Source organism: Halorhodospira halophila (assembly GCF_016653405.1).
GTDB classification, from domain to species: Bacteria; Pseudomonadota; Gammaproteobacteria; order Nitrococcales; family Halorhodospiraceae; genus Halorhodospira; species Halorhodospira halophila_A.
Genome location: NZ_NHSN01000019.1, coordinates 57,672 through 112,732, shown reverse-complemented (window position 1 = coordinate 112,732; position 55,061 = coordinate 57,672). Strand labels below are relative to the sequence as shown.

At 62.4% G+C, this 55,061-nt stretch carries 46 protein-coding genes (1 of these 46 only partly in view); 28 read left to right on the top strand and 18 right to left on the bottom strand.

All coding sequences use genetic code 11. The features are described 5' to 3' along the window. Nucleotides 1-444 precede the first annotated feature (444 nt). The 3 genes from CCR79_RS08495 (at nt 445) to CCR79_RS08485 (ending at nt 3,946) form a co-directional block, all read left to right on the top strand. Nucleotides 445-2,433 (top strand): tetratricopeptide repeat protein, encoded by a 1,989-nt coding sequence (locus CCR79_RS08495; protein ID WP_201170855.1) that lies wholly within the window; start codon nt 445-447, stop codon nt 2,431-2,433. A 114-nt stretch (nt 2,434-2,547) separates the two neighbouring features. Then, complete coding sequence (locus CCR79_RS08490; RefSeq protein WP_201170852.1) at nt 2,548-3,090, top strand: hypothetical protein; 543 nt, start codon at nt 2,548-2,550, stop codon at nt 3,088-3,090. 67 nt (nt 3,091-3,157) lie between these two features. After that, nucleotides 3,158-3,946 (top strand): type II secretion system protein N, encoded by a 789-nt coding sequence (locus CCR79_RS08485; protein ID WP_201170850.1) that lies wholly within the window; start codon nt 3,158-3,160, stop codon nt 3,944-3,946. Nucleotides 3,947-3,953: 7 nt separating this feature from the next. Here CCR79_RS08485 and CCR79_RS08480 read toward each other — a convergent pair whose 3' ends face one another. Together CCR79_RS08480 and CCR79_RS08475 are read right to left on the bottom strand one after the other, a co-directional pair. After that, nucleotides 3,954-4,205, bottom strand: coding sequence for an acyl carrier protein (locus CCR79_RS08480; RefSeq protein ID WP_201170849.1), 252 nt, complete (start codon nt 4,203-4,205; stop codon nt 3,954-3,956). Next, complete coding sequence (locus CCR79_RS08475; protein WP_201170848.1) at nt 4,202-5,983, bottom strand: ATP-grasp domain-containing protein; 1,782 nt, start codon at nt 5,981-5,983, stop codon at nt 4,202-4,204. Before CCR79_RS08475 ends, CCR79_RS08480 begins: the two co-directional genes overlap by 4 nt. Nucleotides 5,984-6,144: 161 nt before the next feature. Between CCR79_RS08475 and CCR79_RS08470 the strand changes: the two genes are divergently transcribed. The 6 genes from CCR79_RS08470 (at nt 6,145) to CCR79_RS08445 (ending at nt 11,747) form a co-directional block, all read left to right on the top strand. Next, on the top strand, nt 6,145-7,038 hold the full coding sequence (locus tag CCR79_RS08470) for a glycosyltransferase family A protein (RefSeq protein WP_201170846.1): 894 nt from the start codon (nt 6,145-6,147) through the stop codon (nt 7,036-7,038). Next, nucleotides 7,035-7,673, top strand: coding sequence for a class I SAM-dependent methyltransferase (locus tag CCR79_RS08465; RefSeq protein WP_201170844.1), 639 nt, complete (start codon nt 7,035-7,037; stop codon nt 7,671-7,673). Before CCR79_RS08470 ends, CCR79_RS08465 begins: the two co-directional genes overlap by 4 nt. 485 nt (nt 7,674-8,158) lie before the next feature. Then, complete coding sequence (locus CCR79_RS08460) at nt 8,159-8,569, top strand: hypothetical protein (protein WP_201170841.1); 411 nt, start codon at nt 8,159-8,161, stop codon at nt 8,567-8,569. A gap of 436 nt (nt 8,570-9,005) precedes the next feature. After that, entirely contained in the window at nt 9,006-9,776 is a 771-nt protein-coding gene (locus CCR79_RS08455) for a hypothetical protein (protein WP_201170839.1), read from the top strand. Between the two features lie 142 nt (nt 9,777-9,918). Then, nucleotides 9,919-10,815, top strand: a complete 897-nt coding sequence (locus CCR79_RS08450) for a glycosyltransferase (protein WP_201170837.1) — start codon at nt 9,919-9,921, stop codon at nt 10,813-10,815. Beyond that, complete coding sequence (locus CCR79_RS08445) at nt 10,791-11,747, top strand: hypothetical protein (protein ID WP_201170835.1); 957 nt, start codon at nt 10,791-10,793, stop codon at nt 11,745-11,747. The genes CCR79_RS08450 and CCR79_RS08445 overlap by 25 nt, the downstream gene beginning before the upstream one ends. 39 nt (nt 11,748-11,786) lie before the next feature. Here the strand turns inward: CCR79_RS08445 and CCR79_RS08440 are convergent, their stop codons facing one another. The 8 genes from CCR79_RS08440 to CCR79_RS08405 all read right to left on the bottom strand — a co-directional run bounded on the left by CCR79_RS08440 (nt 11,787) and on the right by CCR79_RS08405 (nt 20,025). Next, nucleotides 11,787-12,722 (bottom strand): stealth family protein, encoded by a 936-nt coding sequence (locus CCR79_RS08440; RefSeq protein WP_201170833.1) that lies wholly within the window; start codon nt 12,720-12,722, stop codon nt 11,787-11,789. 197 nt (nt 12,723-12,919) lie between these two features. Then, nucleotides 12,920-13,867 (bottom strand): glycosyltransferase family 8 protein, encoded by a 948-nt coding sequence (locus tag CCR79_RS08435; RefSeq protein WP_201170831.1) that lies wholly within the window; start codon nt 13,865-13,867, stop codon nt 12,920-12,922. A gap of 54 nt (nt 13,868-13,921) precedes the next feature. After that, a complete protein-coding gene (locus CCR79_RS13955; protein ID WP_201170829.1) occupies nt 13,922-14,443 on the bottom strand; it encodes a DUF120 domain-containing protein in 522 nt (173 codons plus the stop codon). Between the two features lie 24 nt (nt 14,444-14,467). Beyond that, a complete protein-coding gene (locus CCR79_RS08425; RefSeq protein ID WP_345941489.1) occupies nt 14,468-15,289 on the bottom strand; it encodes a glycosyltransferase in 822 nt (273 codons plus the stop codon). Nucleotides 15,290-15,623: 334 nt separating this feature from the next. Continuing rightward, a complete protein-coding gene (locus CCR79_RS08420) occupies nt 15,624-16,394 on the bottom strand; it encodes a hypothetical protein (RefSeq protein WP_201170825.1) in 771 nt (256 codons plus the stop codon). Nucleotides 16,395-16,418: 24 nt separating this feature from the next. Beyond that, on the bottom strand, nt 16,419-17,408 hold the full coding sequence (locus tag CCR79_RS08415; RefSeq protein ID WP_201170822.1) for a glycosyltransferase family 2 protein: 990 nt from the start codon (nt 17,406-17,408) through the stop codon (nt 16,419-16,421). After that, a complete protein-coding gene (locus CCR79_RS08410; protein ID WP_201170820.1) occupies nt 17,393-18,631 on the bottom strand; it encodes a glycosyltransferase in 1,239 nt (412 codons plus the stop codon). The genes CCR79_RS08415 and CCR79_RS08410 overlap by 16 nt, the downstream gene beginning before the upstream one ends. Then, nucleotides 18,628-20,025, bottom strand: coding sequence for a putative O-glycosylation ligase, exosortase A system-associated (locus tag CCR79_RS08405; protein ID WP_430654667.1), 1,398 nt, complete (start codon nt 20,023-20,025; stop codon nt 18,628-18,630). The genes CCR79_RS08410 and CCR79_RS08405 overlap by 4 nt, the downstream gene beginning before the upstream one ends. Before the next feature lie 152 nt (nt 20,026-20,177). On the opposite strand from CCR79_RS08405, the gene CCR79_RS08400 reads away from it, so the two are divergent. The 4 genes from CCR79_RS08400 to CCR79_RS08385 are packed head-to-tail and all read left to right on the top strand — an operon-like array spanning nt 20,178 to nt 24,959. Continuing rightward, complete coding sequence (locus tag CCR79_RS08400) at nt 20,178-21,974, top strand: ABC transporter ATP-binding protein (RefSeq protein WP_201170818.1); 1,797 nt, start codon at nt 20,178-20,180, stop codon at nt 21,972-21,974. A gap of 32 nt (nt 21,975-22,006) precedes the next feature. Next, nucleotides 22,007-23,092, top strand: coding sequence for a GNAT family N-acetyltransferase (locus tag CCR79_RS13665; RefSeq protein WP_201170816.1), 1,086 nt, complete (start codon nt 22,007-22,009; stop codon nt 23,090-23,092). Next, nucleotides 23,089-23,952 (top strand): ATP-grasp fold amidoligase family protein, encoded by an 864-nt coding sequence (locus tag CCR79_RS08390; RefSeq protein WP_201170813.1) that lies wholly within the window; start codon nt 23,089-23,091, stop codon nt 23,950-23,952. The genes CCR79_RS13665 and CCR79_RS08390 overlap by 4 nt, the downstream gene beginning before the upstream one ends. Further along, complete coding sequence (locus CCR79_RS08385) at nt 23,949-24,959, top strand: polysaccharide deacetylase family protein (RefSeq protein ID WP_201170810.1); 1,011 nt, start codon at nt 23,949-23,951, stop codon at nt 24,957-24,959. The genes CCR79_RS08390 and CCR79_RS08385 overlap by 4 nt, the downstream gene beginning before the upstream one ends. Before the next feature lie 14 nt (nt 24,960-24,973). Here the strand turns inward: CCR79_RS08385 and CCR79_RS08380 are convergent, their stop codons facing one another. Both CCR79_RS08380 and CCR79_RS08375 read right to left on the bottom strand, forming a co-directional pair. Continuing rightward, nucleotides 24,974-27,733, bottom strand: coding sequence for a chondroitinase-B domain-containing protein (locus CCR79_RS08380; protein WP_201170807.1), 2,760 nt, complete (start codon nt 27,731-27,733; stop codon nt 24,974-24,976). Between the two features lie 47 nt (nt 27,734-27,780). Further along, nucleotides 27,781-28,440, bottom strand: coding sequence for a GNAT family N-acetyltransferase (locus CCR79_RS08375; RefSeq protein ID WP_201170805.1), 660 nt, complete (start codon nt 28,438-28,440; stop codon nt 27,781-27,783). Nucleotides 28,441-28,721: 281 nt separating this feature from the next. Here CCR79_RS08375 and CCR79_RS08370 point away from each other — a divergent pair, with 281 nt between their 5' ends. Next, nucleotides 28,722-30,095 (top strand): VanZ family protein, encoded by a 1,374-nt coding sequence (locus CCR79_RS08370; protein ID WP_201170804.1) that lies wholly within the window; start codon nt 28,722-28,724, stop codon nt 30,093-30,095. Between the two features lie 14 nt (nt 30,096-30,109). Here the strand turns inward: CCR79_RS08370 and CCR79_RS08365 are convergent, their stop codons facing one another. Genes CCR79_RS08365 through CCR79_RS08355 form a run of 3 tightly spaced genes read right to left on the bottom strand, consistent with a single transcriptional unit; the run spans nt 30,110 to nt 33,480 of the window. Continuing rightward, the gene (locus tag CCR79_RS08365; protein WP_201170803.1) at nt 30,110-30,631 is read right to left on the bottom strand and encodes a hypothetical protein; all 522 of its coding nucleotides are present in this window, start codon (nt 30,629-30,631) and stop codon (nt 30,110-30,112) included. Then, a complete protein-coding gene (locus CCR79_RS08360) occupies nt 30,615-31,886 on the bottom strand; it encodes a pyridoxal-dependent decarboxylase, exosortase A system-associated (RefSeq protein ID WP_430654666.1) in 1,272 nt (423 codons plus the stop codon). The genes CCR79_RS08365 and CCR79_RS08360 overlap by 17 nt, the downstream gene beginning before the upstream one ends. Further along, a complete protein-coding gene (locus CCR79_RS08355) occupies nt 31,873-33,480 on the bottom strand; it encodes an acyl-CoA ligase (AMP-forming), exosortase A system-associated (RefSeq protein WP_201170802.1) in 1,608 nt (535 codons plus the stop codon). The genes CCR79_RS08360 and CCR79_RS08355 overlap by 14 nt, the downstream gene beginning before the upstream one ends. A 79-nt stretch (nt 33,481-33,559) precedes the next feature. Here CCR79_RS08355 and CCR79_RS08350 point away from each other — a divergent pair, with 79 nt between their 5' ends. From CCR79_RS08350 to CCR79_RS08315, 8 genes are all read left to right on the top strand, one after another. Continuing rightward, complete coding sequence (locus CCR79_RS08350; protein WP_201170801.1) at nt 33,560-35,491, top strand: O-antigen ligase family protein; 1,932 nt, start codon at nt 33,560-33,562, stop codon at nt 35,489-35,491. Beyond that, on the top strand, nt 35,488-36,222 hold the full coding sequence (locus CCR79_RS08345; RefSeq protein WP_201170800.1) for a methyltransferase domain-containing protein: 735 nt from the start codon (nt 35,488-35,490) through the stop codon (nt 36,220-36,222). Before CCR79_RS08350 ends, CCR79_RS08345 begins: the two co-directional genes overlap by 4 nt. Nucleotides 36,223-36,438: 216 nt before the next feature. Further along, nucleotides 36,439-37,134: a hypothetical protein gene (locus CCR79_RS08340; RefSeq protein WP_201170799.1), complete on the top strand. Its 696-nt coding sequence runs from the start codon at nt 36,439-36,441 to the stop codon at nt 37,132-37,134. Between the two features lie 314 nt (nt 37,135-37,448). Next, the gene (locus tag CCR79_RS08335) at nt 37,449-38,384 is read left to right on the top strand and encodes an HprK-related kinase A (RefSeq protein WP_201170797.1); all 936 of its coding nucleotides are present in this window, start codon (nt 37,449-37,451) and stop codon (nt 38,382-38,384) included. After that, nucleotides 38,344-39,483, top strand: a complete 1,140-nt coding sequence (locus CCR79_RS08330; protein WP_274601269.1) for a nucleotidyltransferase domain-containing protein — start codon at nt 38,344-38,346, stop codon at nt 39,481-39,483. Before CCR79_RS08335 ends, CCR79_RS08330 begins: the two co-directional genes overlap by 41 nt. Nucleotides 39,484-39,491: 8 nt before the next feature. After that, nucleotides 39,492-40,985 carry a mannose-1-phosphate guanylyltransferase/mannose-6-phosphate isomerase gene (locus tag CCR79_RS08325; RefSeq protein ID WP_201170795.1) on the top strand — a complete coding sequence of 498 codons (1,494 nt, stop codon included), beginning with the start codon at nt 39,492-39,494 and terminating at the stop codon, nt 40,983-40,985. A gap of 176 nt (nt 40,986-41,161) precedes the next feature. Next, nucleotides 41,162-41,902 carry a sulfotransferase family 2 domain-containing protein gene (locus tag CCR79_RS08320; RefSeq protein WP_201170793.1) on the top strand — a complete coding sequence of 247 codons (741 nt, stop codon included), beginning with the start codon at nt 41,162-41,164 and terminating at the stop codon, nt 41,900-41,902. Between the two features lie 27 nt (nt 41,903-41,929). Then, nucleotides 41,930-42,721, top strand: coding sequence for a hypothetical protein (locus CCR79_RS08315; protein WP_201170790.1), 792 nt, complete (start codon nt 41,930-41,932; stop codon nt 42,719-42,721). Here CCR79_RS08315 and galE read toward each other — a convergent pair. Next, complete coding sequence (gene galE, locus CCR79_RS08310; RefSeq protein ID WP_201170788.1) at nt 42,706-43,713, bottom strand: UDP-glucose 4-epimerase GalE; 1,008 nt, start codon at nt 43,711-43,713, stop codon at nt 42,706-42,708. The two genes, CCR79_RS08315 and galE, sit on opposite strands and share 16 nt — an antisense overlap. A 194-nt stretch (nt 43,714-43,907) precedes the next feature. On the opposite strand from galE, the gene CCR79_RS08305 reads away from it, so the two are divergent. The 6 genes from CCR79_RS08305 to CCR79_RS13660 all read left to right on the top strand — a co-directional run bounded on the left by CCR79_RS08305 (nt 43,908) and on the right by CCR79_RS13660 (nt 53,286). Further along, nucleotides 43,908-44,498, top strand: a complete 591-nt coding sequence (locus tag CCR79_RS08305) for an XrtA/PEP-CTERM system exopolysaccharide export protein (protein WP_242510873.1) — start codon at nt 43,908-43,910, stop codon at nt 44,496-44,498. A 52-nt stretch (nt 44,499-44,550) separates the two neighbouring features. Next, the gene (locus CCR79_RS08300; RefSeq protein WP_201170784.1) at nt 44,551-45,960 is read left to right on the top strand and encodes a TIGR03013 family XrtA/PEP-CTERM system glycosyltransferase; all 1,410 of its coding nucleotides are present in this window, start codon (nt 44,551-44,553) and stop codon (nt 45,958-45,960) included. Nucleotides 45,961-45,976: 16 nt separating this feature from the next. Continuing rightward, nucleotides 45,977-48,049: an XrtA/PEP-CTERM system histidine kinase PrsK gene (gene prsK / locus CCR79_RS08295; RefSeq protein ID WP_201170772.1), complete on the top strand. Its 2,073-nt coding sequence runs from the start codon at nt 45,977-45,979 to the stop codon at nt 48,047-48,049. Between the two features lie 23 nt (nt 48,050-48,072). After that, nucleotides 48,073-49,431 (top strand): PEP-CTERM-box response regulator transcription factor, encoded by a 1,359-nt coding sequence (prsR, locus tag CCR79_RS08290; protein ID WP_201170771.1) that lies wholly within the window; start codon nt 48,073-48,075, stop codon nt 49,429-49,431. 2 nt (nt 49,432-49,433) lie between these two features. Then, nucleotides 49,434-52,178, top strand: a complete 2,745-nt coding sequence (gene prsT / locus CCR79_RS08285; RefSeq protein ID WP_201170769.1) for an XrtA/PEP-CTERM system TPR-repeat protein PrsT — start codon at nt 49,434-49,436, stop codon at nt 52,176-52,178. Nucleotides 52,179-52,389: 211 nt separating this feature from the next. After that, nucleotides 52,390-53,286, top strand: a complete 897-nt coding sequence (locus tag CCR79_RS13660) for a PEP-CTERM sorting domain-containing protein (protein WP_242510868.1) — start codon at nt 52,390-52,392, stop codon at nt 53,284-53,286. A gap of 81 nt (nt 53,287-53,367) precedes the next feature. On the opposite strand, the gene CCR79_RS08275 is transcribed toward CCR79_RS13660, so the two are convergent. Beyond that, entirely contained in the window at nt 53,368-54,345 is a 978-nt protein-coding gene (locus CCR79_RS08275) for a PEP-CTERM sorting domain-containing protein (RefSeq protein ID WP_201170767.1), read from the bottom strand. Between the two features lie 205 nt (nt 54,346-54,550). Then, a protein-coding gene (locus CCR79_RS08270; protein WP_201170756.1) for an efflux RND transporter permease subunit crosses the window boundary here: on the bottom strand, nt 54,551-55,061 show its end. 1,745 nt of this gene lie beyond the right edge of the window; 511 of the gene's 2,256 nt are visible here — the last part of the coding sequence; its start codon lies off the right edge, out of view — the gene reads right to left on this strand; its stop codon occupies nt 54,551-54,553.

The following is a 55,061-nucleotide window of genomic DNA, read 5'->3' as shown; positions in this document are numbered from 1 at the left end:
GTTGCTCTTGGCCTTCTTGTTGCTCATCTGACACCTCCGTCTTGGTCCAGGCGGGGGCAGTCAAAGGCTCAGGGCGCCCTGACTATACCCCCGGGGGAGGTGTCCAGGCCAAACGGGGTGCGGAGGAGTGAAAGGCAGCGCCGCTGACGCTAGAGGTGCAACGGCGCGCCGATGTGGCCGCCCAAGGACGAGGGCGGCGATCTTCGTACAGCGAGAAGCGTGCCAAAATCGTAACCTTTCGTTTTTAAACGGCTTCTTATTTTTTGATTCGCTGGCAGCCGGAATTTGTCTCGCCTTTCGACACGCCGGTAATCCGGTTTTTTCCGAGCTTTTCCACTCCGCCAGCCGAAATCCTTGCGCCCCTGGATTCCTGCCTATACTGCTCAAAGGAAAAGCGGGCCAAGCGCACCAGGGTGCAGGCTTGATCGGGGTGGAGGGCGTCCAATGCTTGGGGAAAGGCGGGGCAGCAAGAGGCTGACGGTAGGCTGCGGTGTATTACTGACGGCCGGACTGGTGTTCGGGTGCGGGGATCCAGGCGGAGCTACCGAGGCGGATCACCTCGCCCGCGCAGAGGCGCACCACGCGGAGGGTCGCTACGCGGCGGCAGCCATCGAGTATCGAAATGCGCTGCGGCACGATCCCAGCGCGGAAACTCGGGCCCGGTTGGCCGAGGCACTGCGCAGCCAGGGCGACTACGAGCGGGCGGAGCACCAGCTGCGCAGGGCGCTGGACGCCGGGGTGGATCCGGCCCGGTATGCCCCGATCCTGCTGGCGATTCTGCTCGAAGACCTCGACCGCCCCGCCGCCGCCGCCGCGCTGAGCCTGCCCGATGGGCTCGACGAAGGCGAGCGGGCCGCGTGGCATGCGGCGCAGGCGAGCGCGGCTTTCCAGGCCGGCGACCCGGAGCAGGGTCTCGCGAGCCTGCAGCGGGCTGAGGCTGGGGGGGCGTCCTATGCGGCGCTGGAGCAGGCGCGCGCCTGGCAGGCGCTGGCCGATGCCGATCTGTCAAAAGCGGAAGCAGCGGCCCGGCGCTCCCTGGAAATGGACCCCGGCAAGGCGACCAGCTGGGTCTTGCTCGGCAACATCGCCCGGTACAGAGGGGCGCCGGAGGACGCCTTGGCGGCTTATCGCGAGGCGATGGCTTTGCGGCCTGAGCGGATCCCTGAGCGCTTCCTCTACGCGGTCGCGCTTGCGGAGGCGGGGCGGCTCGATGAGGCTGCCGAGGCCGCGGAGGGGCTCCTGGAGGCGGCGCCCGAGCATCCGGGAGGGCCCTTCGTGCTCGGGCTGGTCGCCTATGAGCGGCAACAGCTCGATACCGCCCGGAGCCACTTTGAGCGTGCAGCGACCCTCAACCCGGCCTTTCGGCCGGTGATGCCGTATCGGGCAGCCGTACTGCTGGATCAAGGGGACTGGGCGCAAGCCGATCACCAACTGCGGCGCTTCGGCGTTTCCGGTCCGATGACGCCGATGGCCCACATGCTGCTCGGTCAGATTCGACTGGCGGAAGGGCAGGCCGCGGTGGCGGTCAGCCACTTTGAGCCGGTGGTCGCCATGCGGCCGGAGTCGGTGGATGCGCGGGAGTGGCTCGGGGTTAGCCTGTTCATGCTCGGTGATCTTGAACGCGGGATGAGCGAACTTGAGACCGTCGCAGAGCAGGACAGCTCACTGCGCCGCGCGGACGTCATGCTGGGAACGGCACAACTGCGTCTGGGCATGGCGGGCGATGCACTGGCCACCGCTGAGCGTGCCCGTCACAAGGATCCGGCTGCCAGCGAGGGGTACAGCCTGGGTGGGACGGCGCTGCTGGCCCTCGGCCGCGAAGAGGATGCCCTGGAACTCCTGCGGGAGGGATTCGAGCGGGTTCCGGGGAACCTCGCCCTCGGCTTGACCCTGGCGGAGCTGGAGGCGCACCGGGGTGATCCCGAAGCCGCGGCCATTGTCCTGGAGTCCGTCCTCGACAACACCCCCGAAGAGGTCGCCGTCCGGCACCGCCGGGCGAGCCTGCTGATCGAGGTCGGGGCTGAGGAAGCCGCACGGAGTGAGTACGAGCGCCTGGTTGATGCCGACGCGCAGGACGTGATTGCGTTGAACAACCTGGCCTGGCTCATCCGTGAGGCCCATCCAGAGCGTGCCCTGACCCTGGCGGAGCGTGCCGCCGAATTGGCGCCGCAAAATGCGCGCGTGCTGGATACGCTCGGGGTGGTGCTCCAGAGGAACCACGATCTGTCCGGGGCCCTTAGCGTCTTGGAGCAGGCGCAAGAGCTTGAGCCGGCCAATCCGGGGATCCTTTTCAATATCGCCCGGGTTCACCACGGAAGCGGGGATCGCGCCGAGGCGCGCCGTCACCTGGAGCGCCTGCTCAACGAGCACCCGGAGTTCACCGGGCGCGGGGAGGCGGAGGCACTGCTCCAATCGTTGACGGCTATGGAGTGATCCGGCGCCCTTAAGGAAGCACGGGATGCGCTGAGGCGCTGGTGGGTTCTGCGGGCGGGTGACTTTCCGAGCTGATATCCTGTCGAGGATGACGGACGACACGGGAGTCGGCCCATGTTCAATCGCCGTGGCTCGGTTCCGGTGCTGATGACGCTGCTCACTGGAGCGATCCCCGGCGCGGTGCTGGCCCTCACGCCGGAGCGGGTGGATCAATGGCAGGAGGCGACCCGGGCTCTGCAGGTGCAGGCCGCGGAGGAAGAGATCGCCGAGTGGCACCCGACCCGGGAGTTGCGCGGCGTCGGTGAGAGCGAGCAGGCCTTCCGTGGTGTGGCTGAGGAGTTGGAAGCGCCAACGGCGGTGCTCGAGCCCCACGGGTATGACGAAGTGGCCGCTTGGGCGGAGGAGGGTGCGCGCATCTATCGGGCGCTCATCGCGCTGGAAGCTGGGGACCCGCGGGAACTGCAGGCTCAGCTGGAGCAGGCCATCGAGCAGATCGAGGAGAATCCGCACCTGGGGGATGCCGCCAAGGCAGAGATCATCGCGGATATCCGCGCGCAGCAGGAGCGGGTTACCGAGTTCCTCGGCTCGGTCCCCGACCCTGATCGTGAGGCCGTAGCGGCACGGCAGCGGGAGTTGATGGAACTGCTCCGCCCGTGAGCGACCGAGGGCCGCTGCCGGCGGTCAGGCGCTGCGCCGTGCGTCCCCCAACCATCCAGAGGCAGATATGAGAACACTGTTAATCACCTTGTTGCTCCTCATCGCCGTCGGTGCCGGCGCGGTCTACGCCGTGGGCCACATTCCCATGGGTTCGGCTTGGAGCACCGCCGAGCGCCACCTGCCTATGCCTGCTGCATGGAGCAGCGCCGAGGTGGAGGGCAGCGTTCGATCCGGTCGCGTCCAGCAGTTGGAGGTGCCGCGGATCTGGGGTATGGATGCGGGGATGCTCGATGTGGCCTGGGAGGTCCGCGGCGGTTCACTGGCCACCGGCCGGTTGAGCGTCGATCTCGACGGCAGCCTGGATGACGTGCGCTTCCAGGGGGTTGCCACCCGCTCGGCCCGCGGCTGGCAGGTCTCCGAGGGCACCGGCGAGGTGCCCATGGACCGGCTGCGCCAGATGGCGCGGGAGCGCGGCGTGGAACTGCCGCCGGTTGGCGGCACCGTGACCTACGAAGTGGATCGACTCTCGTTGGGCAAGGACGGCGAAATCCGCTCGGTGGAGGGTCGGATCACCGGTCAGGATCTGAGCGTCACCCAAGACGGCCAGACGCTGGATCTGGGTGGTGCCACGACCACGGTCAGTGGATCGGACAACAGCGCCCGTGGTGATCTCAGCGACCAGGGTGGGGTCGTCGGGCTGGAGGGCCAGTGGCAGGTGAGCCGGGACGGCAGCTACCAGCTCGACGCAGTCGTGACCCCCCGCGAGGGGGCCGACCCGGCGCTCCGCGACTGGCTCAGCCAGCACGCCGAGCCCGCGGGGGACGGGTTCCGGATCCAGGAGTCGGGGCGGCGCTGAGGCCTCGCTAGCGCCCCTGCCGGGTCTCGACGAGGGCGACCAGGGTGCCGACGGTTGCGAAAGCCTCCGCGGTGATGTCCGTCTCCTCGAACTCGATTTCCAGCTCGCGCTGGAGGGCGTCGATGACGAGCACCACCGCCATGGAGTCGAGTTCGGGCAGTGCGCCCAGCAGTGGAGTGTCCGCGTCCATGGACCGCGTCCTTCCCCCGAGTTCAAGCGTGCGTTCCAGCACAGCCAAAACCCGCTCCTCGGTCGTCATGAGGCCTCTCCATCCCCGGGCCGTGGGTCCGTTGCTCCGCCTGCGCCGCTAGTGGCACATGCGGCACTCAGGTTGCGAAGGCAGTGCTCGACCTGCCGGAAGCACCGCTCGTACGCGCTGCGGGGCTGACCGTAAGGGTCGGCGATTTCGGTCGGCGTGTTCCCGAACGGATCGAGGCCGCTCAATAGGTACATCTTAGCCCGATGCTCCGGGAACCGCTGGCCGAGCGCACGCAGATGCGCCAGTTCCATGGCCAGGACCAAATCGGCGCGCTCCATCTGCTCGGTGGTGACGGTCCGCGAGCGCCAGCCCTCCAGGTCGAGCCCGTGCTCCGCGGCGACCGAGACCATGACCGGATCTGCGGGTCGCTCGCCGCGCTCCAGTAGTCCGGCGGATTCCGTGGCCACCTTCGTCTGCGCGGCGTCGCGTTCCATCAGGCGTTGCGCGACGGCGCTTCGGTTGATGTTGCCGTGGCAGATGAAGAGCACGTGGCGGGCCTGGCTGGCCAGACGCACAACCCGCAGACTCCGCCGGGGCCGCGCTTGCTGATAGCGCTGCCACGCCTCGCTCCCGTGCTCGGTGACCATCGTCGCGAACCAGCCCAGGGTACGCCCGAGGTCGACGGCCGCAGGGCGCGGATCGCGCCAGTAAAAGGCGTCGATGTGATGGTGTGGGTGCAGGAACAGCAGCGCACTCCGGGCGATCTCCCCACGACTGGGCCATCGGATAAGTGGGCTCGGGTCGTGGCGGGAGAGCGCCAGCAGGTACCAGTAGCAGTCAGGCTGGAGCTTGCGCCCGATATGCCCAGGTCGGGCGGTGAACGGCGGGGGGCGCCTGCCGTGCACCAGGAGTTGATAGAGCAACCAGGGGAAGTCGGCGCCCGCCGCCACGGCCAGGGGGAGCGATCCCCAGAAGCGCCCGTTGACCTCCATCAGGTAGGGCGTGCCTGCGGCACCGTCGCGCTTGAACTCCACCATCACCACGCCGTGCCAGCCGAGCGCACGCACGAGTTGTTGCGCGCGCTCCAGCAGCTCTGGCTCCGGGGCCTCCGAGCGGCGCAGGGAGCTACCGCCCCCGGTCAGGGGCACCTCGTGCAGGCGCTGGTGCTGGAAGGCGTGGACCACCTCCCCGTGATCGACTAGGAGTTCGATCCCCACGCCCTGACCGGCGCAGTGCTCCTGAATGAGCACGGGTGCGCGTTGCAGGAGGCGCTCCCCCAGCTCGAGGAGCTCCGATCGCCTATAGGCGTAGGTCACACTCATCTTGGTCCGTTCCCCGCCTCCGTTTTCAGCAATGGAACGGACAGGCTTGAGGACGCAGGGGAGGTGCATGGCGTCCGCGCAGTCGGCCAACTCCTGGGCGTTGGTAACGGTAACGGTTCGCGGCGTGGGAATGCCGAGTTCTTGGGCCAATGCGATGGTTTGCGCCTTATCGGTGGCCGTCTCCAAGGCGGCGTCTTCCGGAAGAGCCAAGCGCGTGAAGGGGGTGAACAGCGACCGGTGGCGAGCCATCGGGTGGGTGGTCAGCTCCGTCACCGGGATCACGAGCTCATAGCGGCTGTGCGCCACATGCTCCGCTAGCGTCTCCAGGAAGCCGTCTGGATCGGCGAGCGGGTCCGGATAAGCGAAGAACGCAGCCGCATAGCGCGAGCAGCGGGAAATCGCCGCAGGATCGGCCGCGCCGACCGTGACCGCGATACCCTGGCGGCCCAGGGAACGGACGATGGCCAGCGTGGATTGTTCCTCGCCGTCCAGGACCAGTGCTCGCTCAGGGGGCATTGACATCCGGGTAGGTTACGGGGAAAAAGGGAGTACGTTAAGAGGGCAGCGGCGCGCGATACCCGACCATCGCGGTCCGTGCGACGCGGCCCTCGCGACTGGGGCAGAGGGGATCTCGGTTTCCCGGACCCTCCGGCCCAGTGACCCGGAAAAGGAAGACCATGAGCATCTCGATATGCGTCCTCGCCCATAACGAAGAGCGCCTGATCGAACGCACGCTCCGCAGCCTTGAGGAGGCTTGTGGGGATCGTGCCTTCAAGGCGCACGTAATCGTCAACGGCTCGACGGACCAATCCGCCGCCATCGTCCATCGGCTAGCCCGGGAGGATCGGCGAATCGTCGGCCACGAGCTCGAGACCGGGGACAAGGCCAACGCGTGGAACTACTATGTCCATGAGCTCGCACTGGACGCACCGGTCCACTGCTTTCTGGACGGAGACATCCGGCCGGGGCGGGGCAGCATCCAGCATCTTGCTGAAGCGTTGGAGAACAACCCTGATGCGTACGCGGCAGCGGCGCTGCCCGGGTCCGGCCGGAGCCGGGAGCAGTGGTCGGCCGAGCTTGTGAACAACCACTACCTGAGCGGGAACCTGTACGCGATGAGCGATCAAGTGATCACGCTTATGCGTCGCCGTGGGATTCGGCTGCCAACAGGCGCCAAAGGTGAGGATGGGTTGCTCAGCTATCTCTTCTTAACCGATTTGCAGGGCGGCAAAGACGATACACACACCCGACGTATCATCAATCCGGAAAAGGCCCGTTTCTACTTTAACTCGCTCTCTTTGTCCCCGGCGGATGTGAGGCTTTACTGGCGTCGCCTTCTACGATATAGCGAGCGCCATTTCCAGAATCAGTTGCTCTACGCCACCCTCAAGCGGGAGGGTATCGCCGCGCTCCCAACGCATATCCGTGACGTCTACACTACCGACCGGGTAAAAATGTTGCGGCCCCGAAAGCGGTTGCTCTACTTTCTTTCGGATCGTGTGGTTTTGAATAAGTTAAGAAACGGATCGCTTTTCCCGCAGACAAAAGCGAAGGCAAGGCAGAAAACATGAAGAGGGCACTGATACGGGAGCTTCAAAAGCGGCCGGAGCTGGCCGAGAAAACGAAGCGACTCCTTACGGCCGTTGGCTACGACTATCAGCACTGGTCTCGGGCGGCGATGTATCCGCACGCCTTCCAGTTGATCGAGGAGCTCGGCCCGCAACAGCTGGATGTACTCGAGATCTCCGCAGGCGAGCGGTTCGGGAAGCTTCCTTTTCGCTCGTACACGGAGGCCAATTACCCGGACTACGACATCTGCGACGGGCCTCTGGACCAGCAATTCGACCTGATTATCGCCGACCAAGTGTTCGAGCACCTGCTCTGGCCCTATCGGGCTGGCCGGAACATCTACGAGATGCTGAGACCCGGTGGCTACTTCTTTAACGCCACGCCGTTTCTCGTCCTTGTCCACGAGATCCCCTACGACTGCACGCGGTGGACCGAGACCGGGATGCGTTATTTCCTGGCGGAATGCGGGTTCCCGCTGGAGACGACGCGGACGTACTCCTGGGGAAACCGGGCCTGCGTCAAGGCAAACTTCACACCCTGGGCGAGGCGGGGTTGGTTTGGCAGCCTGAAGAACGAGCCGCGCTACCCCGTCACGGTATGGGCCTTGGCACAGAAGCCTCACGGAGGGGCGGGATGAGGCTCACAAGGTCCCAGCTAGACCGGACGTTCGTATCCGGTCATTGGATGCTCGCCGACAGTCGGAAAAATTCTGCCGAGCATTACTATAAACTGATCTCAAAAACCTTGGACATGCTGGCCGGGTGCCGACGGGTCTTCTTTTATGGCCATCCCGAGTTGATGCATTTTTTGGAAAATCATTTATTTAATAATCGGATTGAGCCGGTCCCATCGAAAAGCCTATCGACGAGCGGCCTGCACGAAACCACAGTGAAGGCTTCGATGCGCGCTGTGAACGGACGGGACTAGGTGCTTTTCCCGAGACCGAGGAAAAAAATAAGGAAGGGGGTAGTGGGTCACTACTGGTGGGTCTGCAATCTAGCTAGCCCGAAACCTTATGGTGTCATCATCTCTCTAGTGCGCCCGGGGCTGTCGGTGCTTACTGCTTGGCTCACCAAAACCTGCCTGCGTGCCGGCGGGACGGACTGATTCGTAGGGGTTTATATGCTGGAAAAAGCCATCACCCGAGGGCAGGCGCTGCGTAAAATTGGCAAAAAGGCTATCATTAAGGTAGACCCCTCCGTGGTGGATCTCCATTATGGCGAAGTACGCCCAAGGACGGGTCCTCTTGTTCGGTTCCTAGAAAATTATGGCGTCCAAAGAAAGGTGGTTGATAAGTGCCGCAAGCAGCTCGATCATCTCGAGCCTTTCGTTATCTCCGGAGAGTCATTTCCAAACGGTAGGTACGTAGCGGGAATCAGTGATTACCAGAAGATAAAAGATTTTATTGAGAGGTCACAGTTTCTTGAGGAAACGCTGTGGTATCACCAATTATTAAAAAAAATAAACCAAAGTGGTGTCGCGTGGCATAATAATATGAAGTTGACTTCAAGCGAAGACGTTAAAAGTTTTTAAAGCTGGTACAACAATGAAGTGGTTCAGAGTGTAGGGGACGCGCAAGCTACGACTCATGAAAAAAAATTGAGTCAAACGTTGTAATAGCTCAAGACGGCAGCATAGGAAAATCGGTATCAGGCCAGCATAGGTTTTATATTGCGAGAGCCTTGGGCGTGAAACGCTTTCCCCTTCGTGTTATTGGGATACATGAAAGCTGGTTCATGTCTTTCTCATCAGAACCGGAAAAAACGTTTACCAGCCACGCGATAGAAGCTATTAAAGCAGCGGAAGACCGGTGTCAGGTTTCCTCTTGCTAGTTGGTTAAGAAAATAAGAAGGCACGACTCAAATGGACGAAGGTGAAGACAGGTAGGATTTAACACATTCCGCGTGGGTATAGAACCATGTACCCAATTTTGGGGGCTAGGGGAATCTCGATGCGTATACTTGGAAAGATGGCAACCTATCCGGCCCGTAGCGACGCCGTATTGCGGAGCGTTCAGACAATACTCGAGCAAGTAGATCATTTGGTAATCTGTTTCAACGGTTATGGAAAAATTCCAGATTGGGCGGCAAACAACCAAAAAATTTTTGGGTATAAGCCACTAAAAGACCTGAAAGATACAGGAAAATTCATTGAGGCCGCTTGTGATAGTGATTATATCTTTTACCTCGACGATGATATTTTATACCCGTCAGATTATGTCGAGCGTACCGTTGATCAGCATCGGAGCATACTTGAACCTAAATCAGCGGTTGGCTATCACGGTTCATGGTACGAAAAACCGCTATTATCTAGCAACCCGAAAAGCGTCATAAACTACCTTTGTTTTTGGGGGGGGGGCATATCCAATCCAATGCGTCATAGAAAAATCATCCCATACTGGGATTCTCTAAGCCAAATATCGCGCGTGGAGCAGCTTGGGACGGGCGTGGCCGCAATTCCAACTGCATTAGCACCTAAATTCCGCTACTTAGAGGGCAGTTCAAAATTTGCTGACGTGCGGTTTGCAAAGTGGTGCTGGTATCAAGGTATAAAAATGTACAACCTGCCCCGCGAAAAGGGGTGGCTAGAAGGAATCGACACCGAAGAATCTATATATGAAAGTTTTACGGTTAAAACTCCACGTTATGTACAAAAAGAGATATTCGAATATGCCTTCAATCAACGGGTCTCTTCTAAAAACCCGCACAGGGCCGGCCCTTCGCAGTTCAAGGAGCGTTGATGGCGGCTGGAATCGGCGATTTTTGCATGCCACCGTTCAAATGCGACCACCTTGGATGGCCGTGATGCCGCCTGCAGACCGAGTTAGCTAATGCTAAAAACGTCAGCATGTTCAGAAAGCGGCTGACCGCTCGTATACACTTGTGTTGACGCCCAAGGGCAATGAAATGGAATCCAATCCTTTCGTTAGCGTTATCATACCCACGTATCGTGATGAGAAACGGCTGCAGAAATGCTTAGACGCGCTCCAAAATCAGACCTACCCTGCGGAAGACTTTGAGATAATTATTGTCGATAACGATGAGAAAGAAAATAACCATTTTTCAATAAAACTCCCTGATAACGCGGTTTTAAAGAAAGAAACGACCCCGGGATCGTACATCGCTAGGAATACGGGCATAAAGCACGCTGGAGGTCAAGTATTCGCTTTTACTGATTCGGACTGTGTGCCCGACCCAGAGTGGCTTCAAAACTCAGTAATTTGTCTAGCTAAAGGAAATGACCGGATTGCAGGACGTATAGTATTGTTCTGCACAAGCAAAAAAAGGACAATAGCGGAAGCCTACGAGATTCTGTTTTCGTTCAACCAAAAAATAATGGCTAAGTCCGGCAAATCCGTTACAGCGAATATGGCTTGCTGGCGTTACTGCTTCGATTACGTTGGCGAATTTGATGCCACCCTTTTCTCCGGCGGTGATACGGAGTGGAGCCATAGGGCATCAGGCGCAGGTTTAAACATCGTTTACGCCCCCCATGCTATAGTAAAACATCCCGCGCGCAAATCGCTCAAAGATCTTTTGATAAAGCGGAAGCGTACCGCTGGAAGTTTCCCGATAACATCAAAAACAACGAGACAACCGGTTTTTTTGCTCAAGGGTTTTATGCCGCCATTTTGGGAATGGCGCACAATTGTCTACTCAAAAAAAATTACTTTGTACGAGAAGATTGCGCTTATCCCGATCAGTTATTTTCTAAAAATTTATAATACCTGTGTCAAAATAGCGATCATACGCGGATGGACCAACCCCTCAAGATACTGACTTGTTTCGAATTAGCGTCCGATTTCGTTGAGTCAGCCTTGGAGGCAAAAAGCCGAAGCCGCCAGATTAAAGAAAGCGAGAAGAGGCAAATGTCTTTACGCCGTAGATTTAAATATTATCAGGACAGAATAAAAAAAGAAATCCAGAATCAAAGGGGCATATTACGCTTTAAAAGAGAAAGAAAAAAACCGGTTCTTTCAGGCAACCAAGATGTCATTGTAAGTTTGACGAGTTTCCCGCAGCGGATTCGGCATGCATGGGTCGCCATAGAGACTATGTTCTGGCAAAGCCACCGGCCTGGGAAAATTGTGCTCGTGCTTTCCCGATGTGAGTTTAAAGAGCGAAGCATGCCTTCAACTTTAAAGGAGCAGCAAAACCGAGGCCTCGAAATCTTATGGGTTGAAAAAAATCTAAAAAGCTACAAGAAGTTGCTTCCAACGCGAGAGTTATATCCTGACGCGACGATTATTACAATCGATGATGATGTTTTTTATGAACCAACAGTGCTCGAGGATCTTATTGTAGCGGCCGAGCGCGAACGAGATGCGGTTATCGGGCATCGTGGCTGGGAAATTCTTCATTCAGCGCACGGTTGCGCTTCGTACAATAAATGGTATCCGATTAGGCGACGAAAAGAAGGGAGGCAAGTTCTATTAACAGGCGCGGGGGGCATACTTTACCCACCAGGCTGCTTGGACAAAAACCTCCTGCTTGACTATGAGCTCGCGGCTAAGTTGTGTCCAACGGCTGATGACATCTATTTTTGGGCTGTGGCACAGGTCTCGGGTTCTCGAGTGGTCTGTTTAGGGCAGCATGACGTTCGGCCATTAGGGCTACATTTTTTTTCGCCTTCGTTGGCTAAACTAAACGTATCCCATGGAAAAAATGACCAACAAATGCAGAACGTCATTGATTACTTTGGGCTTCTTTGATGGAGTTGAAATAATGCCTGCTAAAGGTTTTCGAGGCGGTTATGAACATAATGAAGCGCTTAAAAAAAATTCCACTTCATTTTGAAGATGAACTGGCATCACATCGATCGATTGGATGCAAACCGTCTTGATATGATTCTTTCTCTTACACCGCGAAAGACGTTTTCGAATCCCCTTGGTACCATGTTTCGGCTCTATATTTTCCCAGTCATCCGGTCCCTTTGCGGCCTTTTCCTCGTTGAGTCCAGCATTGGCAACAAGCATTGCGGGATTAAAGCCGTCCCAGGTTCTGAATTTATAGGCAATATTAGATTCGAGCCGGTTATCCGTTTCGATGACCCGTCTGGTGTAATGCTTAAGGAATGGGTGCGGGGCATGGCCAAGAAAAAAAGGGGAGGTGACCCCAAGAAGTTCTTTCTCTTTTCTTCCCCCGATAAAACCGTCTTTTTTTATCCCAGTCGTTATCCAGAGCGCCAGATACCGTAGAGCCTGTTCGTTCGCACGCCGTTCCCAGCCCCGCCACTTCGGCATACCCTCAGAAAAGTAGTCGTCCTTTGATGTGGGTCTGATTAGGAACGTGTCATCATTAAAATAAAGATAACGATCGGAAAGGCCTGGTATGCGATGAAGCATCGTTTCAATAGCGGTGGAGTTAAACGTTGGCAAAGCCCACTCGTGCCCTGAGAAGATAGTTGTATGATCCACTATTTCAACACCAAGCCTCGTCGCGATATCTTCCGTCAGCCACCCGGGCTTTTGATTATCTGTAACCAAAAAAATTGTGCGCACCCAAGGGGCATTTTTCCTTATTAGATGAAGGCAATAGTAGAGCTCAAAAACGGAGTTCCACCTCGTCTCGTGCCTTGCCGTACTTTTCTCCCCAACCTCCGGGTCACGCCGCGCGAGCCACTTGGAGCGCTTTTTTTTATACTCTGGATCAGAGCCGTCGACCCATGTTACCACCGCGTCAACCATTTTTATAAATCTCTATATTGCCTGGTAGGTGTCCATGTTTTTTTTCGGGCTTCGTGGGAAATTTTATTGGCTAATTAATCTGTCGTATACTCGGAATGTGTCAAAATTTGTCAAGCCCTTGAGGTAATTGGTTCTGCTTACGCACAAGAATAGGTGAGTCCAGCTGAGCAAGAAAAAGTAATCGATGTGGCGAGCGGTTATAAAAATTTCTTTGGTAAACGTCTAAGTCGTGTTGGGAAAAGGGATGCAATGACCTTTCGGCCCGCTTTAATAAGGGTTTTATCCGGCGGTGTGTAGTTTTTCCATGGTGTCTCGCGGAGATAGCGGTAGTACAAATCTTTCTGGGGGTGGTTCGACATGTAGAGCCATGGCTTGTTCGCGCCGTTGTAGTGGTAAATTACCGGCCGGTACCTTTTGTCTAATTCGGCATGTTCCTCGCGCGCATAGGCCCCGAACGTGTTCCATTTTTTTTCTAAAAAAAATATGTTCCCGCGCAATGTTTCGTTCAAAGCATCTTGGTCCGGGTCACGAACGGATTCGGAATGTTTTCTTAGGAAGTCGAGGCATCGTCGCTCACACTGTTGCCTGCGCCATTGAGGCAGGTTGTATAACAGAACGCCCGAGTTGATATACGGGTCGCCAGGAGATAGGTTTGGTAGGTGGTTTCGGTCGAAGTATGGTACACGAACCCCTGCTACCGGATAAGGCTCAATGTTTGTTTCCCAAAGAGGGCGTAAAGAGCCGTCGACAACGATGTCGCTGTCCAGGTAAAGGACCTTATTAATTTTCTCGCTATATATCCTACTAATAAGAAGCCTTGTGTAAATGTCGACGCTGTAAGCGCCTTTGACTCTTTTTTCGCCTTGAGTTGGAAGATACTCAGGAATTCTGGAATTATCATCTATTTCCCATATTTCAGAGAGAGTCAAAAATCTCAGAAAAGTGTTGGCTGACAAATTTGAAACGATCCGCAAATTTTCCTGGGATGATCGTGAGAGGTCGCCGACAACGGTTACGTTAAAGTTGTCCTCAGGGTTGTTAATCAAAGTTGACGCTAATGTGACCGCCGCATGCTGGGCAAACCCATTGTTTGCACAGAGAAGGAGGTGAATTCGGTTTTTCGAGTTTATTGTCCGTTCCGCCATTTCTCGGTTCCTCGTGGGGCAATCGGGCAGAAACCGTGAAGGTATTGCCTAGATTTAATCGGTACGCGATAGGGTCCAGGGTTTTTGGGCCGCTCCTAGGCGCCAAGTATAGTAGCGAGTCCATCGCTCATAGTGGTCCGAGGTGTAAAACCATTTTTTCCGCCCAAACCATAGAAAAAACCACCCGGCCTTGGAAAATATATCAGGGGCATGTGGGATGCATTTTCCGACTTCTATCGTAACCCGGTCACCATCCTGAAAGTGAAAGTATGAGCGTAGGTTTCTATCTGCAATAATCTCGCAGATGTGTAAGGGAGTCAAGTCCCAGCGGTACAGGAAGACCGGATGTTTTAAAAGTCTCGCCTGCCAGAGATAACGGTGGCCATGATCGAATACGTATGCGTTTTCCAGCGCTAGACGGACTGGCTGATCAAGGATGATATTCAAGGACCCGGGATAAGGTGAGTATCCTAGAGCAGATTCAATTTCTTTTGAATGGTTGCAGCAGTGGAGCGTAGCGATACCTCGACCGCTCTGAACGCGGCCAGGTAGGGGAGCTAAACGGTCTTCTTTCATAAGACAATGCATAAGGAAAATGGTTCAAGTTTTATAGGTTTTTTGAATGAAATGGGTGGTGTGCATCATTTTTTTGATAACACTGCCGGGGGCGCACGGACCTCGTTGGGAGTTGAACTTGGATAGGGTGCTAAGTTGTTGATATTGAGCTGGGTTATCCCAAATTTTTGAGAGGGCGCAGCGCCAATCGGTGTAAGGCGCGTGGCGAGGTACGCATAGCCCCCCGTTGCTGACGGCTTCTGGCAGCCCGCCAGAGTCAGAGGTCAGTGCCGGTATGCCCGTGCATTGAGCTTCTGATACTACCCGTCCCCAGGTTTCGTCCCACTGCGATGGGGCCAGCAGTAAGCCGGCACGACCATAGGCTTTGCGAGTATCACGGTACGGTCCGCAAAGGCGTACGTTGGGCGGCAGGGTTTCACTTCTGAGCTGCTCACGTGTTTGCCGCAAAAAAAGGAAAGGGATATCCAGGCGTTGGTGGGCCAGGTCCAGAGCGATGTCAAGCCCCTTGTGAGGAGCAGGGTTTACGAAAAGTATATGGGAGGAGTCTGTCTCTGTTTTGTAGAGACAGGGTTCGACGATTGGGGGGATGATCTCGAGGACGCGATCGGCGGCATAGAAGGACGACGTGTAAGTGGAGTTTGTTATTATAAAAAAGTGGCTCGAGTCAAGTGCTTTTTTGTCCAGTGGTTGTGGATTGTGCTGATAATAGAGAAAAGGCTGGGATAGAGAGGTAAGTTTTTTAATAAAAGCGGATGCCTTGACGCCACCCTGAAGAATGCAGACATCAGGCTGAAAACGCGTTATCGTGTGGCCAATAGAAGTTTCGGGGTTCCAGGCGCGGGTCACTGGGTAGGATAGGTAGTGGTCGGTTACTGTGTTATGGTTGAACACTCTGCGGCGGAGGCGCGAGATGGATCCGAGGATCCCGCGTCCTAATAGGGCGCAGTGGACGGCGACGTGGTGGCCGCGTGATTTTAGGTTAAGCGCAAGTCGGTGGGTGTTTACCTCCATACCGCCGATAAGTTCAGGGAGGTGTCCATGGCCAGTGACAAAGAGAATTCGTTGGGGCGTGTGTGCGCTGCTTGACATGAAGGCGTTCCCGGCTGGCGGCGGAGCTTATAAAGGGTCAGAGTTGTGCAGGGATGTTCGACTGACGGCTTGTGCCAAGAGCCAAGGCATATTAGGACTGCCGGTTGGGTGAGTCATAGAAAAACGCCGATTCACAGCCGCCCGCTAGCTGTCGACGGACAGTATGATAACGCGTAATGGCTTCGGTTAGGTGTCGATGATCGTTGATCGGAGGTTTGGTTGACGGTGTGCTTATGACATGTCCGCAGTCGATCCGTTCCGACGGATCGCCGCGGTAAGGGTGGCCCGTCATCGGTCCACGGTGGTATTCGGGCTCTAAAGGCGTCGCCAGGTTCAGGTTGTCGGTTAGAAACGCCAGGGCGCGAGTTGTGTCGTTGGTAAGGCACTCGGCGTCTATATATAGGTATCGACCGCGCAAGGTCTCAGATAAGTGCTCGAGCCCCGTGAGTCGGCTCATGTAATAGTCGAAGGCCCCGGATTCGGTCGTCCACTGATGTCCGGGCGCGAGCCGCTGATAGAGCTGGATGATGCTAGGGATCGTCTCTTCGGGGGGACGTAGGCAAAACACATAGACATCACCCGGGCGGTCCAAGATGGATGCGTCGAGTCGGTGGCCGTTGTGCAGGATCTTGTCCAGCAGGTATTGCGCTCGGGGTTTCGGGGAATGGTCGTGGTAGTAGAAGTAGTGCAGCTTCTGGCGAATCAGGCTGCGCCAGCTGTGGTAACCGATCTGGAGCTCGTAATACCCCTCAATGTCTGGGTGTGAGCCCAGGATGTGGCCGAAGAGGCTTGTGTAGGCGCGCATGTGGCTCAGCAGGAAGATGCGCCTATAGGGGCGCAAGAGGGCCGGGAGTACGCGCATGAGGTGGACAGGGGTGGTCATAAGCTAGTTGGTCGTTCGCGTGGGTAGGACTCGGCACGCTGCGAGGTAAGCGGTGTAGGCTGCCCAGCGTAAATTCCCATGGACAGCAAGACCTTTGCAAGCGTACCGGTAGGCTAGCTGCCGTTGCCCGGTTGCGTGGAGCAGCTCGGCGGCGCGCTTGTAGACGTAGCCAAGACCCCTGCGGCAGGCCTCGCGAACAGAATCGCGCTGAGCGTCGAGGAGCCCTTTTTGGTACACGGTGATTTGGTACTGCGCCTTTTGCAAAGCGGAGATTACGGTGGACATGTTGTCCGTTCGCTGGGGATCGGGGATGTTGTGTCGGGCCATCCATCTCGGGCTGTAGAGCAAGTGCTCGGCTTGATCGAGGGTACGGAGGTAGAGATCGCGGTCACACTCGTAACGGATGCCCTCATCCATCCCGCCAAGGCTCAAGTAAAAGTCGCGGCTCAGGATTGAGCAGTTCAAATGCGCGAAGCCACCGCTTTGCAAGAGTTCTTCCGTGTCTAGGGATATGGCCGAAACCGGTTTCGTGGCCTCGGCCGACTCATCAATGTACCGCGAAGCTAGGTCTTCCAGCCAAACACGCTCAAGCTTGCGTCTACCGTCGCTGTAGAAAGCGGCCTGGTTGGCGTAATAGGCATCGATCGGTTCGCCGGCCTTCTGGAGGTCTTCAGCGGCTCGGGTTAAATGCGATGGATCGGTCCATTCATCGTCGTCGTCGAGGAAGGCAAGGTAAACGCCTCGTGCCTCAAGGGCGGCAGTGTTCATGGAGTAGCTTTGGCCGTGGCCCTGCGGACGGCGTGGCTGCCGGAGCAAACGGGCCTGTGGCTGCTCATCGACCAGCGCCTGGATCTGCGCTGTCGCCTCGGGTGTCGACCCGTCGTCCACTACGAGGATCTCCAAGTCTTCAAAGTCTTGCCCGCACACCGAGCGAAAGGCGTGGGCAAAGAGTTCCGGGCGGTCGCGGGTTGGGATGATCACGGAGAAGAACATTCCTGCTCCTGTCGTCGCGAAAGGGACGGCGGTTGGGTGCTCCTGGGGCAGTCTGCCAGACCTTGCAGGATGCGCCAGAGGCGGTTCGTGGACGCGTCCCAAGTATAAAGTGTGGTCGCCTTGTCACGCGCGTTTTCGGCAATGCGTCTGGCCTCCTCAGGGGCCCGGTGGAGCCGCTCGATGGCATCGGTATATTGTTCCCTATGGGAGGCGAGAAGAACATTGACACGATCTCGCGCGTCGAGACCCTCGGTAGCCTGCTCGCTGGCAACCAACGGTACGCCGGCTGCCCAAGCCTGAAGGACCTTGTTCTTGATGCCGGAGCCGGATTGCAGGGGGGCGACGAAGACTTCAGCCGCCGCCAGGTACGGCCGGATGTCTCTCACCTGGCCGGTGACATGGACGAAGGTGTTCGCCAGTGCCCGAACGGCGGGCGCGGGGTCCCGGCCGACCAGCGTTAGTCGAGCGTGCGGTATGAAAGTTCTCAGACGCGGCATGATCTCAAGTGCCAAATAGCGTGCAGCGCGAACGTTGGGCTCGAAGTCCATCGCCCCTTCGAAGACAATGTGACCGGACTCAGGCGCACGGTTCTCCGGCGAAAAATAATCCGTATCTACGCCGTTGGGTAAGGTGTATACCGGTGTTTCGCGAAAGGATTGCTCGAAAGAGCGGCGATCCGCATCAGTGACGAACAAAACGGCCGCGGCCCGCGGCGCTTGACGCGCCTCGAGCCCCAATTGAAGGCGATATCGGCGATAGAGGCGCAGCCACCGCAGGGGGCGCCGCTCTAGCGCGAGCAGGCGCCGCAGAGCCAGCGGGTCGTGATCGCACTCATCCAGCAGGATCGGCGTTTGCAGGGCCGGGAAGGACGGCAGCAGGCGGACCCCGCCGGCCCAGATCAGATCGTAATGATCGTCGGCATCGGCCAGGAAGTTGTGAAGCGCTCGGCTGGTCGGTACAAAGGCCTCGGCTCGCGTGAGTTCGCGCAGCCGCTGCCACCAAGCAGACGGTGGTTGGGAGGGATCCACGGGTAGCCGATGGATCCTTTCGAAGATTGCACTGAGGGCGGTCGGTGCGGGCCGATCATAGTCCAAGTGAACGAGGTCGATGGCGCAGTCCCGCTGAAGGTGCTTGGCATAGTGGAAGAACCGAAGGCTCTGGCCGTCCACCAGTGGGTAGGGCAGGCCGGTCAGGACAATGAGCAGGCGAAGCCGGCGCCTCACGAGCGCGCCCCCCGCGGTGAGGATGGCGTGGTCCGGTTGGGGGCGGTGGCGGGCGCGTGCGGGGCGCGCTGAGCAGTCAACTGGGCTGCAGGTTGCGCCTCCATGTACTCACGCCGCAGGACGATGGCCAGCGCGAGCATGCAGAAGAACAGGGTGAAGTAGGCCAGGCTCAGGAAAGCGCCCGCCACTAGGAACCCAATCAACCCGACCGCGACGCCCCAGGACCATTCACCAATCCATTGGGTTTCCGGTGCTTTTCGAGCCTGCCGAGAAATACGCCACAGACTCACCAGGGCGAAACCGATCAGGCTCAGATAGAGGAAGAGCCCGAGGAAGCCCAGGTTCCCCAGGACCTGAAAGTAGATGCTGTGTTCAGCCAGCCGCGGGCGGGGAGGGCCATCCCGGTAGCTATTCCACAAATCGTGGGGCAGTCGCATGGTTCCAAAGCCGGAGCCGGTCAGCGGAGCATCCATGGCGATGTTCCAGGAGACTTCCCAAGCATCTAGGCGGCCCCCGGCGGAGGCGTCCTCCTCCCAGTGGACTAACGTCTCCCACTCATGCTGGATGCGGTCCGGGACGGTGACGCCGACGACGCCGATCGCCAGCACCGCGAGCCCTACGAGGACGCCCTTGTAGCGCAGGCGCAGGAAGATCAGCAGCCCCACAACCGCCATCCCCACCCAAGCGCCGCGGGAGAAGGTGCCGATGATGGCGATCCCGTGCAGCCAGAACCCCCCGTAGAGGGCACGCCCAATCCACCGGTGCCAGCGGTCGAGCAGGGCCTGGCCGATGGGCACCACGAAGTCGCCGCGATAGACCTCCCGCGCCAGGACCAGCATCAGCGGCCACGTCATGACCAGGGCTAGCCCGATGTCGGTGTTCCCGCTAATAAAGCTACCAGAGGGGCCTAGCACCATGCCGCCAAAACCCGTCCGTACGGTGAAGAATCCGCCCTTGATTCCGTAGTACCCGATGGAGAGTGCAGTGACCGCAAGCAGGGTCGAGGTCTTGATCTTGCCGTCAATCAGGATCAGCGCGACGATTGCGAGGATGAGGATGCGTACGTAGGTATCCCAGAGACCCTGTGACACCGCAGGCTGCCAGGCGAAGAGATAGGTCGCCGCTACCATGTGCACAATCAGGAGCCCGAAAAGCACGGTCTCCCGTGTGAGAGGCGGGGCGCGCCGCTCGCGGGCAAAGAGCAGCGCGATCAATGTGGTAGCGGCGACTGCAAGGGCGACCGGGGCGTTCATCAGGGGGCCCCACGACTCCCGGTGGGGATTCATCAGGCCGACCCAGTACCAAACTACGACGCCGACCCACGCCCTGTAGAGGATCAGCGGCAGGGACCCGAAAATCATGGTCCCGAAGAGGAGGTCGCGCAGTGGCAGCATGCAGGCGGGCCTGTGGTCCCTGGCAGCCTAGGCGGTCTAGCCTATATCTGGCATGATCGGTGCGGGTTGTGTCAACGCACTATAGTATGGGCGTCGCTGCCCATTTTGTCCTGTCCCGGTCTGGACAGGGCTCCATTTCAGGGAGCATCTTCATGCGCGATTTGCTGGGCAAGCTGGCTATCCTCATCCAAGGACGGGAACGCTGGATTGCGGCAGGCCTCCTGGTACTGATGATCGGCAATGCCGCCCTGCAGCTGGTTGGGGTGGCCTCGGTCATGCCCTTCTTGGCCGTGCTGGGCGATCCGCAGACCGTCCAGCAGAACGAGGCCCTGGCGACCGTCTATGAAGGCCTCGGCTTCGAGACCACGCAGGGCTTTCTCTACCTGCTCGGTATCCTGGCGTTCCTGGCGATCACCGTTGGCAACGCCTTCGAGGCGACCACGAAGTGGGTCACCACGCGTTACACCCACATGCTGCAGTACCGGGTCTCGCAGTGGCTGATGAGCGGCTATCTGCGCCGCCCCTACGTCTTCTTCGTCAACCGCAACTCCGGCGATCTGGCCAAGACCGTGCTCGAGGAGAGCCGTCAGACCGTGGATGGGGCGGTGATGCCGTGCCTGCGCCTCGTCAGCCAGGGGCTGGTCGTCGCCCTTCTGCTCGGCTTCCTCCTCCTGCTCTACCCGGTGCTGACCCTCTTCGTGGCGTTGAGTTTTGCGACGATCTATGGGGGCATCTATTTTCTCGCTCGCCAGTGGCTTAGCCGCATCGGCGAAACCCGGGTTCGGGCCAATCAGCAGCGCTTCGTGGCTGTGAACGAGGCCTTCGCCGGCGCCAAGGAGATCCGGCTGCTCGGGCGCGAAGGCGTGTACTTGGACCGTTACCAGGATGCGGCCCAACAGTACGCCCGGACCCAGGCCAATGCGAGCATCCTCGGCTCCATCCCCATCTACGTGATCGAGGCCTTTGCCTTCGGCGGAATCGTCCTTCTGGTCTTGTTCCTGATGGGGCAGGGTGGCCTGGGGCAGACGCTGCCCATCATCGGGGCTTATGCGCTGGCCGCCAAGCGCCTGGTGCCGGCCTTCCAGTCGATCTTCAACGGCTTGGCACGGCTGCGTTTTACGAAGCCCGCCCTGGATCATCTGATCCAGGATCTCCGTGACGACGGCGACCGGGTCGCGCTGCCGGATCCCGAGGAAGCCATTGACCCCATCGTGCCCAGAAGGGAGATCGCCATTCAGCATGTGACTTATCGGTACCCCAACGCCGATGAGCCGGCTCTGCGGAACTTGAGCCTGCGTATCCCCGCCTATAGCCGGGTGGGTCTGGTGGGGCCCTCGGGGGCCGGCAAGAGTACGCTTGTCGATGTCCTGCTAGGCTTACTGGAGCCGGAGCAGGGGGGCATGAAGGTGGACGGGGAGCCCATTACCGCGGCGAATATGCGCAACTGGCAGGCCGCCATCGGCTACGTGCCGCAGCACATCTTCCTGGCGGACACCACCGTCCGCGGGAACATCGCCCTTGGCATCCCGGAATCCCGCATCGATCAATATGCGGTCGAGCGTGCGGCCCGCATGGCCAACCTCGACGCCTTCGTACGCGAAGAACTCCCCAACGGCTACGATACCGTCATCGGGGAGCGCGGCCTGCGCCTCTCCGGCGGGCAGCGCCAGCGCATAGGCATCGCACGGGCGCTCTATCACGACCCGCCCGTGCTGGTTCTGGATGAGGCGACCAGTGCCCTCGATAACGCCACGGAGCGGGTCGTCATGGACGCGATCTACAACCTCGGGCAGAGCAAGACGGTGATCCTCATCGCGCACCGGCTCTCCACGGTCCAGCCGTGTGACCGGATCTTCGTCCTCTCCGGGGGTACCCTGGTCGAGGAAGGGACCTGGGAGGAGCTCTACGAGGGCGGGCCGGAGTTCCGGAAGCTTGCGGCAGGGGCCTGACGGTGACGCAGGGGGGGTGGCGTGTTGTTGCGGTGCCCTTTGAGCAGGCGGCCACGGATTGGGATCGGCTCTTCCGCCGGTCCGGTGGCAACGCCTTCCTCTCCCGAGCCTGGCAGGAGTCGTTGTACCGGAGCCTGGCTTCGGCTTCCGACCGATTTGAGCCCCGCCTGATTACCTACAATGGGGAGGTACGTGCCGCACTCTCTCTGGGAGGGGCACGACGGACCTGGGATCACGGCGTGCCACTGCGCCGCTATGCCCTGAATGAAACGGGGTGTGCCGCACTGGATCGCGTCGGTCTGGAACACAACGGCCTGTTGGCGGAAGCCGACGATCAAGCGCCGGCCTTCCGTGCCCTGATTGAGCATCTCCTGGAGCGGCGCGACTGGGACGAATTGCTGGTCGGCTGGGTCCGCGCTGATCGGTGGGAGGCACTGCGTCAGGCGCTGGAAGGGCTCCCGCTCACCCCACGGATCGAGGAGCGCAAGCCGTACTTCTACGTAGAACTCACCGGTATCGCCGACGTCGCCGATTACCTGAGTGGGCTAAGCGCCAATACACGCTATCAGATCCGTCGTGCAATGCGGCTTTACGGCGGTCCTGAGGCCTTGGATCAGGAAGCGGCCCGGGACGCCGAGCAGGCCATCGAGTGGTTCGAGCAGCTGGTTCGCCTCCATCAACGGCATTGGCAGATGCGGCGCGGCTTCCAGGGGGCGTTTGCCCACCCCCGGGTGCTCGATTTCCATCGGCGTCTGGTCCGCGCGGCGGCGCCGGAGGGCGTCGTGGAGATCTTTCGGGTCCGCACGCCGGAGCATGAGATCGGCTATCTGTACAACCTTTGCGCCGGAGGTACAGTCTGCAATTATCAGGGCGGTTTAAACTACAGTGACGACCAGCGGTTGAAGCCCGGGTTGGTCTGCCATGCGCTCGCGGTAGCCCATGCCGCCCGACAGGGGTGGGATCGGTACGACCTGCTGGTCGGCGATAGCCAGTACAAGCGTAGCCTGGCAAGCCACCGGGGCGAAATGCTTCGGGTCCGCATTCAGCGCCCGCGCTGGCGGTTGGGCGTCGCACGCGCTGTGGACCGTCTGCTGGACAGCTCAAGGGAGCGAGCATGAGTGAAGAGGTCGAACAGGAGAGCGGGGTGTTGGGTCGCGCGATCCTGCGGCTGGCGCCCCGGAACCGCGCCGGGGATCGGCTAGTGGCGCTGCTTCGATTCCTGCGGACCCACCGGCGCTGGCCATCCTCCGCCATGCGCCTGCCGGATTACCTTTTCCGGCTTAAGACCAGCGACACGCTGCTCGACCCCCTTCGCATGCTGGTGACCGACAAGGCCTGGGCCAAGCTCTACGTGCGGGCGCAGGTGGGGGACTCCTACAACGTTCCGACTTTGGCGTTGCTCGACTCGCCGGAAGCGGTGCGGCAGGTGCAGCTGCCGGAGCAGTGCTGTGTCAAGCCTACCCACCTCTCGGGCGAGGTGGCCTTCCACACGGCGGAGAGTCCGGTGGATCGCGAGCGCTTGGTCAATTGGCTTGAGCGCAACCACTACGAGCCAACCCGCGAGGTCAATCATCGGTATTTGCAGCCCCGTGTGATCGTCGAGCCGATCCTTTTCGAAGATCCCGAGCTCTCCGATTACAAGATCTTCTGCTACCGGGGCCAGCCGCGTCTCATCCAGGTGGATCTCGATCGGCATACACGCCACACCCGGGCACTCTACACGCCGGAGTGGCAGGATTTGGGGGCGTCCATGCTCTATCCGCCGGCGGATCGGGCGGTGCCGCGGCCCGAAAACCTGCAGGAGATGCTCGATCTGGCCACCGCCCTGGCCGCGCCGTTCGAGTTCATCCGCGTGGATCTGTACACGGATGGCCAGCACTGTTTCGTCGGCGAACTGACCAATTGCCCGGGTAGTGCCGACGAGCCGTTCATCCCGCCGGAGGCAGAGGGGCCGGTCTCCGATCGGCTGTTCGCATGAGTTTCCCCATCGCGCCTTCCCCGGCGGAGCGGGCCGCGCTGGCGGCGGCGTGGCTACCCTTGCGGCTCTTGGCGCCGGGGGGCAGCGGGGCATTGAGCATCCTGATCTACCACAGGGTCCTGCCCGAGCGGGATCCCCTGCGCCCCGGGGAGCCGAACCAGGCCGAGTTCGCCGAACAGATGGGCTGGGTCCAGGCGCTGTTCCGAGTCCTGCCGTTATCGGAGGCCGTGACCGCCCTGCGGCGCGGCCGGCTTCCCCCGCGGGCTGCCTGTATCACTTTTGACGACGGCTACGCCGACAACCTCCACTGCGCGCTCCCGGTTCTCCGCGCCCTGGGGCTTCCGGCCACCTGCTTCGTCGCTGCGGATTACCTAGACGGCGGGGTCATGTTCAATGATCGGATCATCGAGGCCGTGCGAGCTTTGCCCAAAGGGGAAACGGACCTGAGCGCCTGGGGGGTCGGCGTCTGGCGAATCGCCGGCGACGAGGATCGTCGCCGGTTGGCCGAGGCAGTGATTCGTAGTGTCAAGCACTTGGACGGGGTGGAGCGCGAAGAACGTGTGGCTCGGCTGGTACGCGAGAGCGGGGTCTCGCTGCCGCGAGATCTGATGATGACCACCGATGGCCTCCGTCAGTTGGCCACCGGTGGTTTCGAGATCGGCGCCCACACCCGCTCGCACCCCATCCTGAGCCGTGTCGATGATGCCACCGCTCGCACGGAAATCGGAGGCAGTCGCGAGGTCCTCGAGGAAGTGCTCAGTGAGCCGGTGCGGCTGTTCGCCTATCCGAACGGGCAGCCGGGGCGCGATTACACCGCGCGCGACGTGCAACTCGTCGAGGCTTGCGGCTTCCAGGCCGCGGTATCGACGGCGTGGGGGGCGGCGCGACGGCATGCCGACCCCCTTGAGCTCCCCCGTTTCACACCCTGGGATCGGCACGCCCGCGGCTTCGCGGCACGGATGCTGCGCAACCTCCTCATCCGTCGGCCAGAAACGGTCACCGCCTGACGAGCAGCGGGAGGTTACTCCCGCGCCTGCAGCGCGCCCCAGACCGATTGGGACCGCTGGGCGCCATGGTAATCCCGGTCCAGCCCGGGTAGCTCCTTGGGCCAGGAGAGTTCGGTGTCCCGTTCCAAGGCGCCCGCACGGGGTGTCAGATCCAGCTGCTCTAAGCTGCCGTCCGCGCGGACCAGTTTATCCCAGGCTGCTGGCAGGTCGGCCGTGAAGTTGTCGGGGGCCTCGATGCCATCGAGGCTCAAAGGCTCGGCGGAGAAGATCGCGTTGCCCTGCACGATCTGCTCGTAGTCCGTATCCGGCTCGGCGATCCGCAGCCCGAATCCCTCGGTGACGAACGTGTTGTTGAGGACGTAGAGGTCTTTGGGTACATCGTTATGACGCAGGAAGATCGCGCCATCCCCGCCCAACCCGGAGACCCCGTGTCGATTGACAAAGAGGTTGTTATAGAGGGCGACGTTGCCCTCGCCCTGGAATAGGCGCTGGTGCGGGTTCTCAAAGAAGAGGTTGCCGTGGATCAGGTACTGGTCGTGCTGCCCCGGCCCGAAGGTCGGGAAGTGCCCCACCAGGAGGTTCGGGCGGGCGCCACTGCCGCGCTCGCCGCCCTCGGCCTTGTCAAAGGTGTTGCCACGGATGACAGTGCGCTGAGGATCCGTCGGCATGCCGGGGACCATGGTGCGTTCGTCCTGGTGCTTGATCTGCATGCCATAGCCGAGGGTTTCGGCGATCTGATTGCCCTCGATGACGCCGGCGATAAACGGTGCCCCGTCGGGCTGGCCCAGGTACATCCCCGTTCCGACGCGGCGGATCTCGCTGTTGCGGATCACCCAGTTCCACGCGGTGGAGCGGGTGGTGATCCCGGAGTTGCCGCGAATCCCGTCATAGCCGTGGATGGACAGGCCATCGAGCGTGATGTCGTGGGCGTAATCGCCCGTGGCCTCCGCCACGACCGCAGAGACGTTACGGCCCCGGCCATCGAGTTCCAGGTTCTTCAGCACGATGTGGGCGGAATCCTCGAAGCGGACCGTGTTTCGCCCTGATTCACCAAGCAGCACAGCGGTTTCCTGTCCCTCGCCCCTCTCCGGGCCGCGGATCACGATGGGACGTTCTTCTGTCCCTTCCAGGCCACGCAGGTCGAGGCCACCGGAGTAGGTGCCCGGTTCGAGCTCAAGGGCGTCGCCGGGGCGTAGTTCGGCCACCTTTTCGGAGAAGCTCTCCGGAGTCGCTGACAGGGTGCGGGTTGGCGCCGGTAAGTCGAGGGGGGCAGCCATGTCTCTCTGAGCCGCTGCCGGCGTTTCCGGGTGGCGCTGATCCCCCTGGCTGAGACCGGCAAAGAGCTCCCCGTGGCGCCGGGGGAGTTCCCGCTGGAGCGTGCAGTCGCCCGCCGTGTACTGGATGGCCCCCACGTCCACGGCACCTTCTCTGGGTTGCCCGCAGAAGTCGTGATCGACACCGGCGTCGCCGTGGCCCCGGCCGAGGATCGCCTCGGGGTCCCGTGGTTGTAGTTGTCCGAAGGCGGGTGCGGTCAGCCAGTCCTCGTAGCGGTTCAACCCTTTACCCAGCCGCGAGGCGCCAAGCCAGTCCACGGCGTCACGGGTCCGTGCAACGGCCCAGTCCAGGGCGGCTTCGATGCCGTCGGAGTTGCTACCCTCCTGGCCGGGCTCGGGGGCGTGGAGTCGGCTGCGCACGCTGGGCAAGTAGCCCCAGGGCCCGGGCCAGCCGCTGGTCAGGTTGCCAGCGGTATCCACTTGGGCGTCCCGCCGGGTCCATACCCGGCCGGTCATCAGATTGTCCTGAACGCGTGCCGCCGTGTGGGGGAATTGGGCGATGACACCGAAGGCATCGTAGACGGTGTTGTTGCTGATCAAGACATCGTGCGCCTGATTCAGGTAGATGCCGGCGTGGTTGGGGCAGTTGAGGATGATGTTGTTGGTCATGCGGCTGTTGCGCACCTCCGGGCAGTTCTCCCGGCAGTGCTCCATGCCGCGGCGGTCGAAGTATCGCTCACCGGTGCCGCCGCCCCCGAAAGACATGCCGGCCCGGTAACCGCCGGTGTGTCGCCACTCGCAGATGACGACATTGCGATCGAACGTGGCACCGTAGGCGCCGCCCTTGACGAACGCCGTGCTGGTGCTGACGCCGTGGCGCTCCGCCGCGTAGCCGATGTCGCTGATGAAGTTCTCCGTGATCACCCAGTCGCGCCCGCCATTGACGTTGATGGCGGCGACGGGTTGGTTGGTGTCCCGCGCCGTCTCGTTGTTAAAGACGTTCCGGTGGATTCGTACGCGATCCGGGAAGGAGGGTGGGCTGCCTTCCCCATTGGCCTTGATGGCCGCGTGGAAGTTCTGGAAGCGGTTGCCTTCCAGAACAACATCGTCGGCCCCCCGGACGATGTGGAAGGCATGGTTGGCGCTCCGGCTCCCCTGGAAGTCGAGCCCACGGAAGTGCCAATGTGCACCGTAAAGCTTCATGAGCGTGGTGTGGTCCGACCAGATCCGCGCCTTGCCAGGGATGACTGACTGAACCGTGATCGGGGCGTCGGCTTCGCCGTCCGTCCGCAGGGTCAGGCTGGGGAGTACATAGTCGCCCGGGCGGAGTTCGATCGTCTCGCCCGGCTGCGCCTCACGCAGCGCGGTCTCAAGCTCGTCGCTGTCGCCGACTGAGACGGTCTCCGCGTGAGCGACGTGGGAGAGAAGACCCATGATCAGGGTAAGCAGAAACAGGTGGGCCAGGGTGGGTTTGCGGGCAGCTCGGGTCGGATCGCTCAATGTTCGGACTCCACCTCTACTTTGGCTCCTGGGCCGTTTGCCTGAGTTCAGGTATCGCACGGTGCCCGGAGTTGTACAATCGGTTTACCACGATCAGGCGCGCTCAGGTGTAACCTTGGTGCTGGGCCGCCCAGCACCAAGTGCCAGCGTCCAAGCTGCACGAAGGTGAGGCTCCCGATGATTCGGGCTCCCAGCCGTTGGTGGGCTCGCAGGGAGTGGGCGTTGAACGCCGAGATCCGGCTTTGGCACCAGGATGCGTCCTGCTCGCGCAGATAGGCATTGGCGGCATCCCAAAGGGCAGCGAAGGTTAATGAGTGCCTCGCATGAGGCAGGATCACGATATCCAGATCAAGCCAGGCCTGCCCGGAAGGTGCCGGCTGCAGGACGCAGGGGTGCGTGCGCTCCTCGTGGGGGCCGGGGTGCAGCCACAGGAAGCCGCTGGGCTCGTCATCCTGGTACGCGACGAAGCAGACCGCGCCCGCCTGCGCGCGAGCCCGCAGCTCTTCGTCTGGCCGCCCGGACCGGGTCAGGATCGCGGCATCGGCACGGGCCTGCTCGACTCGGATGGCATGGCGCAGGTTGGCGGGCAGGAGTCGGTTCTGACCCACCGGTTGCGCCAGCAGGTAGTACCGATGTGCCTCCATGCGCCGTGACAGCCTTCTTAGGACGCCGTTGAGGAGGATGAGCGCAGTGTTCAGGCGGGCCATTTTTAACCGAGAAGCGATCCTTGCGGCATGGCTAACCTCCCAGTGTAGTCTCGCGGCACACAAGGCGAGACCAGTGAGCAGCAGATTACCATGCCATTGACTGGGGGAGGGTAGGGCGATCACCGATGCTCCGGAACCGTTGATCTTGGACCTCAATTACGTACCGTGGTGGCCACGAACGGATACAATGAGCCTTCATCCGATCATGGGTCAGGCCCTGTGTGTGGGCTGAGGGCTACAGGAACCTGTCTGTGTCGCTGCGTAATCCCCCTGCTGATCCATTGAGCTACCGCGCCTGCTGCATAGGCGCGTGGCTCAGTTTGGGTGTGATCGCCTACGCTACACTCCTGCCGTTTGAGTTCCGTGACATCAGTGTGGAGCGGGCCTGGGAGGTCTACACCAGCATCGGATTCCACGGGATCACCGGGGGCAACCAAGGCCAATGGGTGGCCAACGTGCTGCTCTACGTACCGCTGGGGTTCTTCTGGGCGGCCTGGTTGTCGCACGCGGTTCAAGGTCGCGCAGGGCAGTGGGTGATGGGGGTGCTTGCGGCCCTGGTCGCGCTGATGACCACCATGACCATCGAGTTCCTGCAGATCTGGCTGCCGGTTCGTTACCCCGCCATTGCTGATATGAGCGGGAACTTCCTCGGTGGCGTTATCGGAGTGGTCAGTTGGTTTGCCCTGCGCGGTTGGCTCGGTGGCTGGCTTGGACACATACGTCGCGGCGGCCCCACGGCGCTGCTGGTGGTCGTTTCTGCATATGTCTTAGCTTACACCGGGCTGATCTTGTTGCCCTTTGATCTCGTGCTCAGCCCCTGGGCGGTTGCCGAGCGCCTGACATCCGGCGCGGTTCACCTATGGGCGCAAAGTGCGGGCTGCCTCGCGGATCCTTCCTGCGTAGGGTTTCGGGGGGCGGAGTTGGTGGCCAGCCTCCCGCTGGGCTTGTTGCTGGTCGTGCTGATCCCGCGCGTTCGGCGAGAGCCTTGGCGGCTTGGTATGGCGGCAGCGCTCGCGGTGGCCGTGGGCCTGGAGCTACTCAATCTTTTCGTGGCCTCCGGGGTCGTTGAAGGGCGTTCAGCAATGATGCGCGCTTTCGGCATCACCCTGGGGATCTTCATCGGAAGGAGCATGTTGACCGATGCCAGCCGCCTTTTGGCCGCTCTGCGGCAATGGGGGCCGCTCTTGGTCGCTGGTGCTGCGTTGCCTTATACGCTGCTCCTCGTGTTGGGTAGCCACGAGTTCCGACCCTACCATTGGGATATCGACCAAGCCGTTGACACCCTTCAAAGCACCCGTTTACTTCCGTTCTACTACCACTACAACGTCGCGGAAGTTGCGGCCCTACGCAGCATGCTCTTCCACCTGCTCCTCTATGCGCCGTTGGGTGTTTTTGCCTGGCTCCTGGCCTTGCGAGTACGGGCGACGCGTTATCAGATCGCAGCCTGGGCGGCCGGGGTTGCGGTGAGTCTCGCGGCGTTGGTGGAGTTCGGCAAGCTGTTCACGGAGGGGGGGCGCCCCGACTCCAGTTCGCTAGTGCTTGCCGGCCTTGCGGCAGCGGGTGCTGTGATGCTGCTCGATTGGTTGGCCTTCGCCCTCACGCGCAGGGACGCGGCGGCCCCGGCAAAAGCAGGGCGCGTGATTGCCGGCTCCTAGTTTGGCGGTTGAAGCTATGACTCCGCCAACTCCCGGGCGGCAATACAGACGAACTCGTAGAACACCGGCATGCGCTCCGCCGCGGTGTTCAAAAGCTGGCGCGTTTGCCCCTGATACTCACGGTCGCCACAGTGCTGCAACGCAAAGAGATGCGGCAGGATGCGGATCTCATCCCGCGAGAGGTAGGCGCGCAGCTGCCGTAAGTCCCGGTTGCTGGCGTGGGCCAGGGCCCCGGCCATCGCCGCCGCGTAGGGCAGCGGGAAGGTGCGGCTGTAGAGGTGCCGTAATCGCTTCAGGTCGCCGTGGGTGGTCTCGCCCTCATCCTCGCGTAGCCGAAACTCCGGGGTGATGCGGATGTCCCGGACCAGGGCCGTGCGCTGTTGCGGTACCAGGTCCACCGAGGCCGTAGTCTGTGGTTCCTGCGATGAGTTCTGCGCCGAGTCCCCCGCATAGACGACGGAGACTACATCGTGATCCCGCCCGCGTCGCAACTGGTAGCGGAAGTAGCGCTGGAAGGTGTCAACGGGTGTGGCCACGGCGTGAACCCTCCTGAATGGTTGGAATCAGCCGCTCCCGCGGCAGGGGATGGCTGAGGAAATGCACCGGACTGGCCGTCAGCCCGTAAGCCCCCGACTGGAAGACGGCGATCAGATCCCCCGGTTCGGCGGTGGGGAGTTCCACCTGCTCGGCGAGGCGATCCAGGGGGGTGCACAGGGGGCCGACCACCGTAGCGGTCTCTTGGGCCGGTTCGTCCATCCGGTTGGCCACCGCCACAGGGAAGTTGCGTCGCACGACCTGGCCGAGGTTGCCGGAGGCCGCCAGGTGGTGGTGCATGCCCCCGTCGATGACCAGATAGACCTGTCCGCGCGAGACCTTGCGGTCGATCACGCGGGCGATATAGACGCCGGCCTCACCCACCAGGTAACGGCCCAGCTCCAGGGCGATTCGGGTTCCCTGAAGGCTTTCCGGGCGCTGGGCCAGGCAGCTATCCAGTGCCCGGGCGTAGGCGGGCAGGTCCACCGGCTGATCGCCCGGGAAGTAGGGGATGCCGAGTCCGGCCCCGAGGGTGACCTGTCGAACCGGTCCCGGCGCCTGCGCGGCCAGGTCGCCGAGGAGCCGGAACATCGGCTCCAGTGCCTCGATCAGCAGATCGGTGCGCAGATTCTGTGAACCGGCGAAGAGGTGGAAGCCCTGGAAGGCGACCGGCAGCGCATCCATGCGTTGCAGGAGCTGCGGTGCGCACTCGGCGTCGATCCCAAAGGGCTGCGGGCCGCCGGCCATCCTCATGCCAGAGCGTTTGAGTTCAAAGTTTGGGTTGATGCGCAGGGCGACCTGGGGTCTCGCCTCGGAACGGGACGCCAGCTCCGCCACCCGCTCCAGTTCGCCGGCGGACTCGATGTGCAGCGTGATCCCGGCCGCAATGGCAGCGGCAAGCTCTTCGTCGCGTTTGCCCGGGCCGGCAAAGCTGATCCGATCCGGGGCCACACCGATGGTGCGCAGCCGCTCCAACTCGCCGGCAGAGGCGATATCGAATCCGTCCACGCGATCGGCCAGGTACTGTAGCAACGCCGGCATGGGGTTCGCCTTGACGGCGTAATGCACGGCCACATCGCCGGGGAGGGCGCCCCGGAGTTCGGCCAGCCGCGTCTGCAGCATGGCTTCGTCGTACAGATACACCGGTGTCCCGCCGGCCTCGGCTACCAGCTCAGGGACCGGTCTGCCGCTCAGGCTCAGGCAACCGTCGCGCACCGTGAAGGTCCGCATGCAGGGCAGTTCTTCAAGGCGCTGCATGATCGCGGGCCTCGGTATCGAGTAGATGGTCGCGCAGGGCGGCACGGTCGATCTTGCCGTTGGCGGTTCGCGGGAGGCCGTGCCCCTGGATCCGGATGGTTTCCGGGACCATGAAGGAGGGCAGGCGCGATCGGCAGGCCTGGCGGATCGTCTCCGCGTCGATGCCTGCCCCGGCGTCGGTGGCGATCACCGCGGCGATGCGTTGGCCCAACCGCGGCTCCGGCAGGCCAATGGCCACGCACTCCTGGACCCCCGAGATCTCTAGCACCGCCGCCTCGATCTCCTGGGGGCTGACCCGGTAGCCCGAGGTTTTGATCAGCTCGTCGGTACGTCCGACGAAGTAGAGGAAGCCCTGCTCATCGGCGTAGACCGTGTCGCCGGACCAGACAGCGTATTCCCTGGACGGTAGCTCAGCCGGCCGGTTGGGAGCGGGCCGGAAGCGCTCTGCGGTGGCCTCCGGGGCGTTCCAATAACCCAGCGCCACCTGCGGGCCACGGTGGATGAGCTCACCGTGCTCGTACGGGGCGCAAGCACTGCCGTCGGGCCGAACCACCTGGACCTCGGCGTTGGGAATGGCGCGGCCGATGGAATCCGGACGGGCGTCGAGCTCCTCGGGCGGCAGGTAGGTGGAGCGGAACGCCTCGGTCAGTCCATACATCAGGTAGAGCTTCGCCTCCGGAAGCTGGCGGCGCAGTGCCTCCAGCGTCGCCCGTGGCAGAGCCCCACCGGAGTTGGTGAGGTAGCGCAGGCTGGCGCGGGCGGCTGGTGGCCACGGCAGCTCGGCCAGGTCGAACCACATGGGCGGGACGCCTGCGAGCCCGGTGATGCCGTGCTCCGCCACCTTTTGGGGGACTTCCCGCGGCAAAAGGTAGTCGTGAAGGACGACTTCAGCGCCTACCATGAAGGCGGTGGTCAGCTGGCTGAAGCCGTAGTCGAAGCTCAGCGGCAGGGCTGCCAGGATGCGATCTTCGGCGTCATTCTCCAGGTAGGCGACGACACTCGCGGCCCCGGCGGTCAGGTTGCGGTGCGAGAGGGCCACGCCTTTGGGTAAACCGGTGCTGCCGGAGGTGTAGAGCAGCATCGCCGCATCGCGCTCGATACGACGGGGATGTGGCCCAGGGGCGCACCGCGGCCGCTGATCCCAGCGATGGCCCGCAACGCCTCGGGGCAAAGCGTCCGGCGCCGGCGCATCCTCCACCCACCAGATGTGCTCGAGGGTCGGGCAGTGTGCCCATTCGGCCTGGAGGGTCTGGCTGCGGGCTGTGGAGGTGATCAGAAAGCGCGCGCCGGCATCGCGCAGGATATGGGCGACCTGCGCGGGTTTAAGGACCGGGTTGATGGGTACCGCGATGCCGCCGGCAGCCGCCGCCGCGAAAAGGCCCACCACCGCCTCCAGCCGCTTTTCCAGGTAGACTCCCACCCGATCGTCCGGCTCAAGGCCCTGCTCAAGCAGCGCGGCGGCGGTGCGCTCGACCTCCTCGGCGAGTTGTTCGTAGCGAAGCGCCGCCGCCGGGTTGCCGGCCTGGCGCAACGCGATCCGGCCGGCTTGCTCGTGGGCCGGGGCGAGGAGCAGGTCGTGGAGTCGTTCCGCCATATCCCTGACAGGTGCATCCGTGAAGGCGCATCGTACCAACGAGTGTACAGGTCCCGGCAGTTTTTGCTGGAGGTCAGCGGTGGGATGGGGGGCATGGGTGCCCCAGGTGGGCGGTCTACTGCTCGCCCTGCTGACCCTCACGCTGGCGCTCCATTGGCCCCAGGGCGTGGCCTGGCTGGTGGTGGGGCTGGTCGTCTATGCGTTTGCCCTGGCTCGCTACCCCCTGGCCTGGCTCTGGGTCCTGCCGCCTGCGGTGGCCCTACTCGACGGGATGCCGTGGACCGGCTGGCTCCACTTCGGCGAGGTGGAGCTGCTTCTCATGATGACCTTCGCGGTGGCACTCCTGCGCTGGCCGGCGTGGCAGTCGGATTGTTCGCCCGCGTTGCCCGCCCTGTTACCAGCGCCGCTGCGCTTCTCGTTCTACGGGCTGCTGGCCTCCACAGCGCTCGGCGTCGGGGTGGCCGTCTGGTGGTGGCTGACCCAGGCCCCGGGGCCCTGGGTGGATTACGCCGCCCCCTGGAACACCGCCCGTACCGCTTCCGGGGTGCTGCTGGCGCTCGGCGCCTTGTTGCTGGTGCGCTACGCCCCAGATCCGCCCCGCGAGCAGTTCCTGCGCGGGCTGGTACCGGGGATGGCGCTGGGGTGCCTCGCGGCAGTGGGCGCAGTGGTGCGCGAGCGAGCCGTCTACCCGGGGGTCTTGGACACCGAAAGCGGTTTTCGGGTCGCCGGCTGGTTCACCGACATGCACGTCGGTGGGCCCAGCCTGGCGGCATTCCTCGCCCTGACAATCCCCTTCGCGCTGGTCTGGGCCTGGACCCGGCCCCGCTGGGCGCTGCTCTGGACGCTGACGGTCAGCCTGCTGGTCAGCTACGCCACCGTGGTGACTTTTACGCGCTCGGCGTGGTTGGCCGTCGCCGTGGCGTTGTTGGTCCTGGCGCTTTTCGGCGGGCCCTTGTTGACCCGTGCCGGGGGGCGGAGCCGCCGGACCAGCATCCTGTTGGCGTGGATGCCGATCCTGGTAGCGATCGGGATCGCCCTGGCGATGCTCGACGGCTTCGCCAGCGACCGCTGGTCCGCCACGACCCGCGATGCGGAGGGGCGCTGGGATCGCTGGGCGACGATCCTGGCGATTTCCGCGGAGACAGCCCGGACGCCGTGGATGGGGCACGGCGTGGGGACCTTCCCGGCGGCCTACCGCACCGCGCCGCAGGTGGACGATCCCGTTGGACAGTACGGTTTCTTGGGGCAGGGCGAGACGGCGATGCTCTGGATGGGCGAGGATCCGACCGGGCGCCTTGCCCAGCGGCTTTTCGCCGCCGACCGACCGGAGTGGGTGGATGTCGTGCTTCGGGTGCAGGGGCCGCCGGGTGCCCGGCTGCGAGTGGCCCTCTGTGAGGAGTCGGTGGTCTACCCGGTCCGCTGCGCAGAGCGTTGGATCCAGCTGGATGGCCTCGGTGAGGGGAGCGATCCGCCGTGGCGTGGGATGGCCCTCCGGCTTGCGCCGCCCGCCGGGCGCGGGATGCCTGGGTTGGAGCGATCGCTGGTCTTTTCGCTGAGTCGCGAGGATGGTCTGCCGGGACCGCTGCTCATGGACGACGTCCGCATTCACCGGGGCGACGGCTCTCAGCTGCTCAAGAACGGGACGTTTGCAGCGGGCGGCCGACACTGGTTCTATACCACCAGCAACTACGACGCCTGGCGCACCGAGAACCAGCTACTGGAGTTCTACTTCGATCAAGGGATTGCGGGCGCGGCGCTGTGGCTGGTGCTCGTCGCCACCGGCCTTTGGGCCCTGGCGCCTTATGCCCGCCCACCGACGCTGGCGGCGCTGGCGGCTGCCGCCGGGATCACCGGGGCGCTGGCGGTGGGGATGTTCGCGACCATCTTCTTCAACCCCCACATCGCGCTACTCTTCTATCTAGTGCTCTTGCTGGGGGCAGCGGCGGGTCATGCCGGTCGAGGCGACGGGCGGCTGGGGGAAACCGGATCACGAGACAGGGAGGGGCAGTGACCGATCCTGATTTTGCACGGCGCTGGCAGCGGCGGTTCATGCAGCGGGGCGCCACCTTGGACGATGATGCCGGGATCGCGGGCTGGACGCCCACCGGCTTGGATGCTCGCTTCCGACAGTTTCGCCAATTCTGGGAGCAGGCGGATGCCCCGGCGGGCCGCTGGCTGGATCTCGGCTGCGGGGCTGGTACCTACACGCGCTACCTCCGGGAGAGCGGGCGTGACGTGGTTGGCCTGGACTACTCCCAGCCGTCTCTGTTCAAGGCGCAGCAGCGCAGCGAGCCGGGGATTCCCTGGGTTGCCGGGGATGCCCAGCGGCTGCCCTTCGGCGATGATCACTTTGACGGGGTGCTGTGCCTCGGGGTCCTCCAGGCGCTGCCGGGGCCGCGGCCGGCGCTGGCGGAGATGGCCCGGGTAGTGCGCCCGGGCGGTGAGATCTGGGTGGATGCCCTCAACGCCCGGTGCCTGCCCACCGTCTTCGCCGAGTGGCGCCGCAAGCGGGCCGGTCGTTCGCCACACCTGCGCTATGACGACTATACTGGCCTCGTCGAGGAACTGCAGGCGACGGGCACGGAGGTCCAGCAGGTGGCTTGGCTGTTGCTGCTGCCCGGGCGGATCGCGCGGCTCCAGCCTTGGGTGGAGCACCGAGCGGTGCGCGGCGCCCTGCGGATCGTGCCAGGATTGGAGCGGCGCCTCTGCCACTCCTTCCTGGTCCGGGCGCGAGTCGGATAAGGCTGCCGGGTCGCTTGGGGCTGCGCGGCAGGTGGTGTCAGCAAATTTTACATTCGAGGGTTCGGGAGCCGGAGGGAACCGGGAGGGCGTGGCCCCAACACCCTGACACAGCACAGGGTTGAGCCGTTCTCCCGTGCCTCGGTATGAAGCTTGCAAAAGAATTCGGTAGACCGGTAACTTCCAACTGAAGCAGCGCGACCTTTGAGGGAATCCGCGATGACGGAACACGAGCGCAATCAGACCCCCGAGCCGCGCCCCGACGCGAAAGAGCAGGACAACGCCTCCCCGAGCCGGGGTATGTCGCGCCGGCGCTTTAGCCAGGCGGCGCTGGGTAGTGTGCCCGTGCTGATGACGCTCTACAGCAACCCGCTTAGAGCAAGTAATGGAAACGGTGGCAATTGTAACCCCTCCGGATGGGTTTCGGGGAACGTATCGCGCCACGGAGATGCTGTTAATTGCAATGGGAAGAGCACAGGGTATTGGGGTAACGAAGGTAATGGCGGGGGGTCCGACGATGCTAAGGAGGAAGATTTCAATGACGTCTTTGAGTATAGTTCAGGCACGTATACAGACGATAACGGTAACTCTCTCAATTTGAGTTACGCTGCCCATGGAAACAACAATAATATTGTAAAGAAAAATGGTTATAAGGTAAGTGATTCGGATCGGAGGGTGATCCGCTTTGGATCCGCTGCCTATATGAGTAGTACCGATTCATCTGTCGAATATTTGGGTCCTGGGTCAGAACAGATTAGAGAAATGGTTACAGATGCTCTCGATAATGGATACTACAAAATACCGGGCACTGGAGATGAGTTGTCTAAGGATGGAGTGGCTGCTTTTTTTAAAAACACAATCAATGGAAACTCCTGTTACGAGAAAGACTGTTTTTTTGACTTCTTGTTGGACTGAGTGCTAGCAGGGCGTGAAGCCAAGGCTCTTTTATTTGTCTTCCGCCTGCTTCTCGCGGACGGGAGAGGGTTCCGGGCTGGAATACCGGGTGGTGGGAAATTTTGGGTTCATTTATACTGTCGGCATGGGGGGCACCTACGTTTTACCGGGAGAGGTGGTTGGCATCTTAACTGTGCTCAATGCTAAGTCGCCGGCTTACGAATCGGAGTTCTTAAGGCTTTTCAACGAGGAGCAGGAGGAGCGCGCAGAGCGAGAGCGTCTCGCATCAGCTTTGAATTCCCTCATGGAGATCGGCTTGATTTGCGAACATTGCGATGACGTCGGTAGCTGAATTGGGTTACGCCGACTTGTCGGGTCGCCTCGCCGCAGGGTGCCTGCTGGTTCAAACCGGTCCGGTGCGCTCCCTTCTCAAAAGCCGACTGAGTAGTGTTGCTGAAGGCCTTTGGCGTCTCTACGCTGATCATCGGGTGATTGAGCCAGAGGATGGCGCGGACTTCTTCTGCGAGGTTCGGGAACCCCTGGGGCTTCGGCGCTTTTACCGACCGCAAGCGCTCTTCTACGCCGACCGGAAGAATATCTTCAAGCCGCTCCCCCGCAACCAGGCCTTCCCGATGCTTGAGTGGGGGCTGAACTGGTGCATCGGGACCCAAGTTAAGCACTTCCTACTTTTTCATGCCGCCTGCCTGGAGAAGAACGGCCGGGCCCTCATCATGCCGGCGCCGCCGGAGTCGGGGAAAAGCACCCTGTGTGCGGCGCTGGCCTGCAGCGGCTGGCGGCTGCTCAGTGACGAGGCCACGCTGGTTGATCTGGCGAGTAGCGAGGTGCGGGTCTTGGGGCTAAGTCGGCCGGTGAGCCTGAAGAACGCCTCCATCGATGTGATCCAGGCCATTGCCCCGGATGCGTTTCTCAGTGAGCGCTGCCACGATACCTTGAAAGGGTCGGTGGCCCACATGCGCCCGCCCCGTGATAGTGTGGTCCGGGCGAACGAGCCGGCGACGCCTGCGTGGGTGGTCTTCCCCCGCTATCAACCGCAAGCTCCGGCGGTTCTGACCGAGCGCTCGGAGGGGGAAACGTTTATGGGGTTGGCGCGGAACTCCTTCAACTACGCCGCCCTCGGGGCCCGCGCGTTCCACCGGACCGTAGATATCGTCGAGCAGGCGCAAGGCTACGATTTCCGCTACAGCCGACTGGAAGAGGCGATCCCCATCTTTGAAGAACTGGCAGCCGGATCCCACCCAAGCTCTGTGTGACGGCCTGGCACAGCCAGCTTCGTTGTTGGAGCGCTCGGGGCGGGAGTGGACCGCGATGCTGGCCGTCGGCCGTGAGAACCTGCTGCTCGGGGCCCTCTGGCACCGCGCCATGGAGGCGGGTGTGGCCGAGCGCCTGCCGGAGTGGGCGGCCCGCCACCTTTGGGGGGCGGCGCTGACTGCCGAGACCAACGCCGCCGCCCTGCGCTGGGAGCTCGAGCAGCTCGATAGTGGGCTGATCCGCAACCTCACGCCGCCCCTGGTCCTCAAGGGCGGCGCCTACGTTCTGGCGGGGCTGCCGAACGCAGCCGGCCGCATCGCGGCGGACATCGATCTGCTTTTTCGCCGTGACGAGGTGGAACGGGCGGAGGCGGTGCTCTTTTACGAGGGCTGGTTCGGTACGCACCACTCGGCCTACGACCAGCGTTACTATCGCCAGTGGATGCATGAGCTGCCGCCGCTGCAGCACGTCAAGCGCGGCACGACGCTCGATCTCCACCACAACATCCTGCCCGCTACCTTCGCCGTGGCGGTGGATCCGGAACGACTTTTGTCCGCGGCGCGCCCCATCGGGGGTATGGATCGCCTCCAGCTGCCGGCGCCCCGGCACCTGGTGCTGCACGCCATCGTCCACCTCTTCTCGGAGACCGACTGGGACCGCGGGCTCCGCGACCTTTACGATATCCACACCCTCATCGAGCACTATGAGGCGCAGCACGGCGTAGTGTTCTGGGAGGAGCTCCTGAACGAGGCGGAGGCGCTCCAGGTGGCTTGGCTGATGGAGCCGGCGATCCGTTGCTGCCAGCACCGCTTCGGGACCTTGGTCCCGGAAAGCGTAGAGCGGCGACTGCATGATCACGCGGCAAGTCTGCCGGCGCGCTGGGTCAGCCGGCGGATGTTTCATCACGCTTTGAACGGCCGGGTTTCTGCGACCCCCTGGGTGGATGCCCTGGCGCGGGCGCTCGTTTTCCTCCGCGGCCACTGGCTCAAGATGCCGCCGTTGCTCCTGGCGCGGCATCTGTTTTACAAAGCCTTTCTGGCCCCGCGGGAGGATGATTCGGGCGAAGACCGGGCGGCGGCCAACCCACAACAGCATGGATGAGGTCAGCGATGGCGGACGGCGTGTGCGGCGCAAGCAGCGCGGAAGAGGAAGGGCCCGGGGAGGTATCGCGGGCGGATCGGCGTCATGCGGTGATCCTCGCCGGCGGGTCCGGGACGCGCCTGTGGCCGCTCTCCCGGCGGAATATGCCCAAACAGCTGTTGGCCCTGACGGGGGAGGCGACCCTGCTCCAGGAGACTGCGGGTCGGCTTCTGCCTGCTCTGGCGCCGGAGCGGATTACCACGGTGACCCATGCCGACCACCGTTTCGAGGTCAAAGGGCAACTGCACGAGGTGTCCGCACCGCTGGCCGAGCGGGTGCTCGCCGAGCCGTCGGCCCGCAACACCCTTCCGGCCATCGCCTGGGCGGTGGCCGGCATCGCCCGGCAGACTCCAGATGCCCTCATCAGTGTCTTCCCCTCGGACCACCGCATCGGCGAGCCGGAGGCGCTCCTCGCGGCCTGGGAGCGGGCTGAGCACGCGGCGGATGCTGGGCATCTGGTCCTCTTCGGCGTCCGTCCCACGGCGCCAGCGACGGGGTTCGGCTACATCGAGGCCGGGGAGACGCTGGCCGGCGGGGTGGAGGAGGCCCGAAGCTTTGTCGAGAAGCCGGATGCCGACACGGCGGGCCGCTTCCTCGAGAACGGCGGCTACTACTGGAACAGCGGCATGTTCGTCTTCCGGGCCGACCGTTTCCTGGACCTGCTGCGGGAGCACCAGCCGGCCATTGCCGAGGCGGTCCAGGGCTGGGTGGAGAGCGACGTCATACCTGATGAAGCGGCTTACGGCCAGTTGCCCGAGACCTCCATCGACTACGGGCTGGTCGAGCGGGCGGACAAAGTGGCCGTGGTGCCCGTGGACCTGGGCTGGAGCGATCTGGGTAGCTGGGAGGCCCTCTACCAGGAGCGGGCCAAGGATGAACGGGGCAACGTCTGCAATGGGCCGGCGCTGCCGGTGGACAGCCGCGACAGCCTGCTGTGGAGTGCCGACGGCGGTCTGCTCGCCGCCTACGGGGTGGAGAACCTGGCGCTGGTGCAGACCCGGGACGCCACACTGGTCTGTCCGCGCGAGCGCCTGGCCGACCTCAAGCCGCTGGTCGCCCAGGTCGCCGCCGAGCGCCCCGAGCTGGCCGAGTACCACGTCACCGTCGCGCGCCCCTGGGGCAGCTACACGACCCTGGAGAGCGGCCACCGTTACAAGCTCAAGCGGATCGTGGTCAAACCCGGGTGTAAGCTCTCTTTACAGATGCACCACCACCGCTCGGAGCACTGGGTGGTCATCGCCGGGACGGCCCGCGTGGTCAACGGCGAGGAGGAGATCTACCTAGAGGAAAACCAGTCCACCTACGTCCCCGCTACGCGACCCCACCGGCTCGAGAATCCGGGCCGCATCCCGCTGCAGATCATCGAGATCCAGACCGGCCCCTACCTGGAAGAGGACGATCTGGTCCGCTTCGAAGATCTGTATGGGCGGGCGAATGACCGGCTCACCGGTGACGCACTGTAGCGGGCAGACCCTAATCGCGTCTTCGCTCCAACCATCCATTCAATTGATTCGGGTGGCGCGGTCACCTGCGTCGGCTACCATCATGGTGGGGGCCGAACCGGAAGGGTGGTACCGGCGGCGTGTCTTGTCATTGGGCTACCTTCGGGAAGATTCTTGGGGTAGGGGGGGGGCGGGGTGTGTCAAACGGGATCTTTTGGTTGCATATTAAAAAGTCAGCGGGTACATCGCTGCGTCAGGCTTTGGGAGGGCTTTATACCTGCACGGAACGATTCAAGATGCCGTCGTGTTTCATACAGCGGCCACGTGAGGAATGGAATGATATTCTGAATACATACACAACACCACTGGGCCCCTATCAGTTCCGGCGTAGTGAGTTTGCGCGTCTCTATCTTTATCCGGACACATGGGACAGTATGTTTCGAGTCGCCTTCTCCAGAAACCCCTACGACCGTGTGGTGTCCATGTATTATCACCTGATCTGGCCCAAAAGAATGACGGCAAGGGGCAGGGTGATGGCGAATCTTCGTCTTTTTTCTCGGGATCCGAGATGTCTGGTTTCGAGTAGAAAATGTTTTGATGTCTTTCTTGATATGCTAGATAAGCAGGATTCATGTCGTCAGCAATCTATTTTTGAGCCTTATGGTCTGCTCTTTTCCACGCACACAAATCCGATGGTGAATGATATTAAAGACTTAGGAGGGGCACTCAACATCCCGAACATCTATCGCATGGAGAGCATGAGAAAAGGGGTTGCCGCATGTTACGAAGCTTCTGGTGTCTCAGATTATTCGCCGGTTGAAGTGCCGCACACAAACAAATCGAATAAAAGGTTTGGCTTCTCCTTGACGAAGCAACAGAAAAAAAGAGTCGAGCACCTGTACAGTGAAGACTTCGATATCTACGAGAACGCGCGTTAGTTTTTGGGGTGCGTTGGGAGCGCTTGCATGGATAAGCTGGGTGCCTACGTTAAGGGACTTTCGTTCTTGCCAGAATCCTGTCGTCATCCACGATGGGCGCTTCGTATTTATCGGGAAGATGTTAAAAATTTTCTGCGGTTCGGGAAAGATGCTCCCAAAAAGTACCAACTGATTTATGTGCCGACGAAGCAAATCAGTTTAACGTTGAGTATCCTCCCCCGGCCACCAGTTCTAAGCAAAGTCTATTCCCCGGAAGAAGTGCAGATTGGTCCACGTCCGCTCCATGGCCCGAACGTGATTGTACCGGGCGATTGGGATAAAGCGGTTCTGCCAATAATGGAAAACCGCATTGTAGCGCGGACAGTCCGCAAGCTGGAAACGGGAAAATCTTGGGAAGCGGTGGGTGAAATCGACCTGATGAAGAGGTTGATTCACATCTGCGGTGAGGAGGATGGTTGTCGGTCACTGAAAGATTTGGTGCGTCGATACCGCGCACTGGATGAATTGTTCGCCGTGGTTTGGTCTGGACGCCATCTCCTTCCGCAGAGTGTGGCGACGAAGGGTCAGTTCAGGGAGCGGGGTGGTATCGGACTGGCGGTTTCGCGGACTGGACAGCTCATCTTGGGGGATAACGGGAATCACCGGCTCGCAGCTGCGCGATATTACGGTGTTCCGATGGTTCCCGCATGTTTACAGGTGGTGCATGTCGATTTCGTCCGGACGGGCGGATGGCAAGCGATGTTAGACGAGTCGAGGCAATACATAAGAACACTGATCCATCGTCCGAAGCGAGCCCTAAGCAATTACCCAATCCGTTGATTATGCTGCCACCGCCACGTATCCCGCATCATCGTGGCCAGGTCCCGCTCGGCCCGCCAGCCGAGCTCCCGTTCCGCTTTGCTCGGGTCGGCCCAGCACTCTGCAATGTCGCCGGGTCGGCGATCCGTGACCCGGTAGGGGACCGGCCGACCGCTGGCCTCTTCGAACGCACGGACCATTTCCAGGACGCTGTAGCCCTCGCCGCGGCCCAGGTTCCAGACGTGGCTGCCCGGCTGTGCCTCAAGGAACTCCAGCGCGCGCAGGTGGCCCGCCACCAGATCGACCACATGGATGTAGTCGCGCACCCCGGTCCCGTCCCAGGTCGGGTAATCGTCGCCGAAAACGTTGAGTTGCTCGCGCTCGCCGTTGGCCACCTGGGCGATGTACGGCACCAGGTTGTTGGGGATCCCCCGGGGCGACTCGCCGATCAAGGCGCTTTCGTGGGCCCCGACCGGATTGAAGTAGCGCAGGATGCCGATGGACCAGCGCGGATCCGCGCGCCCTAGGTCGAACAGGATCTGCTCGACCATGTGCTTGCTGCGGCCGTAGGGGTTGGTCACGCCGCCGGTGGCAGCGTCCTCGTCGATCGGCACCCGGGCCGGGTCTCCATAAACGGTCGCCGAGGAGCTGAAGATCAGCCGCCGCACGCCGGCGCGCTCCATCGCCTGGCAGAGACGCACGGTACCGCCTACATTGGTCTCATAGTAGGCGAGGGGACGGGACACGCTCTCGCCCACCGCCTTGAGGCCGGCAAAGTGCATGACGGCATCGAAGGACGCGTTGGCGAAGACCTTCTCGAGCGCATCTGCGTCGCGGAGGTCGCCCTCAATGAAATCGGGCGCCTGCCCGGTGATCCGCTCGATCCGCGAGACCACCGTGCCCGCACTGTTTTCCAGATTATCGAGGACCACGACCTGATGACCGGCCTCCATCAAGGCCACCACCGCGTGACTGCCGATATAACCGCTGCCACCCGTAACGAGGACGCGCATGGGACGGATTTCCTTATCAAGACTGGTTGAGTTGCAGTCTAGCACTTCGGCGGCTGGTTGCGATGGATCCTCGTGCCCCGGATCGGGCGTGGAAGTCGTGCGACGTGTGTGGTTTAATCCGAAGGTCCGGCGTGAGACTCGTCACCAGGAAGGGAGTGCCCATGGATCGTGACCGTCCGGCCCTGATTGCTCGGATGCTTGCCGCCGCCGGGCTCCTCGCGGCCCTGGTTGGCTGCGCTTCGGTCCCGCCCGCACCCAGTACCGTCGATGATGCCGAGATCGAGCAGTACATCATCGGCCCCGGGGATACGCTCAATATCCAGGTCTGGCGCAACCCCGAACTCTCCATCAGCGTGCCCGTGCGCCCCGACGGACAGATCTCCACGCCGTTGGTGGAGGATGTCCAGGCCAGCGGGGTCACCCCCACGGAGTTGGCGCGGGTCATGGAGGAGGAGATCAGCCTCTACTTGCGGGATCCGGTGGTGACCGTGATCGTCACCGGGTTCGCCGGCCCCTACGATCGCCAGGTCCGGGTCATCGGGCAGGCGGCGGAGCCGCGCGCGTTGCAGTACCGCGAGGACATGTCGGTGATGGACGTGATGATCGAGGTCGGCGGGATCACCGATATCGCGGCGGGCAACCGGACGGTGCTGATCCGGGAGGAGGATGGCGAACGCAGGCAGTACCGGGTCCGACTCCACGACCTGCTCAATCGGGGCGAGATCGAAGCGAACGTTGATATCAAGCCGGGTGATGTTCTGATCATACCGGAACGTTTCTTCTAAACGACCGCCACGGAACGGGGGCGCAGTGAGGCGCTCCCCTGGAGGCGTCAACGTGCGTTTTTTTGGCCACTTCGTGCCGCGCAAGGTCATGGTGCTGGTGGGTCTGGAGGGCCTGCTGGTTCTTGCCGGGTTGGCGATTATCTTCCCGCTCCAGTCCGGGGCCGTCGGCTCGGCCGGTTTGGAAGAGCTCCAGCTCAAGGTGGAGATGGTGGTTGCGGCCGCGGTGGTGGTGCTGAGCATGGCCGGCATGGGGCTCTACGACCCGGGGCAGATCACCATGCGCGACGGCGCGCTGATGCTCAGCGTGCGCCTGGCCCTGGCGATGCTGGCGGCAGCGGTCGGGATCCTGACCATCCTGGCCGTTGTGCCCGTGCTGACGCTGGAGCCCGGTCCGCTGATTGCCGCCATGGGCGCGGTTTTCGCCCTGATGTTACTCAAGCGCGTGGCGTATCAGCGGGTGGTCGCCTCGGACCGGCTCAAGCCGCGGATCCTGACCTTGGGGGTGGGCAGCCGCGCTGCCGCCGTCGCCGAGATGCAGGGCGAGAACCATCGCTCCGAGATGCCCTACGTCTTCCTCGGGTATGTTGCCACGCCGACGGCCCATCACGTGGATGTGCCCGCGGACGAGGTGATCCACCAGCAGGAGGGCGAACGGCTGCTGGATATCTGCCGGCGGCACCGGGCCGACGAGCTGGTGGTGGCGGTCCGTGAGCGGCGGGGTCAGCTGCCCGTGCGCGAGCTGCTCGACTGCAAGCTCCACGAGATCTCGGTGGTCGATATCACCGGTTTCCTGGAGCGGGAGCGGAGGCACCTGCGGCTGGACTCGCTGAACACGAGCTCGCTGGTCTTTGGCGAGGGATTCCGTCAGGACGGGGTGCGCACCACGGTCAAGCGGGTGTTCGATATCCTGGTCAGTCTGGCGCTGTTGCTGGTCACCCTCCCGATCATGGCAGTCACGGCGCTGGCCATCAAAATGGAAAGCCCGGGGCCGATCTTCTTCTGTCAGCAGCGCATCGGTCTGGCCAATGAGCCTTACTGGCTCTACAAGTTCCGCAGCATGCGCCAGGACGCGGAGAAGGACGGGGTGCCGGTCTGGGCGCAGAAGGATGATGACCGGGTAACCCGGGTCGGCCGCGTCATCCGCAAGTTGCGCATCGACGAGTTGCCGCAGATCCTCAATGTGCTCAAAGGCGAGATGTCGTTCGTTGGTCCTCGCCCGGAGCGGCCTCTGTTCGTCGATCGGCTGAGCGAGGAGGTGCCGTTCTATCGGGCCCGCCATACGGTGCCCCCGGGGATCACCGGGTGGGCGCAGATCTGTTATCCCTACGGGGCCTCGATCGAGGACGCCCGACAGAAGCTGCAATACGATCTCTACTACGTGAAGAACCACACGTTCTTCCTGGATCTGGTCATCCTGATTCGCACTGTCGCCGTCGTGCTCTTCGGTCAGGGCGCCCGCTAGCGCCCGGAGGCGCATCATGCTCTCTGCTGCAAGCTACGCCGTGGCACTGGCCGGGTTCCTGGGGCTCGCCGGGGCGACTCTGTTGCTCTGGCGTGATCGGCCCGGTGCCGTTGCGCTGGTGGCCGCGGCGCTGCTCACCGCCGGGTGGGCGGGCGAGCACGTCTGGCTGTCGCTGCAGCTGGGCGACGGTGCGGTGGTTGTTGGCAGTGGCTTCTGGGAAGTGGTTCGGGCGGGTGGTTGGTTCGTGCTGCTGCTGGCCCTGATGGCGCGCATGCATGGCCACAGCCGCCGGGGCCAGCGGGCATTGCGCCGCTGGGGGGTTGTCCTAAGTGGCTTACTGCTGCTTGCCTTGGTGCCGTTGATGGGGCTCGGGTGGGGCCTGGAGCCGTTTTACGGGCTGGTGCTGCTCCTGCTCGCCATCACCGGTCTGGTCCTGGTCGAGCAGACCTACCGCAACACCCCGGAGCAGGAGCGCTGGTCGATCAAGTTCCTGTGCCTGGGGGTGGGCGGGCTCTTCGCCTTCGATCTCTTCTTGCTTGCCGATCGGGTGCTGTTCCAGGCGGTGGAGACGCCGACGATCCAGGCCCGCGGGCTGGCCAACGCCCTGGTGGTGCCGCTGCTTGCGATCTCTATGCAGCGGCAGCTGCCCCGCGACAAGGCCCCGGTGATCTCCCGACACCTGGTTTTCCATACGGCGGCGCTCACCGGCGCCGGTCTGTACCTGCTGGCGGTAGGCCTCGCGGGCTACCTGCTCCGGGAGCTGGGCGGTGATTGGGGGGCGCTCCTCCAGGCCGCGCTGCTGTTCGGCGCTGCCCTGCTGCTGATTCTGGTCCTCTTCTCGGGCAGCTTCCGCGCCCGTCTGCGCGTGCTGATCAACAAGCACTTCTTCAACTACAAGTACGATTACCGCGAGGAGTGGCTGCGCTTCACGGAGACCCTCTCCCGGGAGCATGACGAGCAGCCGCTGCGCCAGCGGGGGGTGGGGGCGATCGCTGAGCTGGTCGACAGCCCGGGCGGCTTGCTCTGGGTCCAGGATCGCCAGTGCGATTACCGATTGGAAGGCGTGCTCAACCTGGGTGAGCCGGATCACCCGCCGGAGTCGGGTGAAGGCGGGCTGGTACCGTTTCTCCGTCAGACCGGGTGGGTGGTGGACCTCGACGATCTGCGCCGTGACCCGGATTTGTACCCAGGGCTGCAGCCGCCCGCCTGGTTGCTGGAGAACACCCGTTACTGGCTCCTCGTCCCGCTGCTCCAAGGCGATGATCTGACCGGTTTTGTCGTGCTGGCCCAGCCCCGGACATCGCGGGTGATCGAGTGGGAAGAGCGGGATCTGCTCAAGACGGCGGGGCGTCAGCTCGCCGTTTATGTGGCACTGATGCAGACCGACGAGGCGCTGCTCGAGGCGCGGCAGTTCGAGACCTTCCACCGCCTCGCGGCCTTCCTCGTCCATGATCTAAAGAACGTCTCCGGGCAGCTCTCGCTGGTGTTGGCCAATGCCGAGCGGCATCGGGACAACCCGGCGTTCGTGGCCAACGCCTTCGAGACCGTTGGACACGCCAGGGAGCGCTTGGATCGGACGCTGGCGCAGCTGCGCCACGCCCAGCCGGGTCCGGCGGCGCCGGCGCAGCGGGTCGAGCTCGCCGAGGTGCTACGTCAGGTGGTGGATGGGGCGCGGGGAGAGCCGCGGCCCGAGCTGCACCTGGATCAGGAGGTGCAGGTGGTGGCCGACCACGATCGACTCTTCAATATCGTCTCCCATCTGGTCCGCAATGCCCAGGAGGCCACACCGGCGGATGGCCGGGTGACCGTGCGGCTGAGTCAGCGCCAGGAGTGGGGCTATATTGTGATCGAGGACAACGGTCACGGCATGGATCCGCTCTTCATGCGGGATCGGCTGTTCCGACCGTTCCAGACTACCAAGGGCAACGCGGGGATGGGCATCGGCGTCTACGAGGCCCGTGAGTACATCGCTGCCCTCGGTGGGCGTATCGACGTCGAGAGCGAGCCGGGCAGTGGCACGCGCTTCACGGTGCGGCTGTTGGCGCGCACGGCCGCGGCGGTGTCGGCCCCGGCGGCGGCCGTGTCCTGAGTTTGGGCAAGGAGCAAGAGACGGTGGCGAATACCTATAAGCTACTGATCATCGAAGATGACGAGGGGCTGCAGGAGCAGCTGCGCTGGTGCTTTGATGGTTACGAGATCATCCAGGCCTACGACCGGGGGCAGGCGATCAAGGAGGCGCGGCGCCACGAGCCGGAGCTGGTTCTGGTCGACCTGGGGCTGCCGCCGGATCCGGCCAACGCCAGCGAGGGGTTGGCGACGCTACAGGAGGTGCTCGGTGAAGCACCGGAGAGCAAGGCGATCGTCGTTACCGGCAACGACGACCGGGAGAACGCCCTGCGCGCCGTGGCGCTCGGCGCCTACGACTTCTACAGCAAGCCGGTGGATGCCGATACGCTCCGGCTGCTGGTGGACCGGGCAGCGCAGCTCTACGGCCTGGAGGCGGAGAATCGGCGTCTGGCGCAGCGCTCCGCATCGCCGCTGGATGGGTTTCTCACCGGAGATCCGGAGATGCTCCGGGTCTGCCGAATGGTCGAGCGGGTGGCGCCGGCGGATGCCACCGTCCTGCTCCGTGGCGAGAGCGGGACCGGCAAGGAGATCCTCGCGCGCGCCGTGCATCGGCTCAGCGGGCGCAGCGAGCAGCGGTTCGTGGCTATCAACTGCGCGGCCATCCCCGAGAACCTGCTCGAAAGCGAGCTCTTCGGTTATGAGAAGGGCGCGTTCACCGGCGCCCACCGGCAGACCATCGGCAAGATCGAGTACGCCGACGGTGGTACGTTGTTTCTCGATGAGATCGGCGATCTGCCGCTGAGCTTGCAGGCCAAGCTGCTGCGCTTTCTCCAAGAGCGAGTCATCGAGCGGGTCGGCGGCCGGCAGTCGATCCCGGTGGATGTGCGCGTGGTCTGTGCCACCCACCGGGATCTGGGGCAGATGATCCGCGAGGGGGATTTCCGAGAAGACCTCTTCTACCGGGTCGCCGAGATCGAACTCACCATTCCGGCGCTGCGCGAGCGCCAGGGCGATGCTGCCCTCGTCGCGCACTCGCTGCTCGAGCGCTTCGCCCGCGAGCAGCAACAGCCGCGGCGCGAATTCACGCCGGAGGCCATCGATGCCATCGAGGCGTACACGTGGCCGGGGAACGTGCGCGAGATGGAGAATGTCATCCGCCGGGCGGTGATCATGGCCGACGGCAAACGGATCACCCCGGAGGAACTCGGTCTGGAGGTGCCGGGTAATGATGAGGAAGGGGACGACACCCTGCGGCTCAAGCAGGTCCGCGATCGAGCCGAGCAGCAGGCGGTGATCCGGGCCCTGAGTCGCTGCAACGGCAATATCGCCCAGGCGGCGGGGCTGCTGGGGGTGACCCGGCCGACGTTGTACACGCTGCTCGATAAATTCGGATTGAGGGAATGATCATGTGCAAGAGCGTAGTCTGGCAGGTCGGCGGCGATCTGGAGCGTCTGGGGCAGCGGGTTGGAAACTCCTTTGGCCAAGGTCTAAAAGCTGTGGGCTTCGCCGCCCTTTTGGCGGCGGGGCTGGTCGGCTGTGGTGAGTTGACCCAGGAAGAGCTGCTCGAGCGTGCTGAGCGCTCCATGGAGCAGGGGGATTACGGCAGTGCGGTGATCGACTACCGGAGCGCGCTGCAGCGTGAAGAGGATGCGCAGGTGCGCGGTCAGCTCGGGCTGGCCATGAAGGGCGAAGGGCGCACGGACGGGGCGATCCGGCACTTGGGCCGGGCCCTGGACGAGGGCGCCGACGCGGATCGGTATGCCCTGCCGCTGGCCCGATTGCTGGTGGAGACGCGCCAAGGCGCTGCGGTCCTGGAATTGCCCGAGCCCGACCTCGAAGGGCGCGAGCGCGCGGAGTTCCTCGCCTATCGTGCCATCGGCGGCTTTGGGGCCGGAGAAGATGCCCGCGAGCAGGCCCGCGCGGATCTCGATGCGGCGCGTGAAGCGGCGCCGGAGAATGCTCTCGTCCACCTGGCCGGTGCCTATGAGGCCCTGAGCCGCGGAGATCAGCCCGAGGCCAGCGTGGCGGTGGATCGGGCGGTGCGCACGGACGATGAGCTGGCCCTGGGCTGGTCCCTCAAGGGGGACCTGGCGCGGCTACGCGACGATCTGGAGGACGCGCTCGCCGCCTATGACCGCGCTGTGGAACTGCAGCCCCAGGGGATCAACGAACGCCTCAGCCGCGGCTCCCTGCGCCTGGAACAGGGCGAGATCGATGGTGCCGAGGAGGACGCCCTTTTCGTGCGCGACGGGGCGTCGGACCATCCCGGCGGCTATTTCCTTGCCGGCCTGGTGGCGGTGGAGCGGGACGACCGGGATGAGGCGCGCCGCCAGTTTGAGTCCGCGCTGGCCCGGCACGACCGCTACCGCCCGCCCATGCCGTATCTGGCGCAGATCCATCTGGAGGCCGGCAACGTGCGCCAGGCGGAGCATTACCTGGAGCGATTCCATGCGCTGGGTCCGGGCAATGCCCGCAGCTACACCCTGTTGGCCAACCTGCGGGTGGAGCAGGGGGACCCGGAGCGCGCCCGGGACACCCTGGCCGAGGTGGTGCAGGAGCGCCCGGACCTGCGTGATGCGCTCGGGCCCAGGCTGGCTGCGCTCTACCTGGATACCGGCGAGCGTGAGCGCGGCGTGGAGGCGCTGCGTGGGATGGTAGATGCCGGGCAGGATACCGCGGCCATCCGCGAGATGCTCGGGGTTGCCTTGACCCAGGATGGGGATCGCGAGGGGGGGCTGGCGATGCTGGAGGCTGCGGCCGAGGCCGACGAGCAGCCACGCCAGGCGGACCTCGCCGTGTTGATGGCGCATCTGCAGGAGCAACGCTTCGATGAGGCCGAGAAGGCTGCGGAGCGGCTGCGCAAGAAGGCCCCCGAGCAGCCCGATAGCTACTCCTTCCATGCGGCCGCCCTAATGGGGCAAGAAGACCTCGACGCCGCTCGGGCGGTTCTCCGCGAGGGTCTGGAGCGGCTCCCCGGGCACCCGGGCCTGTCTCAGAACCTCAGCGCGCTGGCGCTGATGGCTGGGGATCTGGAGTCAGCCTTCGAGGCTCTGGAGAGCGCGCAGGACGCGTACCCCGGCGAGCCGGTCACCGGATTCCGACTGGTGCAGCTCAACCGCGAACTCGGCGATGAGGCGGGTGTGATCGACTGGCTCGAGCGGATGGTCGAGCACAATGCGGACGACGTGAGCGTGCTGGCGCGGGCGGCCGAAGAGTATGAGGGCATGGACAACGCCCTGCGCAGCGCCGAGTTGCTTGAGCAGGCGGTGGAGGCGGATCCGGAGTCGGCGGAGCTGCGGTACCGCCTGGCCCGCAGCCAGATCCTGGCAGGGCAGCGGGAGACTGCTGTTGAGACCTTGCAGCAGGCCGTGGAGCGGGAGCCTACGCACATGCCTGCGCGTATCGCGCTGGCCCGTCAGCTGGGCTGGCTGGGTCGTTTCGACGAGGGGCGGGAGGTCCTTGGGCCCGCCCTCGAGGCGCATGGGGATGAGCCGGGCGTGCGCGTCCACCAAGCCTGGCTGGACCTGCGCGCGGGCCGGTTCGAGGAGGCTGCGGACGGGTATCAGCAGGTTTTGGCGGACGAGCAGCGGCGAACCTGGGTGCTGGAGGGGTACCAGGCCCTGACCAACGCGGGTCGCCATGCGGATGCCTTCGACCAGCTTAGCGGCTGGTTGGCGGACCACCCCGAGGACAGCGCCGTTCGCCACGCGCTGGCCGGTGGCCTGATGCAGCAGGGCCACTCGGAGCGTGCACGGGAGGTCTACCAGGAACAGCTGGCGCACCAGAGCGAGGATGTCATCGCACTGAACAACCTGGCCTGGCTGTATCGCACCGAGGATCCGGAACGGGCGCGAGACTACGCCAGCCGGGCCCACGAGCGGGCACCGGAGCAGCCGGAAGTCCTCGACACCTACGGTGTCATTTTACTTGACACTGGTGAGCCCGAGCGCGCCGTCGAATTGCTGCGGCAGGCGTGGGATCAGGCCGGCGAGGAGCCGGATATCGGCGTCAACCTCGCCCGCGGCCTGGTAACCCTGGGGGAGAATGACGAGGCGCGTGATCTTCTTGATCGTCTGCTCGCCGAACACGACGCCTTCGATGCCCGTGATGAGGCGGAGGAGCTGCTCAGCGATGCCCGGCGCGAGGAGTAGGCTGGTGGTGGCGGCAACAACCCTTTGGGCAGACGGTGTCAGTTCTTTTTACATGGGGTCCGTGTGGTTGGGTGTGTGTGTTGTGGACGCCGCCGGAAAGTTAAAAAAATCTCCTTTTAAACAAGAAGTTAGTTTTTAGGCGCGCTTTCTGGCATGTCGCTTGCTTGATAAGCGGTGTGGCCAAGCGAACATCACGTAAGGGGCAAGCGAAATGGCTAGGAAACAGGTAGGCAAGCAGGTCATCAAAGGGTTGGCCGTCGGGCTTATGGCTGCACCGGCAGCGGTTCTGGCGGGGCCTTTCCAGATGGAGTTCAACGACGGCGTCATCGAGCGGGGCGTGTTCGGTGAAAGCAACGTGTTCGAGACGTCCCTGTTTACGGATGTTCTGGGGACTACTGACGGCGTTGACGTCCGGGGGGTGCGGGCGACCAATGACGCCGACACCTTGGAGTTACTTGGCTTGACAACGCCGACCTTGTCAGATCGCTCGATCAGCTGGGACGAGGACACCACCCGGGCTGAGCAGGATGCGACTGGGTTCAGTGGTAATGCCACTGAGTGGGGAGATACGTTTGAGGTTAACGGCGAAGAAATCGCCTTCTGGGGGTTGACACTCGATTTCAACTTTGAGGGGATGGTCTTTGGTGACCCGGAGGATCCCGTCGGTATCAATTTTGATACCGGTTCTATCGGCCTGAACTACCATGACGGGGAAAACGAGACTCGTATCCTGGATGCTGCTGTTACCTCGGGGAGCGGAGAGCCCGGGAACCTGGTCGTTAATGCGGAAATCACCGAGGTCATCGAAGAGGAAGGCCTTCCGGTTTTTCGCGACATCGGTAGCGGAGAGACTTGGGGAACTTTGCTCGGTATGGAGATTCCCCTCTCACTGAGAGCTGACACCAACAGAGATCCTGACGAGATATCAGACTCGGGTGAAATCGATGTGGATCGAGATAGTGACTTTGTCTCTTACGTGCGTAATGAGTTGAACATGACGGCGCGCGTCAATGTGCCCGAGCCTGCAACCTTGGCGTTGCTTGGACTCGGGCTCGCCGGAATCGGGCTAACGGTCGGCTATCGTCGCCGGGACGCTGATCAGGTCTGATAAGTCAAATCCAACCTGCTACTTCTGACGGGCTACCGGGCGACCCTTTAGAGGTTGCCCGGTAGTTTTTTGAGCGTGGTATCAACTAGCGCGGAGATTCATCTTCGACCTCCGCCCCTTCCCCATCACCCAAGCCAGCCACATAAGGCCCAGTCCGAGAAGCCCGATGGTCGTCGGTTCCGGAACTTGGTTGACCTGGTATCGGACCGAGCCGCTCAGCTCCGTCTGACGGGCGAACACCATATCTCCGTTCTCCGCGGAGAGGTCCGCTAGATTGGAGTCGAGTGGCAGCGGCGGGTCCACGTTGGTATCCAGGCGCCAGGAGATGGAAATCACCTCACCCTCAGTGATCAGATCATAGAAGGTGCGACCGGTTTCAGTGTCGAGGAAGAAGTCCTGAACCAGGGCGCTGTCGGAATCGAAGTCCTCGTAGGTGAGGATGCCCAGAAGATCCAGATTGGGCGCTTGTAGCACGGAGTCCTCGAGCACCATCCGGAGAACCTGGGTCCGTTGTTCAGAAGGACCGTTCTGATAGAAAACGTCGAAGTACCCGCTGTCGAAATACGGCTCCGGGTCGCCGCCGGGCCCTTCCACGATGCGGCCCTCGATGCGGTAATCAAAGGTCAGCCCCCAGCCCTCGTTGTCCGGGGATGCCCAGTTCTCTCCACTGTGGCGGTTGCCGGCATTGATCCCGGAGGTGTCGGAATCCTCGTACTGAAGGCGGGAAATCGAGCGATCTGCAACCATGTTGGGGTCACGCAGGGTGACTTGACTGGTGCCATCCAAAGCGGGGTACGTCCCGGCGCTGTAGCCGAGCCCGTTCATCTCGCTGAGGATGTTGGTGTCGATGATGGTGGTACCGATGGTATTCGGATCACCAAGATAGAAGGAGGTCGCGTAGATATTGCTGAACCCCAGGGTTCGGATGGGTTCGGTGGTAGTGCGGTCATTGCCGCTGAAGTCGGTCCCCACATCGATGATGAAGGGGCCGGCCCAGGCGGTCGGGGCGGCCAGCCCAACCCCGATGGTCGCCATCCATAGAACATTGCGGCGGTTCATGGTCGTGTCCTCTAGTGATGCAGTGGGTCGTCGCATCACAGGTATCGCAGGATACGTGCCACAAAGCCCCTGAGAGCCAAGGTGCTATGGAAGGCGTTGACCAATAAGGGGAAAGCCGGGCGTTGTTGGTTCCCGCCGGGTGACTCGAATCTGTCGCTGCAGAAGATGGTAGATTGTTCGACACAAGCTGTGTGCGGTCTTTTTTCTACATACCTCGGAATTGACGCCTTCTTGTCGCCATTAGCAGGGCCGGGAGGACCACCAGGTCGACAATCAGCGCCACCACCAGCCCGAAGGCGGTCAGCAGGCCGAAAGCCTGGGTGGGCTGAAATCCCGAGGTGCCGACCAGCAGGAATTGCCCCACCAGGATGATGGTCGTGGCGGTAATGGCCCGTCCGGCCTGCCGGGAGGCGCGGGCGATCGCCCACACCGTGGACGCGCCCCGGGCCCGTCGGGATCGATAGGCGTGAAGGAAGTGGATCGTGTCATCGATGGCGATGCCGACGGCCACGCTGGCAATCATGGCGGTGGCCATGTCGAGCCATATACCCAGCAGCCCCATAAGCGCGAAGATCAGCAGGATCGGGGCCAGGTTGGGCACCATGCTGGCGGCCGCTACGGTGGCCGAGCGCCACATCATCAGCATCAATATGAAGATGGCGATCACGACCACCAGCAGGCTGTGCAGCTGCCCCTGGATCAGCAGCCGCTCCTGA

Coding starts and splice junctions, on each gene's coding strand:
- CCR79_RS08415 (WP_201170822.1), bottom strand. CDS start 17,408: ATGTTCTTCTCCGTGATCATCCCAACCCGCGACCGCCCGGAACTCTTT.
- CCR79_RS08400 (WP_201170818.1), top strand. CDS start 20,178: ATGCGCGATTTGCTGGGCAAGCTGGCTATCCTCATCCAAGGACGGGAA.
- CCR79_RS08480 (WP_201170849.1), bottom strand. CDS start 4,205: ATGACGACCGAGGAGCGGGTTTTGGCTGTGCTGGAACGCACGCTTGAA.
- CCR79_RS08455 (WP_201170839.1), top strand. CDS start 9,006: ATGGCAACCTATCCGGCCCGTAGCGACGCCGTATTGCGGAGCGTTCAG.
- CCR79_RS08490 (WP_201170852.1), top strand. CDS start 2,548: ATGTTCAATCGCCGTGGCTCGGTTCCGGTGCTGATGACGCTGCTCACT.
- CCR79_RS08305 (WP_242510873.1), top strand. CDS start 43,908: ATGCTTGCCGCCGCCGGGCTCCTCGCGGCCCTGGTTGGCTGCGCTTCG.
- CCR79_RS08375 (WP_201170805.1), bottom strand. CDS start 28,440: ATGGCCCGCCTGAACACTGCGCTCATCCTCCTCAACGGCGTCCTAAGA.
- prsT (WP_201170769.1), top strand. CDS start 49,434: ATGTGCAAGAGCGTAGTCTGGCAGGTCGGCGGCGATCTGGAGCGTCTG.
- CCR79_RS08465 (WP_201170844.1), top strand. CDS start 7,035: ATGAAGAGGGCACTGATACGGGAGCTTCAAAAGCGGCCGGAGCTGGCC.
- CCR79_RS08405 (WP_430654667.1), bottom strand. CDS start 20,025: ATGCTGCCACTGCGCGACCTCCTCTTCGGGACCATGATTTTCGGGTCC.
- prsK (WP_201170772.1), top strand. CDS start 45,977: ATGCTCTCTGCTGCAAGCTACGCCGTGGCACTGGCCGGGTTCCTGGGG.
- CCR79_RS08355 (WP_201170802.1), bottom strand. CDS start 33,480: ATGGCGGAACGACTCCACGACCTGCTCCTCGCCCCGGCCCACGAGCAA.
- galE (WP_201170788.1), bottom strand. CDS start 43,713: ATGCGCGTCCTCGTTACGGGTGGCAGCGGTTATATCGGCAGTCACGCG.
- CCR79_RS08325 (WP_201170795.1), top strand. CDS start 39,492: ATGGCGGACGGCGTGTGCGGCGCAAGCAGCGCGGAAGAGGAAGGGCCC.
- CCR79_RS08495 (WP_201170855.1), top strand. CDS start 445: ATGCTTGGGGAAAGGCGGGGCAGCAAGAGGCTGACGGTAGGCTGCGGT.
- CCR79_RS08460 (WP_201170841.1), top strand. CDS start 8,159: ATGCTGGAAAAAGCCATCACCCGAGGGCAGGCGCTGCGTAAAATTGGC.
- CCR79_RS08485 (WP_201170850.1), top strand. CDS start 3,158: ATGAGAACACTGTTAATCACCTTGTTGCTCCTCATCGCCGTCGGTGCC.
- CCR79_RS08315 (WP_201170790.1), top strand. CDS start 41,930: ATGGATAAGCTGGGTGCCTACGTTAAGGGACTTTCGTTCTTGCCAGAA.
- CCR79_RS08360 (WP_430654666.1), bottom strand. CDS start 31,886: ATGCAGCGCCTTGAAGAACTGCCCTGCATGCGGACCTTCACGGTGCGC.
- CCR79_RS08440 (WP_201170833.1), bottom strand. CDS start 12,722: ATGGTTGACGCGGTGGTAACATGGGTCGACGGCTCTGATCCAGAGTAT.
- CCR79_RS08385 (WP_201170810.1), top strand. CDS start 23,949: ATGAGTTTCCCCATCGCGCCTTCCCCGGCGGAGCGGGCCGCGCTGGCG.
- CCR79_RS08335 (WP_201170797.1), top strand. CDS start 37,449: ATGACGTCGGTAGCTGAATTGGGTTACGCCGACTTGTCGGGTCGCCTC.
- CCR79_RS08435 (WP_201170831.1), bottom strand. CDS start 13,867: ATGGCGGAACGGACAATAAACTCGAAAAACCGAATTCACCTCCTTCTC.
- CCR79_RS08470 (WP_201170846.1), top strand. CDS start 6,145: ATGAGCATCTCGATATGCGTCCTCGCCCATAACGAAGAGCGCCTGATC.
- CCR79_RS08275 (WP_201170767.1), bottom strand. CDS start 54,345: ATGAACCGCCGCAATGTTCTATGGATGGCGACCATCGGGGTTGGGCTG.
- CCR79_RS08340 (WP_201170799.1), top strand. CDS start 36,439: ATGACGGAACACGAGCGCAATCAGACCCCCGAGCCGCGCCCCGACGCG.
- CCR79_RS08475 (WP_201170848.1), bottom strand. CDS start 5,983: ATGCCCCCTGAGCGAGCACTGGTCCTGGACGGCGAGGAACAATCCACG.
- CCR79_RS13660 (WP_242510868.1), top strand. CDS start 52,390: ATGGCTAGGAAACAGGTAGGCAAGCAGGTCATCAAAGGGTTGGCCGTC.
- CCR79_RS08420 (WP_201170825.1), bottom strand. CDS start 16,394: ATGCGCGTACTCCCGGCCCTCTTGCGCCCCTATAGGCGCATCTTCCTG.
- CCR79_RS13955 (WP_201170829.1), bottom strand. CDS start 14,443: ATGAAAGAAGACCGTTTAGCTCCCCTACCTGGCCGCGTTCAGAGCGGT.
- CCR79_RS08390 (WP_201170813.1), top strand. CDS start 23,089: ATGAGTGAAGAGGTCGAACAGGAGAGCGGGGTGTTGGGTCGCGCGATC.
- CCR79_RS08445 (WP_201170835.1), top strand. CDS start 10,791: ATGGACCAACCCCTCAAGATACTGACTTGTTTCGAATTAGCGTCCGAT.